Here is a 56,064-nt window from a genome sequence, read left to right as displayed (position 1 = left end):
TAGGCGCTCGGTAGGCACGGCGCCGTAGGCGCTCGGTAGGCACGGCGCCGTAGGCGCTCGGTAGGCACGGCGCCGTAGGCGCTCGGTAGGCACGGCGCCGTAGGCGCTCGGTAGGCACGGCGCCGTAGGCGCTCGGTAGGCACGGCGCCGTAGGCGCTCGGTAGGCACGGCGCCGTAGGCGCTCGGTAGGCACGGCGCCGTAGGCGCTCGGTAGGCACGGCGCCGTAGGCGCTCGGTAGGCACGGCGCCGTAGGCGCTCGGTAGGCACGGCGCCGTAGGCGCTCGGTAGGCACGGCGCCGTAGGCGCTCGGTAGGCACGGCGCCGTAGGCGCTCGGTAGGCACGGCGCCGTAGGCGCTCGGTAGGCACGGCGCCGTAGGCGCTCGGTAGGCACGGCGCCGTAGGCGCTCGGTAGGCACGGCGCCGTAGGCGCTCGGTAGGCACGGCGCCGTAGGCGCTCGGTAGGCACGGCGCCGTAGGCGCTCGGTAGGCACGGCGCCGTAGGCGCTCGGTAGGCACGGCGCCGTAGGCGCTCGGTAGGCACGGCGCCGTAGGCGCTCGGTAGGCACGGCGCCGTAGGCGCTCGGTAGGCACGGCGCCGTAGGCGCTCGGTAGGCACGGCGCCGTAGGTGCTCGGTAGGGCGCCCTGGGTTGACCGCGCGGGGTGGGGTATGTCACGGTTGAGGCAACCGAGCGATCGATCGGTCGGGGTGAGGAGGAGGAATCGCGATGGCTGTCGATCTGTCGTACCCGGAACACGTCCAGGCGCTGGTGGCGAAGACCGAGGAGTTCGTCCGGGAGCACGTGCTGCCCGTCGAGGACGCCCACAACGGTGACATCACCGCCGCCGGGGGTGACGACCTGCGCGTGAAGCTGCAGCAGGCGGCCAAGGAGGCCGGTGTCTTCGCGCCGCACGCGCCCGTCGAGTACGGCGGCCACGGCCTCGGCATGGTCGACCGCGCCCCGGTGTTCGAGGCGGCCGGGTACTCGCTGTTCGGGCCGATCGCACTCAACATCGCCGCGCCCGACGAGGGCAACGTGCACATGCTCGCGCACATCGCCAGCCCGGAGCAGAAGGAGCAGTTCCTCGCGCCGCTCGCCCACGGCGACGTGCGGTCCGGCTTCGCGATGACCGAACCGGCCCCCGGCGCCGGATCCGATCCCAACGCCCTGACCACTCGCGCCGAGAAGGCCCCCGGCGGCTGGAAGATCAGCGGCCGCAAGTACTTCATCACCGGCGCCGACGGCGCCGGGTTCTTCATCATCATGGCCCGCACCTCCGGCGAACCCGGGCAGCGCGGCGGGGCGACGATGTTCCTCGCGCCCGCGGACGCTCCCGGCCTGACCGTCGGCCGGCACATCGACACCATCGACCGCGCGATGATCGGGGGCCACTGCGAGGTCTTCTTCGAGGACCTGTTCGTGCCGGACTCCGCCGTCCTCGGCGAGGTCGACCAGGGCTTCGCCTACGCGCAGGTGCGGCTCGGGCCCGCCCGCATGACCCACGTGATGCGCTGGCTCGGCGCCGCCCGTCGCGGCCACGACATCGCCGTCGCCCGCGTCGCCGAACGCGAAGGATTCGGGAGCAGACTCGGCGACCTCGGCATGATCCAGAAGATGGTCGCGGACAACGAGATCGACATCGCCGCCACCCGCGCCCTGCTGACGCAGGCGTGCTGGGAACTCGACCAGGGCTCCCACGCGTCGAACTCCACGTCCATCGCCAAGACCTTCGCTGCCGAGGCGGTGTTCCGGATCGTCGACCGCTCGATGCAGATGTGCGGCGGGCTCGGTGTCTCCGCCGACCTGCCCGTCGCGCGCCTGGCCCGCGAGGTCCGCCCGTTCCGCATCTACGACGGACCGTCCGAAGTGCACCGCTGGGCCATCGCCAAGCGGGCCGTCGGCGCCGCGAAGAAGGCCGCCGCGAAGGAGGGCCGGGCATGAAGACCGCACAGCACGAGGGGCTCGACCTGGGTGCCCTGCAACGCTATCTGGAGGACTCGGGCATCGCCCTCGACGGCGAACTGCGCGCCGATCTCATCTCCGGTGGCAAGTCGAACCTGACGTACGCGATCTCCGACGGCACGTCGCGGTGGGTGCTGCGGCGGCCGCCGACGGCGGGACTCACCCCGTCCGCCCACGACGTCGCCCGCGAATTCCGCATCACCTCGGCGCTCCAGGGCTGCGGTGTGCCGGTTGCCCGCACGGTCGCCCTGTGCGAGGACGACTCCGTGATGGGCGCCCCGTTCACCGTCGTCGAGCACGTCACCGGACGGGTGATCCGCACGACCGACGACCTCGCCACCCTGAGTGACACCGAGATCGAAGCGTGCACCGGCGAACTCGTCCGTGTGCTCGCCACCCTGCACTCGGTGGACTACGAAGCCGTCGGTCTCGGGAACCTCGGTCGCCCCGACGGGTACGTCGCGCGTCAGGTCAAGCTGTGGGCCGGTCAGTGGGGCCGGGTCAAGACCCGCGACCTCGACGACCTCGACCGCCTGCACGCCGCTCTCGCCGACTCGATTCCGCCATCGTCCGCGGCGTCGATCGTGCACGGCGACTACCGCATCGACAACACGATCCTCGATCCCGGCGACGCGGGAAAGATTGCGGCGGTGGTGGATTGGGAGCTGTCGACGCTCGGCGACCCGCTCACCGACGTCGCCCTGATGTGCGTGTACCGCAACCCCGCGCTCGACCAGGTGCTCGGCGAGTCCGCCGCATGGACCAGCCCGCGCCTGCCGTCGGCCGACGACCTCGCCCAGCGCTACGCGGCCGCGACCGGGCGCGAGCTCGCCCACTGGGACTTCTACATGGGACTGGCGAACTTCAAGCTCGCCGTCATCGCCGAGGGCATCAACCACCGCTGGCGCGTCGGCGCGACCGTCGGCGACGGCTTCGACAAGGCGGGGGAGGCCGTACCGGTCTTCGCCGCCGCCGGACTCGCCGCGCTGCGGGGAGGTGGCGCATGACAACCGATCTCGCCAGCCCCAGTGCGCTCGTCACGGGCGCGTCGCGCGGCATCGGGCTCGGTGTCGCCACCCGTCTCGCGCAGCAGGGCTACGGTCTGACGCTCACCGCGCGCGACGAGGCCCGGCTCGACGCGGTCGCCGCCGACCTTCGCGACGCGGGCGCGCCCGAAGTGCGCGTCGTCGCCGCCGACCTCGGCGATCCCGAAACCGCGAGCCGCGTCGTCGCGGCACACGAGGAGACGTTCGGCAGCATGCGAGCGCTCGTCCTCAACGCGGGCGTCGGCACCGCCGGCACCATCGCCGAGTTCCCGATGCGGCGGTTCGGCAAGACGGTGTCGGTGAACTTCGAGACCCCGTTCGCGTTCGTCCAGTCGGCACTGCCGCTGCTGCGCAAGGCCGCATCGGCCGCTCCGCGTCGTGGAGCGAAAGTGGTTGCGCTGTCGTCGATCACCGGTGTCTACGCCGAGGCGGGCCTGGCCGTGTACGGGGCGACCAAGGCCGCGCTGATCTCCCTCGTGGAGACCCTCAACGCCGAGGAGTCCGGCAACGGCATCAGCGCGTCGGCGATCGCGCCCGCCTACGTCGACACCGACATGTCCGACTGGATCAAGGACCGCATCCCCGCCGAGGAGATGCTCGAGGTGAACGACGTCGTCGAACTCGTCGACGCCGTGCTGCGGTTGTCGTCGCGCGCGGTGCTGCCGCGCCTGGTGCTCAGCCGCGCCGGGACGGACGCCTACCGGGCGTGAGCTCTCACCGGCCGTCCGCCAGCGCGCGGACGGCCGGGCTCGCGCTGTGCCGGACGAACGCGCAGTCCGAGAGCCGCTCGGCCGCACCGAGGGTGAGCGTCAGGTCGACCGAGTCGGCGAGCCGGTAGGGGCGGCTCTCGACGACGGAGCCGAGCGCGCGGCGTAGCCGGGACACCTCCGCCCGCACCGCGACGGCGTGGTCCGGGTCGCCGTAGATGCCGTTGCTGAGTTCGGTGACCGTCATCCCCTCGCGGCCCCGCAGGTGCAACATCAGCAGGATCTCCGCGTGCCGCGCGGACAGCGCGCTGCGCCACGTCGAGTCCGCGCCGCTGACGACCACCGTCGGCGCGCCGGACAGGTCGAGTTCCATCGTGATCCGCGCCGGACCCCCGGCGGGCCGGATCAACCAGCCGTGCGCGAGCTGCTCCGGGACGCACATCCCCAGGCCCGGCACACTCAGGGTGCGGTCGGCGGTCGGTGCCGCCACCCGCTTGGTGGCCGCGACGCCCGACGCGTGCGCCACCCACCCGTGCTCGTCGACGAGCAGCAGCGGACCGCTCATCGACGCGAGCACCGGTGCCGCGACCGTGCGCAGCCGCTCGAGCCGGTTCTCGTGCAGCCGCCACAGCTGCGCCTCGGCCAGCCGTACCGCCGTCTCCACCAGCGCACTGATCGTGGGATGGATCGTCAGCGCCGGACCGCTCACGTCGACCACGCCGAGCAGTTCCCCGGTGCGGGGATCGTGGATCGGGGCGGCCGTGCAGTACCAGGGATGCTGGGACTGCTCGAAGTGCTCGGCGGAGAACAACTGCACCGGGGCGGCCTCGGCGAGCGCCGTGCCGATCGCATTGGTGCCCACGGTCGACTCCGTCCACCGGGCGCCCTCGCTGAACCCCAGGCTGTCCGCCCGGCTGCGGACCTTCGCCGACCCGGCCCGCCACAGCACGATCCCGTCCGCGTCGGTCACCACCATCAGCATGTGCGACGCCTCGGCCACCGAGCACACCACCTGCTCGAGGTCGCCGATCACGCCCGACAGGGGCGAGGCGCGGCGCCGGCGTTCGACCTCGGCGAGCGGCAGCAGGGCGCGGGCGTTGCTGCCGTCGGGTGCGAGGCCGGCGCCGAGCACCCGCGTCCAGGACCGCGCGACCACCGACCGCGGCCGCAGCGGCGACTGGCCGCCACCGATCACCGCGTCGTGCATACGCGCCAGCTCGCGCGCGTATCGGTGCAGGTCGGTGCCCGGTTCGATGGCGCTGAAGTTGCCCACGGTCTCCGTCTCTCGTCGGTCGAGTTGCCGCGAGCATATGCCCTCGGGTGTGTCCGGCACCACACCCGACGGTACGCGCAACGCACTGCAACGTTTGCCGCGGCGACGTGCCCGCTGTGTGCTGGATCACGCGCCGGCCTCGGCAGCGGCGCACCCGGATGATCCCGCGTCGGACTAGGCCGACCATGATCCGACGCCCGTACAGCGAGGAGATCGACCCATGAAGGCAGCCCGCTTCCACGGCCCCGGGGACATCCGGGTCGAGGACATTCCCGAACCGGCCACCCGCCCCGGCACCGTCAAGGTGGAGGTGGAGTGGTGCGGCATCTGCGGCACCGACCTGCACGAGTACCTCGAGGGCCCGATCTTCGCCCCGCCCGCCGACACGCCGCACCCCGTCACCGGTGAGACCGTGCCGATCACCCTCGGACACGAGTTCGCCGGCGTCGTGGCGGAAGTCGGGGACGGCGTCGACGATCTGCGCGTCGGTGACCGGGTCGCGGTCGAGCCGTACATCATCTGCGGTCGCTGCGATGCCTGCCGCAACGGACGCTACAACGTCTGCGGCACATTGGGATTCGTGGGTCTGTCGGGCTACGGGGGCGGGTTCTCCCAGTACGTCGTCGCCGAGCGGCGCTGGATCCACCCGCTCGGCGAACTCGGCACCGACGTCGGCGCCCTCGTCGAACCCCTCGCCGTGGCGTACCACGCGGTGCGCCTGTCCGGAGCGCGACCGAGCCACTCGGCGCTCGTGTTCGGCGCCGGGCCGATCGGCCTCGTCACCACGTCGGCGCTGCGCGCCGCCGGTGTCGACCAGATCATCGTCGTCGAACCCGCCGACGTGCGGAAGAAGAAGGCCGAGCCGGCCGGCGCCGACCACATCATCGACCCGCGCGACGGCGACGTCACCGAGCAAGTCCTCGAGCTGACCGGCGGCCGCGGCGCCGACGTCTCCTTCGAATGCGCCGGCATCGACGCGGTGCTGAAGTCCGCGATCCTGTCCACCCGGGCGGGCGGCACGTGCGTCAACGTCGCGATCTGGGGCCACGAGGCGTCCGTCGCGATGAACGACCTGGTCTTCCGCGAGGTCAACCTGCTCGGCAGCCTGGCCTACGCGAACGACCATCCCGCGACGATCGAGATGATCGCCTCCGGCAAGGTCGACCCCTACCAGTTCATCACCGGCCGCATCGACCTCGACGACATCGTCGCCCACGGGTTCGAGGAACTGATCTCCAACAAGGAGGAGAACGTCAAGATCCTCGTCCGGCCGTGACGGTCAGTCGTCGTCGCCGTTCTCCTTGTCCTCGCCGCGGCGGCGCAGGAAGTTGAACCCCGGCACGCCGACGATCGCCTGCCGCACGTCCTTCGCCACCCCGAGCAGCTCGTGGATCTCCGGGGCGACGGTCTCGAGCGTGCCGAGGATCGGCATCAGAGCCGTCATCCGGTCCGCGAGCTCGGGCAGCTGATCGAGCAGCACGACCGCCGCGTGCACCTCCTCGGCGCTGAGCTCGTCGATGAACTGGCCGGCGAGCGGCGCGGCCCGCGTCGCCATCGGGGCATACGTGTCGAGCAGTTCGCCCGCCGAGTCGGACGTGCGGCCGGCCGACGCCACCACGTCCTGCGCGCGGTGCGCGACGGTCGCCGCCTCGCCGACCACCGCCGAACTGCTGTCGACGACCTCGCCGACCCTCCCGACGGTCGCGCGGGCGTCGGTGACCACGTCGTCGATCCGCGCGACGATCTCGCGGGCCTCGGTGACGACGCCGTCGATACGCCCCACCAGGGCCTCGGTCGTCTCGAGCAGGTTGACGACGCGGCCGGGGACGGACACCGCGAACTCGGCGACCTCCACGGTCCGGTCCAGGACGAGGCGGGCGGCTCCGACGGGCGCGGCGAGAAGCGACATCATGTGCTCATCCTGCCGGACGGAGGTGCCCGGCCCGCGCGGGGACCGGCGACGGTTCCGGGCGCCGACAGTCTCGACGGCATTCCGAGATCGGCGCCGATCGTCGGGGTGTGACACCGCAGTGGCGGACGCCGTATCGTTTTCGTCACCAGGTCTTCGGGCGAGCATCGGCCGTGTCGACCGGAGATCCGGGAGCGCGTCTCCGTAAGTGGCATTCGAAGTGAGTGGCATTCGAACCTACCGATTTCGAGCCCGGGCCGCTGCGGTCGCGCGACACTGCGGTCGGGGGCAACCCGCGACGCATTTCGCTCGGATCGGGAGGTAGCAGTGATGAATGTCCTCGACAAGACCACGCAGGTAGTCATCGGCACCGCCGACGCCACCACCCGCGCCGCCGGTGCCGTCGGCGGCGCCGCCATAGGCGCACTGACAGGCAGCGTGCGCGGCGCCGCCGAAGGAGCTCGCTCCGGTCTCGGCAGTGGAGCCGAGTCGACGCCGACGGCGGCGGCAACGATCGTCGTGCTGGGCGCTACCGGACTGGCAACCGGCATTGCCGCCGCGCCCGTGCTGGCCGGACTCGGCGCCACGGCCCTGGCCATCCGGCTGCTCACACCCCGCCCCACCCCGACGTCCGGCGCTCCCACGACCGAGCGTGCGCCGGCGCCGACCCCGGACACCACACCGACGAGCCCCGGCGCCGCCCCGACCGCGGCCGCGGCAAAGCCGTCGGCGGGAAAGTCGACGACTGGGGAGCCGCTGGCAAAGAAGGCGCCGGCAAGGAAGCGGTGATCGCCGTCCTGAATGCACCGCCGTCCTGAGTGCACCGCCGCGGGGACGGCGTCCGGTGCGCTCGGCTACGTCGCAGGGACGACTGCGGCGCCCGGGCTGCCGTCCGTCGCCGCCCCCGGGGCCGGCGAGCCAGGATCTTCGGCGGCGGACTTGGCATGCTCGGTGACCAGGACCTGGCCCACACCGATCGCCACCGCCACGGGCCACTCGATCAGATCCAACGCCACGAGCAGGCCGAGGCCGGCGAAATAGGCGAGTTGTTCGGGCCGGGGAATGCCGAGCCGGCCCACCAGGGGCAGGTGCACCGCGAAGCGTTCGGCGTCGCGGGCCACACCGGCAAGAGTGCGATGGGACTGCCAGAAGGACTGTTCGTCGGCCATGGCTATCTCTTTCGTGAGCTGTGCGTCCTCGGGACGCATCTCCAGGCTTCCATCCTCGATCCTAGGGCTCCCGTTCGGCCGGAGTCGTCGACCATCTGCCGGTTCGGCCGATTTCGCTCGGAGAGGTGGGCTCGCTTCAGACCGCGGCGGACGTAGGGGTGAGCCGTCAGTCGACGTACTGGCCGATCGAGTCGGCGGCGGCAGCGCGAGCAAGCCCCCCAATGGTCCGCAACCGATATCGATCAGGGGGAGCGAGGGGAAGGGGCCAGCCGCCGCGGCTAGAGGTACAATTTTCTGTACAAGGATGGAGGTCGTCATGCGAACTATGAGCTACAGCGAATCGCGCGCCCGGTACGCCGAGGTCTTGGACTCTGTCGTCAACGACCGAGAGGAGATCGTCATTACCCGCTCGGGCCACGAGCCCGTTGTGATCGTCTCCCTGGCGGACTTCGAGTCGCTGCGGGAAACGGCTTACCTGATGCGTTCACCGGCGAACGCTCGACGTCTGCTCGACGCGATGGAACGGCTCGAGGCAGGCGAGGGGCAAGTGCACGAACTGATCGAGGGTGACGACTGACCGTGCGGCCGGTGTGGGACGTCAATGCCTGGGAGGACTACCTGTGGTGGCAGACCCAGGATCGGAAGGTATTGAGACGCATCAACGCATTGGTACAGGACATCCTGCGCAACGGTAACGAAGGAATCGGCAAGCCTGAGCCGTTGAAACATGATTTCGCAGGCTATTGGTCCCGGCGCATTACGGATGAACAACGCCTGGTCTACAAGATCACTGACGCAGAGGTCCGCATCGCTGCGTGCCGCTATCACTACGGCCGGTGAGAGGCCTCGGCGAGACTCTCGAACCAGGGATTCGGGCCTGCGAAGCGGCAGCCGTGTCACCGGCGGCTGAGTTGGATGACGAGGGCCGCTTGTCCCTTGTGAAGCACCGGGAAACCGGCGCACGCTGGACACATGGCAGTCGCACCGAAGGTGGCGGTAGCAGGCGCGGCGGCAGCCGTGGTCTACGGACGCTTCGTGCGCCCGCGGCTCGTGCGGTGGGGCGCCACCGACGAGGAGGTCAGCGGGCCGTTCCCCGGTGCGGATCTGGTGCCCGACGGGGAGAAATCGGGCGCGATGGCCGTCACCATCGACGCGCCGCCCGAGCAGGTGTGGCCGTGGCTGGTGCAGATGGGCTGGGACCGCGGCGGCTGGTACTCCTGGGATCACCTGGACAACGCCGGTCGTCCGAGCGCCCGGGAAGTGCACCCGGAATGGCAGGACATCCGGCCCGGCGACCAACTGAAGTACTGGGCGCCCGGGGCGGGACCTCTGGACGCGTACAAGGTCGCGCGGGTCGAGCCGAACCGGTTCCTCGGGCTGTACGGGCTGATCGATCTGCGGGGCGGCACCCTCGACCCCGGTCAGCCGCGCCCGTCCGCCTATCTGGAAGGACTGTGGGGCTTCCAGCTGAAGGAACTGCCCGGCGGACGCACCCGCCTCGTCGTCAGCGGGTATCAAGCCGGCCGACCGCGATGGGTCGCGCGCCTCGTCTACTCCGGGATCTTTCCGCCGGTCGTGTGGATCATGCAGGCACGCATGCTGGCAGTCCTCAAGCGCAACATCGAAAATAGCTCGCGGACAACGAGTTCGAACACGGCAACAGGCGAGGTGCGACGACGTCACTCTCGTGGATTTTCGTCGGCAGCGGTGAAATGGCGTGGCAGCCTGCACCGCGTCCGGCCCGGCCGGGTCCCGATCCGGGACACCTCCCTCAATGTCGACGTGGTCGGGCAGGGACCTCCGTTGGTGGTCATGCACGGCGGACCGTCGGCGGATATGTGGACGATGCAGGCCTTCCGGCAGTGCGCGGACCGGTTCACGTTGGTGTTCTACGACCACCGCTGCAACGGGCGCTCGATCGGTGCACCCGTCGAAGCGATGACGTGGGAGAACCTCACCGCGGACGCCGACGCCCTGCGCGAGAGTCTCGGTTTCGAGCGGTGGGCGGTGCTCGGGCATTCGTTCGGCGGGCAGGTCGCGCTCGAGTACGCCCTGCGCTACCCCGAGCGGGTCACGCACCTCGTGCTGATTGACACGGGCGCCGACAGTCACTGGGAGCGGCAGAACGCGTCCGAGGTACTGCTCGCACGCGGCTACGGCCGGGAGAAGGCGGAGCTGGCGCGGCGGTGGTTCAACGGAGAATTCACCCCCCGCGAGTACTTTTCGATCTTCTCGCAGATCGGGGACGCGTACTTCCACGGCTCCGGCCTCGCCATGCTGGCGCGCGAACTGAGCAGCGGGGCGTGGCGCTCGAGGCCCCGGGCGGAGCCGCTGATCTTCGCGGGCCGGCACCTGATGAGGGACTGGACGGTCGTGGATCGGCTCGGTGAGATCACCGCCCCCACGCTCGTCGTGGCCGGGCGCGAGGACTTCGTGTTCCCGCCGCAGTGCCAACTGGAGCTGGCCGCCGGCATTCCCCATGCGCGCCTTCGGATCATCGACCGTGCCGGGCACAACCCGCACGACGAGCAGACCGCCGAGGTGATGGAGGCGGTGACGGACTTCCTCGGTGGCGGGGTTCCCGGCGGATGACGAATGTGCCCAGGATGAGGCACGTTGCGGAAGCGGACGCCCTGCGGGCGGCTGCCCTCGACCGAGCGGAGACCCTGCGGGTCCCTGTGTTCTTCGGCCCCTTCCCCGACGCTGCCCGGTCGCCATACCCCGATAGACCGTCTCGGCCAGCACTTTCGGCCCCACGTCGCGGGCGACGTGCGGCTGTGCTGGACCCGAACGAACGTGTCGACCCGCGCGATCAGGTGCCCCGCCACCAGCTACGGGGACAAAGGTACTGGTGCCCAGTCGGTTTCGAGCGCGACGAACTCGCGCTCGCAGCGTCCGTGCGCTGACGTCGGACCACGGGAGAGTAGCGACGTGGACCGGTGTGCCTCGGTTACCCTGGCGCACATCGGGAACAGCGATGCACGACGAGCCCCTCGATGCCGAGGGGCTCGTGCGTCAGGACGTCAACCGGGCGCGGGTGCCGCGGTGGGGGATCGGCGCGACGGAACGCGCGCGCGGTTGCGGGTACACGCCCCTGCCGGGCGTGTGGATAGACTCCACCCTACGGTGCATGACAGTCTCCTCTGTCGTGTGCCCAGACCCCGGTGCGGTGCTGCAACACCTGCCGGGGTCGACCTGTTTTCAGGCCAATGGAGGGATGGTGGCACGGCCGGCGCGTACCGTCAACTCGAACGCGCGTTCGGATGCCTCGGGCGTGCGTGACGAAATCCGAAGAGAGTCCGGCGCGTCGAGCACGCCCGAGGTGAGCCGCCCGGCGATGGTAGGGCGTGGCGTCAATTTTCCGATATGTCCTACTCGTCGTCGGCGGCTTCACCGCCGGCCTGGTGCTGGCCGCCCCGAGCGTCGACACCTATCCCTTGGCCGACGGGTTGCTGCCCGGCCCGGTGTTCACCTCCGACGTCGCCGCCGCTGCAGCGGGAGCGCTCGCGGCGCTGGCCGTAGCGGCAGCGATTCGCCGGCGCGTGCTCGCGGCCGCCCTGGTCGGCGCGATGGCGGTGGCCGTCGTCGCGCTGCCGGGAGGATGGCGGTTCGACGTGTACGTCGCGACGATCGGCGCGGGCCTGCTGCTCGGCGCGCTCGTCGTGCTGGGCGCCGAGAAGCTGCACACCGCGCTGGCCGGAGCGGTGGTCGCCGGGCTGCTGACGGCCGAGCCGCTCGCGCAGTTCCGGGAGCTGGACTCGGCGCCTCAGCGGTACGCGTCCTACCTGGCAGCGAGCGTTCAGCCGGTCGATGCCGTGTGGCTGCCGCTGGCGATCGTCGCCGCCGTCGCGGCGGGGGTGGTGGCGCTGACCGCCGGAAACGACACGGCGCCGGTCGCCCGGGCGCGCGGGCGGGAGGTGGCCATCGGCATCGGTGCGCCGATCCTCGGGGTGGGGCTGTACTGGTCGTTCCACCACGCGCTGTTCTCCCTGGACGACCTCGGGGAGGGTCGGTGGCTGTGGGGTCTGGTGGCGGTGCCGGTGCTCATCGCTGCGGCGCTGTGGCTGCGGGGACGGACGGGGACGGTGCTCCTGGCGGCGACGGCGATGGTCGTCGCCGTGGGCGGCGCCGTCTCGTGGTCGCCGGCCGCGTGGCCGGCGCTGCTGATCGGGCCGGTTCTCGTGGCTGTCGGTGTGTGGCTGGGTCGCCGCAGGCCGATGCCGCTGATCGGGGTCGGTCTGCTCGCGCTCGCCGCGGCTGCCGGGATCTTCGATCGTCCCCCGTGGGACAACGCGAATTTCGCGGCGACGGTCCTCGTGGTGCCGTTCGCCGCCGCGTACACGATCGTCGCGTCCCTGCCGTCGACGGCGCCCGTGACCGTCACCTCGCTGACCCTGCCGGCGGTGCTGGCGCTGCCGTTGCTCGCGCAGTTCGGGTGGACGGCCTACACCCCGCTCACCGACGACCCGGCCGGGTGGAGCCCGAGTGCGTGGGCGTGGTCGTCGGTGGGCGCGTCGACCGGCGCCGTCCTGGCCTGCGGTGCGGCGATGGCATGGCTTCGATACCGCAGCGCGAGCGAGGACCTCGGAACCTGACCGGGAGCCGCGGAAACGGACACTGCGAGAATCCGACCATGCCTGACTCCACGCGCGGATACTTCACCGAATCCGACGGCACGTGCCTTCCCACGAAGTACGCCGTCAGCCCCTGGTCGTCGACCATGCTGGCCGGGCCGTGCGTGACCGGCCTGCTCGCCCGGGAACTCGACAAGGACCACGGTCCCGACGGGTTCGTTCCCGCCCGGCTCACCGTCGACCTGTTCAGGCCCGTGCAGAACGCGCCCGTCCGGTTCGAGACGACCCGCGTGCGCGACGGCAACCGCATCCGCGTCGCCGACGCCTACCTCATCCAGGGCGACGACGTCACCGCCCGCGGTACCGTCGTCTACCTGCGCCCGTCCGAGCAGCCGCCGGGCACGGTGTGGACCCGCGACGAGCACCCGACGCCGCCCGTCGAGGCGCTCGACGACCCGGAGTCGGGATTCGCGCGCACCTGGTTCGGCAGCGACGCCCACCCCGAGGGCTGGTCGCAGGTGCGGGCCGAGCACCAGAACGCGAGCCGGAAACGCATGTGGTCCAGACAGATTCCGGTGATCGTGGGGGAGAGGATGTCGCCGTTCGTGCGGACCGCGGTCGTCGGTGAGGGCACCAGCTTCATGGCCAATTGGAGCGACGAGGGCGTCGGCTTCATCAACGGCGACCTCACCCTGACTCTCTCGCGGCTGCCCGTCGGCACCGAGGTCGGCGTCGAAGCCGACCACCACCTCAGCGCCGACGGCGTCGCGGTGGGCACCTCGGTGCTGTTCGACCGGCTCGGTCCGTTCGGGACGGGCGCCGTCACGTGCCTCGCGAACGCTCGTCGTCAGGTGAACTTCGGTTGAGCGGCACTGCCGGGAGCGCAGTTCTCGCGGCGGTTGCCCGGCGAGTCGTCACGAGAACTGCGCATCCGAGCGAGCCCGTGACTGGCTGCGGGACATGGGCCGCGTCCGGCCACATCACCTCAAGTGATAACAAAATCTGTTATCGTGATGTCGTGGCTGGCGGCTTCGGTGACTTCGTTCGCATCCGGCGGGGGATTCTGGGTCTCTCGCAGCGGGAGCTCGCCGAGCGCTCCGGCATCAAGCAGCCTCTGATCGCCGCAATCGAGACCGGACGACGGCAGCCGTCCGAGCCGGCCCGTTCGGCGCTGACGGCAGCGCTGCCCGTTCGCCCCTCCGAGGCTCTGGCAGCCCGACGTGGGGAAGTGTGCGAGCTCTTCGCCGAGGCGGGGCTGCCGAGCCCGAGGGTGTTCGGATCTGTGGCGCGTGGCGACGACGACTTCGCCTCGGATATCGACCTCATCGTGGATTTCAGCGACCGCCACGACATCGTCGACCTTCTCGGGTTGCAGCAGGCTCTGGAAGACATGCTCACCGTGCGGGTCGAGATCATCGACGGGCGAGCCGGGGGGCGGGTGGGGGACAGGGCCCGGGAGGAAGCCGTGGCGCTGTGACATCGGAGGAGCTGTGACATCGGAGGGGAATGCAGACGAGCGCGTTCGCCGTCGTTTACAGGACCTCGCCGATTTCGCGGCAGATGCGGCCTACACGGTGGGACTCGGTCTGGATGCCTACCTGGAGGACAGTCCCTACGGGCGCGTGCTGCGGAACAACGGCCGGCACGTCCTGATCCAGGTGGCCACGATCGTCGAGAAGCTGCCGGAGACGTTCAAGTCCGAGTTCCCCGGCGTCGACTGGGTGGCGATCGGACGGATGCGAAACCTGATCGCACACCACTACGACCGGGTGAACGACCGTCTCGTGTACTCGGCCTTGGTGACGCGGATCCCCGAGCTGAGCGCCACACTGGGGCATTGAGCTCGGTTCTCCGCCGCCCGCCTCGCAGGCTGGACAACGCCGGACATCGACAACCGTCGCGTTCGTTGTCGATGTCCGGAGCAGGTGTGGAGGGGCGGGCGCAATGCCCTGCGGCGCGACTCACCGGCGGTCTCGGCGTCGTCGCTTCGGCGCCCGTCGGCGCTCGACTGACTCGACGAACGCCACGGCCGCACCGGCGGCCACGGCGACGATCGCCGCAGCTGCCAGGACCTGCGTCGACGCCGTGAACGCGGTGACCGCAACGACGAACACCACCCAGGTCGCGGCAGCGGCCGTCGCCTTCGGGTCGGCCCACCGCGACCGACGAGTCGAGCGCAGGTGCAAGCGCTGCCACAACACCCGCTCTGCGGCGTCGCACAACTCCTCCACCGCCACCCGCGCCGCGGTGACCTCCTCGCCGCCGGACGACACGAGCAGGGTGCGTACCCAGGTCGGGTCGGTGTGCGCCGGACGGGCCTCGGCGGACAGCACGGCCAGTTCGACGAGTCGTACCCGTGCCCGGGCGACATCGTCGAGGGCGGTGCGGATCTCGTCGGGGTCGAGCGTCTCGTGCCGCCGCAGCGCGGTCAGCAGGCGACGGTGATCGGCATGCAGTTGTGCGCGCAGGCCCGCCCAGCCGATCAGGTGGTACAGCATCTCCCGGCCGTGCGCGCCGACGTGTCCGCCGCCGGCGGCGAGGTCGAGTAGCAACGCCCGGCCGTCCCCGCGTACGGCCACGTCCGTCGCTGCCGGTCGGTGCCAGGCCTGCAATCGTCCGCACGAGCGTGCGGCCGCCTCGGCCAGTGCACTGGCGGGTGGGCAGTCCACCAGCCGGCGCACCGCCTCGCGCCCGTCGCCGGCAACCTCGACCACCAGACCCTCGATCGAGGGTTCGTCGGTGAGGAAAGGCGCGGTGCGGACGGCCACCTGCGCGAGAGGGCGGTACACCTCGGTGTCGGGCAACCGCGTGTCCAGCCGCGGGAACAGGTCCACCAGACTGGCGTCGGCGGTGATCCCGAACGGGGCGAGGAAGGTGTCGAGGGTTCGCCGGAAGCCCGTCTCGGCGCCGTCGAACAGGGGGTCGCTGTGCCAGGTGAGCACGGCACCCGGTGGGTCGGCGGACAGGATCTCGCAGACCAGTACCGGTCCGGTGCCAGGGACCTCCCACAGCGACGCACATGCGCCCGCCGGTCCGTCGTACGGCCGCGAGTGCGCGGCGGAGGCAGGCGTCCCGAAGGTCAGCCGGGTGCCGGGCTCGGTGCGGTGCCGGAACGCCAGCAGGGCCGCGGGGCGTTCGAGATAGTCGGTGCCGCCGGCGATCCGGGCCGGCAGGAACGGCTCGGCGTAGGACACGGCGGGTACCGGGGGCGGTACAGGCCGTTCGCCGATGTCCAGGGGTAGGAACATCACCTTCAGCACAGCGGCCCGCACGGGTGTGCTGCCCGGCTCGAGCCGGGCGACGGGCGCGCTCGCAGGGATGCGCATCATGGTTCGGTCATCGCTTTCGACACCGGCCCACCGGGCCGAGACGACGCTCCGTCCCGGATGCATCGGCCGGGACGGAGCGAGGGGAGATGTTCAGTGCGGTGTGCGCGCGTCGGTGGTGTCCTGCAGCGCGACCACGTGCGCCAAGGCATCGTGGAGCCCGCGGCGGTAGCCCGCGGTGTGGGTGGACGATCCGACGGTCGCCAGTTCGTTTTCCAGATTGCTGCGAATATTCTGCAGCGCGTGTCTGGTGATTTTCATGCGGCTCGTGCCTTCTGCTCGGTGTTGTCCTTTCTCGCCATCGAGAATCCGGAGCATCGGGCGAGTTCGTCGAGTACGTACAACCGGGCGGTTTCCAGCCCCTGGCGGTATCCCGGAAAAACGATTTCGAGATTCCGGCCTCGCGTCATCATTTCCCCGATATTCCGGTACAGGGTCTCCAGAGTCGTTGTCGTGGAGTGCATTCGAATGAGTGTCCTGGCTCTGCTCGAGTGGTCAGCTCTTGCGCTTGCGGATGAGCTGACCCGCATCCTGAGCCTTGGCGCGTTTTTCCGCGCGGCGCTCCTTCAAAGCGCGGGCGGACTGTTTGGAACTTTTGACGGCGGACTTGGCAGCCATTGTCAATCCTTTCCGAATCGGCAATCGCGAACTCGGCTCGACCATACCCAAAAGAAAAAATAAGTCCACTTCGAAGGTGAGGCGTTCCCACACCCGCGCGCCGCTCGGTCATCCGAGTCGACGATCGTCGCCGCGGATGACCGGCTGGCGCGCGGCTATTGCCGGTGGACAGCCGGCTGCACCGGCAAGGCCGGCGTGATCGGATTCTGCACGGGCGGAGGGTTTGCGGTGCTCGCCGCGGCACCGAACTACGGGATGCTGCCGAGGAACGCGACCGAGGTACTGCGGGGCGCGGCCGGGAAGCTCGAGCGGGTGCTGTCCGAGCGGGTACCCGCTCTCCGGCCGGTCATCCGCTCTGACGATCGTCGCCGCGGATGACTGGGCGGCGAGCGGCTCCGATCGGTGACCTGACTCGAGCGCCGGACGGGTGTCGGCCGCGCCGCACGAGCCTCGTCAACGGACTCGACAGCAGCAACAGCAGAAGCGGATAGTACGACAGCGGCGGGACGGTGACGCTCAGGACCAGTGCGACCAGCAGGAGCGCCGTCAACGCGACGGTCCCCGCCAGATCCGGTGGCGCGGCACCTGCCGTGATGGCCGGGTGCCGGCCGGCGGCCCACGCCGACAGCATCAGCGCCGCCCCGCTGGCCGCCATGGTGCCGATGTACAGCGCGCGTGTCGCGGTCTCGTCGGAGTTCGTGGCCACCAGCGCGGAGGGAAACGGCAGGAAGATGATGGTGAACACCCACAGGAACAGGGCCCGATCGACCCAGGGATCGTCGGCGACGATGTCGCGCACCAGCCGGTGTTGCCCCCACCAGAACCGGAAGATGACGACGAAGCTCAGGGCGAACGCCCCGAGCGCCCCCGCGGCGTCGTGCAGCAATTCGATCGTCGTCCCCTCGTGATCGGAGGCTCGATCGACGAGCGGCAACACCAGCAGGGTGATCGCGATGGCCACGATCGCGTCGAGGAACGTCAGATACCGTTCGAAGCTCCGGGCCCGCTCTCTCGGTTCCGTCATGGCTCCTCAGCATGGCATCGCGCGTCCCGGCTCGGGGCCGAACCGGCGGTCAGGGCCGTGGGTCCGTGCGGGTCCAGCGGGGCCGATCGTGGCGTGTGGCCGCGGTGCAGCGGCGGCACGGTACGACACCGTGCTCGCCGGTGTCCGCCAGGTACAGCGCCTCGCTCCACGGCACGTGCGGGAAACGGGCGAGGCGGGCACGGGAGAGCGGGACTCCGCACAGGGTCTGATTGGCGCCGGGCGTCCAGGTTGCGTATTGCCGCGCGGGTATCGGATTCCGTCGTCGTCGTCGATCCACTGGCTCGACGCCGCGACCGCGGGTTCGGTTCGCCTGGCCATGAGTCCGGGTTCCCCAGCCGGGGCGGAGCCACGCACCCGAGGAAAGATGAAGGACCGACACGCCCGGTCGCCTCACGGCGAAAGGCGCAATGCAGCTCCAGCCGGACGGAACTCTGCAAAGGCAGAAATATTGAGCCCGGGGGACACGGAGCGTGCCGATCCGAACTCTTCAACACGGACCCGTTCCCGGGTATTCCAACCGCAACCCGGTGAACTGTGTCACGGATCGATCTCACGTTTGCGTCCGTGGAGGCGTCTACCTCGTATACGCCGGATGGAAGGATCGAACCTGTGAACGCGACGCGAACCCACACGGTCGTCGACTCACCGATCGGACCGCTGACAGTGGTGCGGACCGACGGGTCCCTCAGCGGCCTGTACCTCGCCGAACACCGGCACCGGCCCGGGCCGCACGCCTTCGGAGATGTCGCAGCGACCGGCTTCGAGGAGATCATCGAGCAGCTCGACGAGTACTTCGCGGGCCGGCGCACCGATTTCACCGTGCCGCTCGAGCTGCACGGGACCCCGTTCCAGCGCCGGGTATGGCAGGCGCTGCAGAGCGTCCCGTACGGCACGGTGTGCACATACACCGAGCTCGCTGCCGCGGTCGGGCACCCCACCGCCGTGCGCGCGGTGGCCGCCGCGAACGGCCGCAACCCGGTGAGCATCGTGGTGCCCTGCCACCGCGTGATCGGTCGCGACGGCACCCTCACCGGGTACGCAGGCGGTCTCGACCGCAAGCGTTACCTGCTCGACCGGGAGGCGCAGGTGACCCGTGCACGCCAGTGACCCGCTGCCCCCGTTCGAGCGGGTCGTCGCCGAACACGGCGGCACCGTCCTGCGGGTGTGCCGTGCGCTGCTCGGTCCCGTCGATGCCGACGACGCCTGGTCCGAGACGTTCCTCGCCGCGCTGCGGGCCTACCCGGCGCTGCGTCCGGGCAGCAACGTCGAAGCGTGGCTCGTGACGATCGCCCATCGCAAGGCCGTCGACGTCCACCGGTCCCGGGCTCGCACGCCGGTACCGGTCGCCGTTCTCCCGGAGCGCCCGGCCGAGGTGGGCATCCCCGCACCCGACGACGACCTGTGGTCCGCGGTCGCCGCGCTGCCGTTCACCCAACGCGCCGCCGTCGTCTACCACCATGTGGTCGGCCTGCCCTACGCCGAGATCGCCACGATCCTCGGCAACTCCACCGACGCCGCGCGCCGCGCCGCCGCCGACGGCCGGGCCGCGCTGCGCCGCCGCTATCCGACGGAGGAACCGTCATGACGCTCGAACCGTCCCCTGTCGACACCGCCGACCTGACCCGCCTGCACGCCCGGCTGACCGCCGCTGCCGCCGACGCCGACCTGCTCGACGTCGCCTACCGCATCGTCGACACCCCGGTGGGGCCGCTGCTGCTCGCCGCCACCCCCGCCGGACTCGTGCGAGTCGCCTACGCCGTCGAGAACCACGACGCGGTCCTCGACCGGCTCGCCGCCGATCTCAGCCCCCGCATCCTGGCCGCGCCCGCGCGGCTCGACACCGCCGCCCGCCAACTCGACGAGTACTTCCGCGGCACCCGAACCACGTTCGACCTGCCGCTCGACCTGAGTCTGGCGCGGGGCTTCCGGCGCGAGGTGATCACGCACCTGCCCGGCTACGGCCGGACCGCGAGCTACGCCGAGGTGGCGGCCGTGGCGGGCAGCCCCCGGGCCGTCCGGGCGGTGGGCACGGCGTGCGCGACGAATCCGCTGCCCGTCGTCCTGCCGTGCCATCGCGTGGTGCGCAGCGACGGCGACCTCGGCCGGTACGTGGGCGGGGTGGAGGCCAAGCGCGTCCTGCTCCGGCTCGAGCTCGCGGCGTGAGCGTCGTCCTGCGGCCGACGGTGACGCCGCCGCTGGCCGCGGCGCCGATGCTCGCCGCGCTGCGCAGCCATACCGTCCCCGGCCTCGAACGGCACGACGTGGACACCGGCACGCACGTCCGGTCGGTGCGGGGGCGGCACGGTCCCGCGGTGGTCGCGATCCGGCCCCGCTCCGAGCACGTGTCCGTCCGGATCGATGCGGACCGTCGCGACCTACCCGAGCTCGAGCAGACGGTCCGGCGGTGGCTGGACCTCGATGCCGACCCGGCCCCGATCGACGCCGCGCTCGGCGCCGATCCGTACCTCGCGCCCATGGTGGCGGCCCGGCCGGGACTGCGCGTGCTCGGAACGACGGACTGGTTCGACACCGCCGTGCAGACCGTGCTGGGACAGCAGGTCAGCGTCGCGGCGGCCGCCACGTTCGCCGGCCGCCTCGTCGCGCGCTACGGCGATCCGGGACGCGACGGTCTGCGCTGCTTCCCGTCGCCGAGTCGGCTCGCGGGTGCGGATCCGCACGAACTGCAGGCGGCGGTGGGGCTGACCGGTGCCCGGGTGCGTACCGTGCTCGCGCTCGCCCGCGCCGCAGCCGACGGTCTCGACCCGTCCGACCCGGTGCGGTTCCGCCGGGACCTTCTCGCGCTGCCGGGAATCGGGCCGTGGACCGTGGATTACCTCGCCGTGCGCGTGCTCGGGGACCGCGACGCCTGTCCCGCCGGAGATCTGGTGCTGCGCAGGGCTCTCGGCGTGGACACCGCCGCTGCGGTGACGGCCCGGGTGCAGCGATGGAGTCCGTGGCGGGCCTACGCCGCGTTCCACCTGTGGACGTACGCCGCCTACGGCTCGTCGGCGCCGTAGCAGTCGCGCACCGAGACCTGCATGGGGAACCGCACTTTCGTGTCACCGAACAGCAACCGGGTGGCCGACCCCACCGCGGCGGACAGATGTGCCGTCGCAGTCTCCGGCGTGCGGGTGTGCACCACGATCTCGTCGTGCTGGAAGGAGACGAGTTCACCGGCGTCGTCGGCGGCCAGGCGCAGGCGCAGATCGGCCAGCACGCATAGCGCCCACTCGGCGGCCGTCGCCTGGACGACGAAGTTGCGGGTGAACCGTCCCCGGGCCCGCGCGTCGCCGTGCGTGAAGAAGCCGGCGTCGGGGGGCGGGCACGCGCGACCCAGCCACGAATGCACCACCTCGCCGCGTTCCCCGGCCCGCGCGGCGCGCTCGACGAACTCCACCGCCTCGGGAAAACTCCGCCGCAGCATCGTGAGCAACGCTCGTGACTCGCCGGACGTCGCGCCGTAGAGCACACCGAGCACGGCCACCTTCGCCTTCGCGCGGTCGCCGCCGAACGTGGTCGCCGCCACCGGCGCGTACAGGTCCTCGGCCCCCGCCGCCGTCGTCATCCGCGGGTCGCCGGACATCGCGGCGAGGATGCGCGGTTCGAGCTGGCCGGCATCGGCGATCACGAAAACGTGGCCGGTCTCGGCGATCACGCTCGACCGCAACGCCTTCGGGATCTGCAGGGCCCCGCCGCCACGGCTCGCCCAGCGCCCGGACACCACGGCACCGGGTACATAGACCGGGCGGAACCGGCCGTCGCGCACCCAGGTGTCGAGCCAGTGCCAGCCGTTGGTGCTGTGCAGCTTCGACAGATCCCGGTGCTGCAGGAGCAGCGGCACCGCCGGATGGTCGAGTTCGCGCAGTACCCGTTTGCGGGTGGACGGCACCTCGATGCCTTCGCGCCGGAACGCGTCGAGCACCTCGGTGTGCGAGGCGGGGTTGAGCGCACGACCGAACACCGCACCGATCCTTGCGTTCAGTTCGGTTATCCGAGGCGGCAGCCCGTCGTCGGTGGGGCGTGGGCCGAGGGTGCGCTCGAGCACCTGCCGGTGGGCGTCGGCGGAGAACGGCAACCCGTCGAAGCTCATCTCGGCGGCGGCCAGCGTGCCCGCCGATTCGGCGGCGACGAGCAGTTCGAGCCGGGCACGGCCGCCGAGTTCGGCGCGCTGCCGGGCGAACTCGGCGAGCACCGAGTCGAGGTCGGCGGAGGGGACGACGTCGAACAGTCCCGGACGCTCGTCGACCGATTGCTCCGGTGGTGCGGGAATCCCGGCGCGTACGTTCAGGATCGCGCGTGTCGAGGCGAGGTCGTGACATCGGCGCACGCGGGCTCCGCCGCGCAGCAGTGCGGGGTAGACGGAGGCGGTGCCGGTCCAGATCCACCGCGGCGGGTCCGTCGCCTCGCACCCCCGGACGAATGCCGTGAGGTCGCCGTGGTGTTCGGCCGCGGCGAGCGGTCGTCCGTCGGCGTCGACCGGAACGGTCCATCCGCCGGGCGACTGCCCGCCGGCGGTGTCGGGAACCAGGACGGTGCGCACCTGTCCAGTCTGCACTGTCGTGCCGACACCGCCGACTCCGGACCCGCAGCTACTCGGAAAGCAGGCCGGACTCCTGAAGCAGGTCGGCGATCTCCGTCGCTTCGAGCTTTGCGATCAGGTTCTCGCGCAGCAGCTTCGGACCGGGAAGGTGCAGTTCCTTCCCGTCCCGCAGCCTGCTGGTGGCCGCGAGCAGTTCCCGGATGTCGTAGGTCGAGCCGAAGACCTCCGGAACACCGCGTTCGATGTCGAGCAGACGATACGCGGCCTCCATCCCGGTGCGCACCGAATATTCGGTGGTGAAGATGCAGTCGCGGGTCGTCTCGGCGAACTGCCCGATGAAGGCGAAGTTCACCGCGCCCTCCGGAACCACGTCCGGCCGGTCGCCCGCCTGACGGGGCATGAAGAACGACGTCACGTAGGGCATCATGACGGGCACGCACTTTGCGCCGTCCGCGGCGAGCTCGGGAATCTCGTCGACGGGAACGCCCATGTGGTAGAGCCATTCCTGCGTGATCTCCTCGCCGGTGCATTCCTGCATCGGCTTGTGCACGTAGTCTCCGGGGACGTCGACGAACAGCGAGTAGACCCAGACGACGATCTGGTCCGAGGGTTGCTGCTTGAAATGCGGCTGCCGGTTGACGGTCCAACTCATCAGCCAACTGGAGTCCTTGGCGGTGACGATACCGCCGGTGACCACCTTGCCGCTGAACGGGTCACGCTTGCAGATCTTCTCGATGTAGGAGGGGATGCGCTTGTCGAGCGTGGTGACAGTCGCCGATTCCCACTTCGTCCGGGGGATGTGGCCGCCGAACACATCCGGATGCCCGAAGGACGGATCCTTGGCGGCGATCCTGCGCCACAGGTCCCACGCCGGGGCCGGGCCCTCGTCGAGTCGGGCCGGGGTGTGGTGGTCACCGTTGTCGGAGTTCTCGGTCAGTGAACCGATGGTGGTGAAGAGCAGGTCGTTCTCGCCGAGGTCGACTCCGCCTGTGCCCTCCTCGGTGACCCAGTGGATGCGCGTGGCCTGCTTGCGGTCCGGGGTGATGTCGAAGTCGATGTCGGTGACCTCGGTGGCGAACCGGAAGGTCACGCCCTGGTCGAGGAGCCACTTGTACAGCGGTAGCACGAGGGACTCGTACTGGTTGTACTTGGTGAACTTCAGGGCGGAGAAGTCCGGCAGGCCGCCGATGTGGTGGATGAAGCGGTGCAGGTAGAGCTTCATCTCGAGGGCGCTGTGCCATTCCTCGAATGCGAACATCGTGCGCCAGTAGAGCCAGAAGTTGCTGTCGAGGAAGTCACGGCCGAAGACCTCGTCGATCCGCTTGTTCTCCATTTCCTCGCGGCTGGCGAGGAACACCTTGACGATGTCCTTCTGTGCCCGCTGGTTCAGGGTGAACAGGCCGTCGGTGTGTGCATCGCGGCCCTGCTTCTCCGTTGCCCGTTGCAGCGAGAAGTTGGGGTCGTCCTTGTTCAGCCAGTAGAACTCGTCGAGAACGCTCGCACCGTCGATTTCGATGGACGGAACGGACCGGAACAGGTCCCACAGACACTCGAAGTGGTCCTCCATCTCGCGGCCTCCGCGGATCACGAAGCCCTTCTCGGGTTCCTTGATGCCGTCGAGCGCACCGCCTGGCAGTTTCAGTCGTTCCAGGATGGTGATTCCGGACGCGGGCATCTGCCCGTCCCGGATCAGGAAGGCGGCTCCGGACAGGGAGGCGAGTCCGGCCCCGACGAACCATGCTGTCTTCTCGTCCACCCCTGCGGGCTTGCGGGGCCGGGCGAACGCTTCGTAGTTTCCGCTGCTGTAGTACATGACGCGTAGCCCTTTCGCCGTGGTCGGTCGTCGTTACTTGTCGTTCGAGTAGCGGTAGAACCCTTCGCCCGTCGCCACACCGAGCTTGCCGACGTCGATGTAGTTCTCTTTCAACCACGCGGCGATGGTCCGGTCCTTCTCGTCGCCGTGGGAGAGGATGTTGTACGGCGTGGTGAGCCCGATGATGTCGTAGATCTGGAAGGGCCCCATGGGTGCGCCGGTGGCGATCCGCCACACCTTGTCGACGTCCTGGGGGTCGGCGTAGCCACCGGCGGCGAGTTCACCCGCCGCGTTGAGGAACGGCACGAGCAGCGAGTTCAGGACATAGCCGGCCTTCTCCTTGTGGATCGGGATCGGAACCATACCGATGGCCGCGGCGAAGTCGACGACTTGATCGAACACCGCGGGGTCGGTGTCGTCGGTGCCCATGATCTCGGCCGTGTTGAACTTCCACACCTGGTTGGCGAAGTGCAGCGCGAGGAACTTGTCGGGTCGGCCGGTGAAGTCCTTCATGTCACTCGGCAGCAGCGTGGACGAGTTGGTGGCGAAGATCGTCTTCTCGGGTGCGACCTCACCCAGCTTCGTGTAGATGTCCCGCTTGACGTCGAGGACCTCGGGCACGGCTTCGACGACGAGGTCGGCGCCCTCGACGGCGTCCGCGAGGTCGGAGGACAGACGGATGCCGGTCGCAGCCGCCTCCGCCTTTCCGTCGCCGGCACCGGGAACCTCACGCTTGTACGTCTCGGCGAGCTCGTCGAAGCGCTTCTGTGCGTTGGCGAGGGCGTCGTCACTGATGTCGTAGGCGGTGACGTCGAATCCGCTGTACGCGGACTGGAAGGCGATCTGCGCCCCCAAGACTCCGGTCCCCAGGACCGTCACCTTGCTGATCCGGCTGGTCATGATTCCTTCTTTCGGTGTGGTCAGGACGTGCCCGGTTCCCGCTTACCGCGGGCCGGGCGGTCGTCGTCGAGTGCTGCGAAGAAGCCCGTGACGATCTGGTCGATCTGGGCGTGCAGGTCGGCTTCGGGGTCGTTGTGGGGATGCGCACCGGTGAACGCGCGCGCAAGGATCAGGTGCAGGATCGCGAAGATGCTCCGGCTGGCGTGCCGAGCCTGGTCCTCTGCTTGTCTCTCGTCCAGCCCTCGGTTCCGTGCGGCCTCGACGAGCCGGTGCGCGATCGTCTCTTCCAAACGGGCGACGAGCTCGAGCCCCTCGGAACGGTACTTCTCGTCGGCGGAACCGAACAGCAGTTCTCGTTGGTAGTTCACCGTGTTCTCGACGTTGCTGTCGGCGGCCGCGAGAAGAGGCCCGACGACGGCCTGCACAGCGTCCACCGGGTCGCGCCGCGATCGGGATTCGCGCTCGCCGGCGCTCAGGGCCGCCCGGAACTGCTGGTTGTAGACCATCATCAGCAGTTCGCCCTTGGATGTCGCGTAGCGGAACAGCGTTCCGGCCGCGACGTCCGCACGTTCGGAGATCTGCTGTGTCGTGACTCGCTCGAAGCCCTTCTCGGCGAACAACGACGCGGCGGCAGCGAAGATTCGGGTCTGCTTGTCCTGCATGTTCCGGTCTCGACGACCCGGGGTTCCCGACGGAGTAACCATGACGCGCCTCCCGAAATGAGTGAACTCATTAATGAGCGTACTCCGAAACGGTCGTGTCGGCATTCGATGCGTTCATCCAGCCTCGCTGTCGGCGAACTACCGGCGAGGGCCCGTTTCATCCCCCGTTTCACCCCGGCGCGGCTGGGCCGGGCGGAATCGGAACGCTACCTTCGAGACCTGGGACCTCGCTGCTCTGCCCTCGAGGAGCAGCGGGGTCCCGTCTTGCGCGTCCTACGCCGGAACCGGTGCCGGTTCGGCATCGCTGCGGCGGTGGAACCCGCGCACGTCGTAGATTCGGGTCACCACCGCCCCCAGCGCGAGGCCGATCCCGAGGCCGAGCAGGGTCATCAGGGCGCCGCGGGTCAGCCCGGCGGGGCCGCCGCCGTCGAAGTACAGGATGGCCCGGGTCGCGATGTACACCTGATGCATCGGTTCGAAGGTCGACAGCCACGCGTACAGCGGCGGCATCGCCTCGAGCGGCACGGTCCCGCCCGACGACGGCAGACCCAGGATGATGAAGATCAACAGGTTCACCAGCAGTCCGGCGGAACCGAACACGGCCATCACCGAGATCGAGGTGACGCCCACGGCCGTGATCGCGAGGGCCCCGTACTCCCACAGCAGCAGGGCACGAGTCACCGGCATGCCGAGCAGGGTGGCGATCCACAGGTAGAGCGCCGAGACGATCAACCCCAGGATCACCATGATCGCCCACTTCACGAGCAGCACCCGGAACCGCGACAGATGCGCCGTCTTCCGGTCGACGTACCACGGTCCGTACTCGGTGGGGACGAACCCGAGGGCGCTGTCGACGAGCGAGTTGACGATGGTGGCGCCGGTGAAACCCGCGAGGATGAGCAGCAGCGTGTAGTAGAACGCGGACAGGCCCAGCCCGGTGCCGTCGGGCAGCGGCTTGTGCTCGACGAAGCGGACGTCGATCGGATCGGCCAGCGTCAGCCGGCTGCCGCCGGACAACTGCAGATCCGGGGCGCTGGCGGCGAGGGCGTCGGTGACCGTGGTGGTGAGTTGCTCCCCGACGGTGGTGTTCACGGTGGTCAGGGCACGGTCGGCGATCGACTCGACGATGCCCTTGCCGAAGGTGCCGGTGCGGGGGTTGGTGTAGACGGTGATGATCGGCTTCTCGATGTCGCCGGGGATCACGCTGCCCTGCGCGAGGATGGACGTGCGCTTGGTGAAGTCGCTCGGGATCACGATCGCGCCGTAGAGCCGGCCCGAGTCGAGTCCCGAGATCGCCCCGGAGATCCCGACCTGCTGCAGGTCGATCTCCGCTGGATCGACCCCGTCGGCGACGGCGGCGGTGATCTCGGCGCCGAGATTGCGCTGCTGGTCCGAACCGGGCAGCACGTCGCCGACGTCCTGGTTGACGATGGCGACCGGGAACCTGTGCAGATTGTCGGCCGGATTGATCATGCTGCCGATGTAGAGGGCCGCCAGGGCCGCCATCACAGCGGTAACCACGACGACCGGCGCGAGCCAGAAGCGGGGGCTGCGCAGGGTGCCGGCGTGCGGGTCGGCGCTGATCTCCGTCGAACTCATTCCAGGCCTTCCGTGATGCGTGGAGTCGGTGCGGTGCCCTTCAATTGTGCACGCACGTGTTCAGATGTGGGGCCTTGTCGGCCTCCTCGTGGTACGAGACACGAAACGGGCACGCGCGCGAGGCATGTCACTTCCGGACTGTAGGGTGCCCCGCGGAACAATTCGATACGGGGGGATTTCATGGGGGGAATCGTGCGCGTAAGCCGGGCGTCCGTCGCGAAACGGGCGGTGCCGGTGCTCACGTCGTTGCTGCTGCTCGTGGGCTGCGGCGGCGGGAGCCGGGATCACATCGCCGCAACCTACGAGCATCGGGAGACGCGGGGAGGCGTCGAGATCTACCACTCGCCGGATCCGGTGCAGGTGACGGTCGAGGCGATCGTGCGCAGGCAGGAGCCGACCGCGCAGACGGTCGATCGCGGCCGGTGGGAGCTGCGATTCCCCGGTGACGTCGTGACCGTCGAGGCCGCGGCCGAGGGCGGCAGCACAGTCACCGTCCGGGACCTCGACCGGCGACCGCGCCGGAGTCTGCTGCAGCGGCTGGGGGCGCTGTTCGGGTCCGACTCGTCCGGAGCGGGGCACCGGCCGGGATCCGAGCGAGGGGTGAGGTAGGTGCGGCACTACACCGCTCTGGATCGGACCCGTTCGACGGTGCCGGAGTACTTCTCCGCGGAGGATCCGAGATGCTGCTCGGTCACTCGCGGCACGCGCCGGCCGCCCGGACATCACGTTCAGTGGAGAAAGCGGGTCGTTCCTCGATAATCGTGCAAAGCAATGGGTTCGAGATAGGATCGGAAAGCGGTTCAGCGAGCGGGCAGTCGAGCAGCATCGGAAGCCCCACCTCGTCCAGGGCGGTTCACGGTCACGGGCCTGCGCGATCCGGGTGCTCACCAGGGTCGGGTGCTCGCCGGGGCAGCGGGTACGGTGCCCGTGTCGGCGTGCGGGTCACCCAGAGCCCGGCGCCGAGTCGACATCTGGCGCCTGGCGTCACGGTTCGGTCGGGGTGAGCGCGGCCCAGAATCGGTCGGGCACCGCGGGCCAGTCGTCTCGCCACCGCCCCGCCCTCAGGTCCGCCCGCAAATCCTCGAGCAACGCCCTCAGGAGCGATCCGCCGTCGAGGAGATAGCGCACGATGCCGAGGGCGGTGCACTGCGCGGTGATCGTCGCGAGCACCTTCTTGGCGTCGTCGGTGCGACCGGCCGCGGCGAGGGTGTTGACCAGCAGCCGTCGCGCCTGCAGTAGCGCCCGCGACCGGTCGGTGTCGTCGAGCATGTCGACCCATTCCTGTGCCCAGGTGCAGGCCAGTTCTGTCGACGCCGGCGTGCCGTCGTCGAGCAGTGCCCAGATGGCGACGGTCTCGTCGAGTTGGGCAGTGATCGCCTCGACCCCGTGCACCGGCCGTCGCCGCTCGGAATAGCTGATCGAGGAGGGTGGGGGAATGCCGGCGGTCGGGGGCAGCTCCAACCGCACGCGTTCGTCCTCGATCCGAGCCCGCAGCCGGGGCAGCGACAGCGTATGCGCGGCCCGAGCGCCCGCATCCAGGCGCTGCGCGGCCGCTGTGCGATCGCCCCGCAGTGCCTTGATCCGGGCACCGATTGCATATCGGGCCGCCTTGAACTCCACGGCTCCGCCCTCGGAGCCGAGCAGATAGGCCTCGTCGAGGAGTCGTTCCGCCTCGTCGAGACGGTCCTGCTCGTAGAGCAGCTCGCCGAGCAGTGACCCTGCCAGCCGTGCCGCGAGCGAATGTCCGTCGCCCGGGCTGCGGGCCACCCGCAACGCCTGCCGGAACCGTTCTTCGGCCATGGCGATGGCGAGTCGTTCGTGCGCGGCGATGCCGAGACAGCAGTAGCCCTGCATCTGGGCATACGGCCCGCTGTTGCGGGCGTGGTAGGACGCGGCCCAGTCCTGGAGCCGCTCGGTCGCGTCGAAATCGAACCGGTAGATCGCGGCCAGGCTGGCGAGGTTCGCCGCCGCGGACACCACCCAGGGGACGAGCGAGTCGGCCCGGGTCAGGGCGGGGCGGACCAGCTCGTCGATCGTGTCGAAGCGGTCGCACCGGGCCGCTATGACGGCGCGCACCACCCCGATCTCGGCGCGCAGGTCCTCGATCTGGTCGGCGGGGAGGGCGGCGGTGGTGAGGAGGGATTCGACGGTCTCGAGGGCTTTCTCGGCGGGGGTGATGCGGTTCGACAGGATGGTGGTCCATGCCAGCATGAGTTGCAGGCGGGGGCGGGTGGAGAGCACCGTCGGGGGCAGCTTCTCGAGCAGCGTCAGCGTGGACGCCACCTGGGCGTGCTCGAGAAGGCTCGTGCCGTGCCGTTCGACCAGTTCGACGGCCCTCTCCTGGTCGCCCGCGGCCTGGGCGTGGGCCACCGCGTCGCGGACGACCCCATGCTCGGCGAACCACCGGGCCGCGGTGCGGTGCAGCTGTGTCACGCGTTCGGGGTTCTCGCGTTCGATCCGGCGTTGCAGATACTCCCGGAACAGGTGGTGATAGCGAAACCAGATGCGGTCCTTGTCCATTCGGCGCAGGAACAGACCCCGGTCCTCGATCTCCTCGAGCAGTGACTGGCATCGGGTTTCGCCGGTCAGCACGGCCGCCAACTCCGCGGAGATGTATTCGCAGATGCAGGTGGCGAGCAGGAACTCGAGAATTCGGGGTTCGAGGGTGTCGAGAACGTTCTCGGCAAGGTATTCCCCGATGACCTGGTGGCGGCCGGTGATGCCGCGGATCAAGTCCGCTGGATCGTCGCTGCCGTGCAGCGACAGTGAGACCAGCTGCAGTGCGGCCACCCAGCCGCCGGTTGCGCGGGTCAGGGCGTCGACGTCCTCATCGGTCAGGGGCAGTCCGGCCAGCTCGACCAGCAGCTGTCGCACCTCGGACGGGTCGAACCGCAGGGTGGCCGCGTCCACCTCGATCAACTCGTCGCGCAGCCGCAGGCGGCTGAGCGGCAGTCCGGTGCGTGCCTGGCTGGTCACGAGGACCTGCAGGTACTCGGCGTCGGCATTGTCCAGCAGGAACGCCATCACAGCGACGGTCGCAGGATCGCAGACGCGGTGCCAGTCGTCGATGATCAGGGCGATGTGCTCCCCGGACTGCTGAATCTCGTTGATCAACGCGGTGAGCACATACTGGGTGGCGTCCTCGCCGTACTCATCCAGCGCCGCGTCGAGGTCCTGGGCCAGGGCCGGCCGGACCTGACGGAGGGATTCGACCAGATGCGCCAGGAGCCACACGGGCTTGTTGTCGTCGCTGTCGACGGACAGCCAAGCCACCTGGACGCCGGCGTCGACCAGTTCGCGTGACCACTGGGCGGCCAGGGTCGTCTTGCCGAAACCCGGCGGGGCGGTGACAGCCGTCAGGGTGCGCCGCCCGTGCGCGCGCAGCAGCTGCAGCAGGCGCTCGCGGACCACCAGCGGGCGGGTCGCTGTCGGTGGGCGCAGCCGGGTGGCGGGCACCGGTGGGGTCAGCCGGCCGGATCCGGTTCGCCGCCGGTGGCCGGTGCCAGTTGCGGCGCGGGGGTGCGTAGCGGCGAGGGCGGTGGGCTCGCCGGACTCGGGTACCGGTAGCTCGTCCACCGGCAGCCCGTGGTGTTGCTCGACCGCCCGTAACTGTTCGCCGAATTCGGCGGCGGTGCTGGTGCGTGTGGTCGGGTCCCGGTCCATCGCGCGCGCGATCACCTCGCCGACGTCGTCGGGGATGGCGGTGCCGGCGTGCAGGTCCGGTGTCGGGCCCCCTGTGATCCGCAGGAACTGCGCGACCACCGATTCGCCGCGGCGCCGCTCGTACGCCGCGTGCCCGGTGATCACACAGAACAGGGTCGCGCCGAGGCCGTACACATCCGCCGAGCGGGACGGGGACTGGCCGGCGAGCACCTCGGGGGCGGTGAAGGCCGGGGATCCCGTGACCCGCCCCCGCCGCAGTCTCGAAAGCCCCGGCAATTCGCGCGATTCCGAAGTCGGTCAGCTGTGGCTCCCCGTAGTCGGTGAGCAAGATGTTTGCCGGTTTCACGTCCCGGTGCAGCATGTTCATTCGGTGCGCGGTCTCCAACGCGCCGGCGATCTTGACACCGATCCCGAGTGCGTCTTCCCACCGGAGGGGACCCTGTTCTCGGACTTGGGTCTCGAGCGAGTTGCGGCGGTGGTACTCTATCACGATGTACGGCTGGCCGGATGCGGTGGCGCCGACCTCGTGGACGGTGACGATATTCGGGTGTCCGGACAGCCGCCCCATGGCGCGTTGCTCACGTAGGAAGCGTTCGAGGTTCTCGGGGTCCGGTTCCGAGGTCAGCACCTTGATCGCCACGGTGCGATCCAGGGCGGGTTGTCGGCACCGGTAGACGACGCCGAAACCCCCGCGGCCGATCTCGTGGACGTCCTCGAACCCGGCCGCGATCAGTTCGGCCACGATGCGCGGCGGGTCCTCCCGCTGCGTGGCCAACGGATCGATCTCGGCCATCGGTTGCCTCGTCCATAGCCGGTTTGTTCGAGTGAACCCATCATATTCCTGGGGGGATCGCAGGTGGAGTGATCGTCGATCGACGACCGATGGCCCTTCCACTGAGGGAGTGGGTGTTGTGGCCCGACGAGACGACCACAGGGGCTACTACGCCGCCGCACTCCCCGGTCCGGCGTTGACGTGGTGGAACACCGAGGACCGGATGCCATGAGTTCGGCGAAGCCGCGCACGTGCGGATCTACTACCCGCCCTCGGCGCGAACATCGGCGCCCTCGGCGGCAACTGGCCTTACCCCCGGTCGATCTGCAGCTCTCGTGTCCCGCCTTGCCGCGACGATCCGGGACATCCTCGCCCCGCTGGCCGATCGGCTCGACTCGGGTGCCGTGTCGCTGCGTCTGCCGCTGCGCCTGGCGCTGCTCGACGACACCATCACGGCGGTGATCCTCGACGGAGCCGGCCCGTCGTTCTGCGCCGGTGGCGACCTCGACGAGTTCGGCCACACCTCGGACACCGCCACGGCGCACCTGATCCGCACCCGCGGCGGCGCCGGACGCCTGATCGCTCAGCTCGCCGACCGCACCACGGTGCACCTGCACGGGCACTGCGTCGGCGCTGGGATCGAGGTCCCGGCCTTCGCACACCGGATCGCCGCCGACCCCGGCACCGTCTTCCGGCTACCGGAGGTGACAATGGGACTCCTTCCCGGCGCGGGCGGCACCGTCAGCGTCCCGCGCCGCATCGGCCGCTGGCGCGCCCTGCACCTGTTCGTCACCGGCGCCGCGCTCGACGCGCAGCGGGCGCTCGCATGGGGACTGATCGACGAAATCCGGCGGTCGGCCTGATCAAGCGCGCGACGCACCCGCTCGGCCCCGAGTGGGCGTCAGTGCAGCAGGTCGCCGAGCGTGCGTGCCGCTGCCGTCACTGCGGCGCTGCGTCGGTCGAGGTCGGACTCGTCGAATGCAGAGATACCGATCGCGGCCTGCGGGTGGCCGCGGTGGTGGGGGACGGCGGCGGAGATCCCGATCGTGGATGCCGATTGTGGGCGGCGCCACCTTGCCGTGGTTCGACGACCATCAGCGCGCGGCCCTCGGGCTCCGATTCGCGCACGACGAGGTTCGCGGTGACCCTGTGTGTCTTCCGACCTTGCCGGTCCGAGGGTCCACCCATATAATTAACACATGTACTAAATGACGGTGTTCCGTTAAAGTGGCGCTCATGACCGAAGTGGACGCCGGCGAAATCGACTACTGGTCCTTCGTCGAGCTCGCGAACCGGCGTCTGGGCAATCGATACGGTGACTACCACGAGCAGGCCACCGAGGTGCTGCTGACGCTGAACCGCGCCTCCGACATCGTCACGTACGACCTCGAGGCGGCCGTGCACCGCCCGCGGGGGCGGTCGTGGTCGGCCTACCGCCTGATGTTCGTCACCTGGCTGGCCGGTCCGATCGAGCCGAAGATGGCCGCCAAGCTCACCGGCATGAGCCGCGCCGCCGTTTCCAATCTAGCGAAACCGCTGGTCGAGGCGGGTCTGTTGACGCGCACCCCCGACCCGGAGGACGGCCGGTCGGTCCGGTTGTCGCTCACCGAGACCGGCGAACGCGAGATCGTGGAGACGTTCCGGGCGCAGAACGAGCGGGAAGCGGCCTGGGTCGACGTGCTCACCGACGCCGAGCAGCACATCCTGGTCATGTTGCTCAACAAGCTCATCACCAAACGCAGCCAGTTCGACATCCGCGGCCGCAACTGACGACCGATCCGGCCGATGTGGTTGCGCTCACGCCCGAAATCTAGTTAAGGTATTAACTAACATCCCGCGGGGTTCACCGCGGATCGGTCAGCACGAGCCCGAGGAGCTGAAACCCATGGCGTTCTACCGACAGCTCGGCGTCATCCCGCCGAAGCGGCACACGCAGCACCGCAACGAGGACGGTGGACTGGTCTACGAGGAGCTGATGGGCGAGGAGGGCTTCTCCTCCGACTCGGCGCTGCTGTACCACCGGCACATCCCGTCGGCCATCGTCGACGCCACCGAGTGGAAGCTGCCCGACCAGGCCACCACCCCGAACCACCCGCTCAAGCCGCGCCACCTGAAGCTGCACGATCTGTTCCCGCAGACCGTCTGGGCCGAGACCGACGTCGTCACCGGCCGCCGGCTCATCCTGGGCAACGCGGACGTGCGCCTGTCGTACGTCGTGTCGGCGAAGGAGTCGCCGCTCTACCGCAACGTCGTCGGCGACGAGATGGTCTACGTCGAGTCGGGAACCGCCCGCGTCGAGACCGTCTTCGGTGTGCTCGACGCGAAGGCCGGCGACTACGTGCTGCTGCCGATGGCCACCACCCACCGCTGGATCCCCACCGGCGACGAGCCGCTGCGCGCCTACGTCATCGAGGCCAACAGCCACATCGTCCCGCCGAAGCGCTTCCTGTCGCGGTTCGGCCAGTTCCTCGAGCACGCACCGTTCTGCGAGCGCGACCTGCACGGGCCCACCGAGCTGATCCAGGTCGAGGACAGCAACGTCGAGGTCCTGGTCAAGCACCGCACGTCGCACGGCATCGTCGGTACCCGCTACCTCGTGCCCAACCACCCGTTCGACGTCGTCGGCTGGGACGGCTGCCTGTACCCGTACACCTTCAGCATCCACGACTACGAGCCCATCACCGGCCGGGTCCACCAGCCGCCGCCGGCGCACCAGGCGTTCGAGGGCAACAACTTCGTCATCTGCAACTTCGTGCCCCGCAAGGTGGACTACCACCCGCTGGCGATCCCGGTGCCCTACTACCACTCCAACGTCGACTCCGACGAGATCATGTTCTACTGCGGCGGGGACTACGAGGCCCGCAAGGGCTCCGGCATCGGCCAGGGATCGATCTCCGTCCATCCCGGTGGTCACGCCCACGGCCCGCAGCCCGGCGCCTACGAGCGCAGCATCGGCGTCGACTTCTTCGACGAGCTCGCCGTCATGGTGGACACGTTCCGGCCGCTCGAACTCGGCGAGGGTGCGCTCGCGTGCGAGGACGCGGCCTATGCCGGCAGCTGGAACCGAGGGCTGCAGAAGTGAGCACTCTCGGAGCCCTGCTGACGGAGCTGTGCGACGACGCCGCGCTGTTCCCGCCCGGGAACGCCCCACTCGATCGCGCCCTGCCGGCCCACGCCGCGCACCGCATCGCCGAACATGCCGGGCTGGTGGGCACGTTCGTGTTCCCGGCGCCGCGGATCCCGGAGTTGCTCGAGGCGCTCGGAGAGCGCCCGTTCGGCGGCGACCTCACCCTGAGTCTGACCGTTCCGGGCGGGCCGTCCGCCGTCGTTCCCGCGATGGAGAGCTTGCGCGACGTCGACGGCGTCACCGTGGCTGCCCTCGAGATCGCCGTGCCCGCCGGGGAGAGTCCCGCCGGTGTGCTCGTCGCTCTCGATGTGATCGCCGCGCAGTACCCGGGCGTCGCGCTGTTCGTGGAGGTTCCGCGCGACGAGCGCCGCGCCGAGATCCTCCAGGGACTCGTGGGGTCGCGTTACGCGGCGAAGTTCCGCACGGGCGGGGTGGTCGCCGAGGCGTACCCCGACGAACGGGAACTCGCCGAAGCCCTCTCGACCGTGGTCCGCACGAAGGTGCCGTTCAAGGCCACGGCGGGCCTGCACCACGCGGTCCGCAACACCGACCCGCACACCGGATTCGAACAGCACGGATTCCTCAACGTACTCGCCGCCGTCGACGCCGTACTCGACGGTGCGGACACCGCTGCCGTCGCGGCGGTGCTCGCCGACCGGGACGGCGCCGGTCTCGCTGCGCGACTGAACGATCTGCCGCCTGCTCGCATCGAGGAGCTGCGCAACAGCTTCCGCTCGTTCGGCACCTGCAGCATCGCGGAGCCGCTCGTCGACCTCGTCGAGGTCGGCCTGGTTCCGTCGACGATGTCCCCGATCACCGAAGGATCTCTCGCATGACCGTCATCGACATTCCGGAAGGTTCGCTCTTCGGCGCGAACAACCTGCCCTACGGCGTGTTCTCCACGGCCGGAACGCAGTCGCGCGTCGGCGTGCGCGTCGGTGACTCCGTTCTCGACCTGTCCGTCGTGTTCGACGACCCCGCGTTCGCCGAGCCGACCCTCAACGCGTTCATGGCACAGGGCCGCGCCCGCTGGGACGAGGTGCGGGCCGCGCTACAGGACCTCGTCGCCGGGGACGTGCCCGCCGAGGCCGTGCACGCCGTCGCGGACGTGACCCTGCATCTGCCGATCGACGTCGCCGACTACGTCGACTTCTACGCGTCCGAGAACCACGCGTCGAACCTCGGGCGCCTGTTCCGGCCCGACAATCCGTCGCCGCTGATGCCGAACTGGAAGCACCTGCCGGTCGGCTACCACGGCCGGTCGAGCACCGTGGTCGTATCGGGAGTGGACATCGTGCGTCCGTGCGGACAGCGCAAGGGGCCGAACGATCCGGCGCCGGTGTTCGGTCCGTCGACCCGCCTCGACATCGAAGCCGAGATGGGCTTCATCGTGGGCGTGGGCTCCGAGATGGGTTCGACCGTCACCCCCGACGAGTTCGCCGACCACTGCTTCGGCGCGGTGATCCTCAACGACTGGTCGGCCCGTGACATCCAGGCATGGGAGTACGTGCCGCTCGGCCCGAACCTCGGCAAGTCGTTCGCGACGTCGATCTCCCCGTGGGTCGTGCCGCTGGCCGCGCTCGAGGCGGCCCGCATCGACACCCCGGTGCAGGACCCGGAGCCGCTGCCGTACCTGAAGGGCACCGAGAAGTGGGGCCTGGACATCGATCTCGAGGTCGAGTGGAACGGTCACGTCGTCTCGCGTCCGCCGTACGCCCAGATGTACTGGTCGCCGGCGCAGATGCTCGCGCACACGTCCGTCAACGGTGCCGCCACCCGCACCGGCGACCTGTTCGGCTCCGGCACCATCTCCGGGCCCGAGAAGGACCAGCGCGGTGCGTTCATCGAACTCACCTGGGGCGGCAAGGAACCCGTCCAGGTCGGCGACGAGACCCGCACCTTCCTCGAGGACGGCGACGAGATCTCGATCTCCGCGACCGCGCCCGGCCCGGACGGCACCCGGATCGGTTTCGGTGAGGTCCGCACCCGCATCCTGCCCGCGAAGGACGCAGGCCGCTGACCGGCGCGGATCCGCGCTCGGGCTCGACAACGGCGCGCCGAACCGGGCGCGCCCACGTCCGGTCGGCGCGCGGATCCGCCTCAGCGAACGGTCAGTGAGTCACCCACCGCGAGAACGCCTTCCGTCGCGACATCGGCGTACACACCGATGCACGGTGCCGGCGTGGCTTCGGGACGATTCGGCACGCGGTTGCGGTCGGTGACGGTGCGGAGCATGTCGCGCCGGGCCGGCACCTCCTGGTGCGGCAACGTCACCATCACGCACCGGGCCGTGCGCTGCGTCGGCACGAGCGCGGCCGTCCCCGCCTCGAGCCGCCGGCCCAGCCAGCCGTCCTCGACGAAGCCGGTGCCGTCCGCCGAGACCACCACGTTGGGCCGGAAGCGGCGCAGCGCGACGTCGGCGGCGTCGCCCGTGCCGAGCGCGTCCACGGCTGCCGTCGTGAGCAGGTGCACCGGCGCGTCGTCGTAGGTGCGCGGGCGGGCTTCCAGCGTCAGTGCCCGCCCGGTCAGTTCCGCCAGCAGGCCCGGGGTGCGTGGGTCGTCGCCGCGGGTGCACCGGCCGTCGGGCAGAGTGATCTCGAGGACGGCCGGATCCGACGGGTCGGTGTCGTCGAGCAGTCGGGCGCGGCATTCGAGCAGCCGCGACCAGGCGCGCACCTTCTTGGCCGTCGCGACGGCGCCGGTCTCGGCGTCGATCACCGCCCACAGGTGGTCGCCGCGCAGGCCGTCCGGCTCGATCGTCGCCGACTGCAGTTGTTCGCCGCCGAACGACTTGACCGGGTAACGCCACAGCTGAGAGACCTGCACAACGGGCCAGCATACGGACCGGTGTGTCCTTCGGGTGGTCCTGGCAGCCCGAAGGACACACCGGCGCAGCCTAAGGTGTGGCGTATGAGCGATGATGCGACTCCTCGCCGTTGGGGTCTGACGATCCCCCTCGACGGCATTGCCCTGCCCGGCCAGCGAGATCTGATCGCCGAACTGCCCGACCTCGGCTACACCGACGTGTGGTCGTCCGAGAGCAGCGTGGCCGACGCCTTCACGCCCCTGGCGCTGGCGAGCGTGTGGGCGCCGACCTTGCGCCTGGGTACCGCGATCGTGCCGGTCTTCACGCGCGGTCCGGCCACCCTGGCGATTTCCGCGGCCACTCTCGCCGCCGCCGCCCCGGGGCGATTCGTCCTCGGCGTGGGCACCTCGTCCAACGTGATCGTCGAGAAGTGGAACAGCACCCCGTTCGAGGAGCCGTTCAAGAGAGCCCGCGACACCCTGCAGTTCCTGCGGGCCGCGCTCGCCGGCGAGAAGGTCACGCACAGATACGACACGTTCGAGGTCAGCGGGTTCCGCGCCGGACTCGTCCCCGAGCCCGCCCCGCCGCTGCTGCTCGCCGCCCTGCGGCCGGGCATGCTGCGACTCGCCGGGCGCGAGGCCGACGGCGCGATCGTCAACTGGCTCTCGGCCGACGACGTGCGCACCGTCGCGCCGTACGTGCACGAGGGCGGAGCGGGCAAGGAGATCGTCGCCCGCATCTTCGTCCTGCCCGGCTTCGACGCCGAAACCGCCCGCAGCATCGGTCGTCGCATGATCGCCGCCTACATGAACGTCCCCGTCTACCGTGCCTTCCACGAATTCCTCGGACGCAGCGACGATTTCGAGGGCATGTGGCGGTTGTGGGCGGAGGGGGAGCGGTCGGCGGCCCTCGCCGCGATCCCGGACCACGTGGTGGACCAGCTGGTCGTGCACGGGCCGCCCGAGGCCTGCCGGGAGCATATCGAACGGTACGTCGAGGCGGGCGTGACCACCCCCGTGATCGCGATGACCACCGCGGGCGACCCCACGGAGATGGTCCGGGCCCTCGCCCCACGCTGACCACCGGTCACGATTCGGTCGCGGCGGTAACGCCCCGCTCGGGCATCGGCGACATTCCCGGCAGATCGACCGCTGGGAGGCCGCGATGCCTGGACCGGATCTGCGTCGGGTGACCGTCGTCGCCGACGACGGTGTGCCTCTGTCGGTGCGGGTGCACGGACCCGCCGACGCGCTCGTCACCGTCGTGCTGGTGCACGGGCACTGCCTGCACACCGGCAGCTGGTCGGCGGTCCGCGAGCGCCTTGCCGGGCAGGTTGGGGCAGGGATCCGCATCGTCGCCTACGACCAGCGCGGGCACGGCCGGTCGGGGGTCGGTGCGCCGGAGACGTACACGATCGACCAGCTCGCCCACGACCTCGACGTCGTGCTGCGCACCGTCGTGCCCCACGGTCCGGTCGTGCTGGCGGGGCATTCGATGGGCGGGATGGTGGCGATGGCCTACGCGCGGCTGTACCCGGAGCGGATCGGCAGCCGCGTCGTGGGCGCCGCCCTGGTGGCGACCGCGGCGAGCGGCCTGGCCGAGCTGGGACTCGGCCGCTATCTGCGGCACCCGGCGGTGTCCGTGCTCCACCGCGCGGTGCGCCGCGCGCCGCGGGTGATGCAGGGATCGATGCGGGTCGGCGGGCGGATGTGCGCTCCGGTGGTCCGTCGCGGCGGCGCGGACTCGTGGGCACGGTCGCTGGCGACGACCCTGGCCGCCGAGGCGTCGATCGTGACGCTCTCGCGCTTCCTGGCGGCGTTCGCGGTGCTGGACGAGTCGGCGGCCCTGGCCGTGCTGGCGGCGATCCCGGTCCTGGTGCTCGGCGGTTCGGCCGACGAGCTGACGCCGTTCGCGCACTCGCGGGCCATCGCCGCGCGGCTGCCGGCCGCCGAACTGGTGCGGGTCGAGGGCGCGGGGCACTCGGTGATCGTCCAGCACGCCGACGAGGTGGCGGCCGCGCTGCTGCGGCTGCTCACCCACGTTCGGGGGGTGGCCGCCCCCGTCGCGGTGGTGTAGGCAGGAGCGCATGACCGATACGCGCACCGACCAGCCCGCCGCCGTTCTCATCGCCGTCGACGAGGCGTCCGGCATCGGCCTGCTCACCCTCAACCGTCCCGATCAGCGAAACCCGTTGTCCGCGGCGGCGATGCGCGAGGTCACGATGGGGCTGCGCGCGTTGTCCGCGGAGCCCGCGACCCGGGTGATCGTGATCCGCGCCGAGGGCCCGGTGTTCTCGGCGGGGCACGACCTGCGCGAGATGATCGGCCGCACCCTCGAGGACGAGCGGATCATCTTCGACACCTGCACCGAGATGATGCAGACCGTGCAGTCGGTGCCGCAGCCGGTGATCGCGTCGGTGCAGGGCACGGCCGTCGCGGCCGGCTGCCAGCTGGTGGCGTCGTGCGACCTGGCGGTCGCGTCGTCGGACGCGGTGTTCGGTACCCCGGGGGTCAAGATCGGCCTATTCTGTTCCACGCCGATGGTCGCGCTCAGCCGGGCCGTGGGGCGCAAGCGGGCCATGCAGATGCTGCTCACGGGCGAGACGATCGACGCGGTGACGGCGGCGGACTGGGGATTGATCAACTTCGTCGTCGATCCCGCGGTCCTGGAGTCCGAGACGGCGGCCCTGGCCGCGAAGATCGTCTCGGCGTCCCCGGCGACGGTGCGGATCGGGAAGGAAGCCTTCTACCGGCAGATCGAGCTGTCGCAGGAGCAGGCCTACGAGGCGATGGCCGAGACGATGGCGACCAACGCGATGATCTGCGACGCCCAGGAGGGTATGACGGCGTTCGTGGAGAAGCGCCGGCCGGTGTGGCAGGGTCGCTGACGTTATCGATCGATCGGTCTGGTCAATTGGTTGGACGTCCTATAACCTGTCGGCCATGAGCCTCGACCCGCGCGCGAACACCGTCGACGGCGTGCTGCACCGCAGCGCCGCCCGCTTCCCCGACCGCACCGCCCTGCGGTTCGGCGACCGCACCCTCAGCTACCGCGAGCTCGACGACGCGGTCACCCGGGCGGCCGGACGGTTGCGTGCGCTGGGCCTGGTGCAGGGCGATCGCGTCGCCGCGTACGGCACCAACTCCGACGCCTACGTCGTCGGGTACCTCGCGGCCGCCCGGGCCGGCCTGGTGCACGTGCCGATCAACTACGCGCTGCGCGGCGAGGAACTCAGCTACCTGCTCGGCCAGTCCGGGGCGCGCGCCGTCCTCGTCGACCCCGCGTTGCGCGAGAACCTCGACGCCGTCCTCGGCGACGTCCCGGCCGAGCATGTGGTGCCGCTGCACGACGCCGACGACTCGCTCCTCGCCGTCGCGGGCACGGGCGAGGTGCCCGAACTCGACGTGACCGTCTCCGACGCCGACCTCGTGCAGCTGCTCTACACCTCCGGCACCACCTCGAAGCCCAAGGGCGCCATGATGTCCCACCGGGCGCTGGTGCACGAGTACACCTCGTCGATCGTCGCGCTGGACCTGGCGGTGGACGACAATCCGCTGATCTGCATGCCGCTGTACCACTCCGCCGGCATGCACGTGTTCATGCTGCCGTACCTGGCCGTCGGCGCCACGGTCACGCTGCTGCCCGCCCCCGACATCCCGGAGATCCTGCGGCTCGTCGAGTCCGAGCGGATCGGCTCGCTCTTCCTCGCCCCGACGGTGTGGGTGCCGCTGGCGAACCACCCCGATCTCGAGACCCGCGACCTGTCGTCGCTGCGGAAGGCGCAGTACGGCGCGTCGATCATGCCCGTCACCGTGCTGAACCGGCTCCGCGAGCGCTACCCGGACCTCGGGTTCTACAACTGCTTCGGTCAGTCCGAGATCGGGCCGCTGGCAACGGTTCTGCGTCCGGAGGAGCACGCGGACCGGCCGTCCTCGTGCGGGAAGGCGGTGCTGTTCGTCGAGACCCGCGTCGTCGACGCCGACGGCAACGATGTGCCGGACGGTGAGCCCGGCGAGGTGCTGTACCGGTCGCCGCAGCTGTGCCTGGGCTACTGGGACAACCCGGACGCCACCGCGGAGGCGTTCCGCGACGGGTGGTTTCACTCCGGTGATCTCGTCACCCGTGACGCCGAGGGTTACATCACGGTCGTCGACCGGATCAAGGACGTCATCAATACGGGCGGCATCCTCGTCGCGTCCCGGGAGGTGGAGGACGCCCTCTACACCCACGAGGCCGTCGCCGAGGTCGCGGTCATCGGCACCCCCGACGAGAAGTGGATCGAGGCCGTCACCGCCGTCGTCGTGCTGCGCGACGGCGCAGATACCGACGAGAACGAGCTGATCGACCACGTCAAGCAGCGCCTGGCGCCGTTCAAGGTTCCGAAGCTCGTCCGGTTCGTGGACACCCTGCCGCGTAACCAGAGCGGCAAGCTCCTCAAGCGCGAGTTGCGCACCCAGTGACCGGCATCGACCTGCGGCGACCGGCATCGACCGAATGTCACATCAGTTCGATCGAATCGACGCGGTGTGACATTCGGTCACACCGGAGGGAAGGTTGAAGGACACCGATGGTGAAGAAGCACGTGCCGTCCTGGCACGACGACGAGGTCCAGGCGGTTTCGGAACTGGCCCGCGACTTCTTCGAGCGCGAGGTGATGGCCCGCGCCGAGAAGTGGGACACCCAGCGGCGCATCGACCGCGAGGTGTGGCTCGCGGCCGGCAAGCTCGGTCTGCTGCTGTGCTCGATCCCGGAGGAGTTCGGCGGCGGGGGTGGGACCTTCGCGCACGATCTCGCGGTCTTCGAGGCGCAGGGCTACTCGGGTGATCTCGCCCTCGGAATCTCGGTGCACAGCGGCATCGTCGCCCACTACATCCTCGAGTACGGCAGCGAGGAGCAGAAGCGAACCTGGTTGCCCGGCATGGCCACCGGCGAGATCCTCGGCGCGATCGGCATGACCGAGCCCGGCGCCGGGTCGGACCTGAAGGCCATCAAGACCACCGCGGTCCGCGACGGCGACGAGTACGTGGTCAACGGCTCGAAGACGTTCATCACCAACGGTTCGTCGGCCGACGTCATCGTGCTCGCCGTCAAGACCGACCCGAAGGCCGGCGCCAAGGGTGTCTCCCTGCTGATCGTCGACCTGCGCGACTGCCCCGGCTTCGCGGTCGGGCGCGTGCTGGACAAGGTCGGCCAGCACGGCGCCGACACCTCCGAGCTGTCGTTCACCGACGTGCGGGTGCCGGTGTCGAACCTGCTCGGCGAGACCGAAGGCCAGGGCTTCGCGCAGCTGATGGCGCAGCTGGTGCAGGAGCGGTTGATCATCGGCGCCCAGGCGGCCGGGGCGATGGACCGTGCGGTCGAGGAGACGGTGCGCTACACCAAGGAGCGGCAGGCGTTCGGGCACAGCCTGTTCGAGTTCCAGAACACCGCGTTCGAGCTGGCGGAGTGCCGGACCATCGCCCGCACGTGCCAGGTGTTTCTCGATCACTGCATCGAGCAGCACCTGAAGGGCGAACTCGACGCCGCGGACGCCGCGATGGTCAAGTACTGGCTGACCGACAAGCAGTGCGAGGTCATCGACCGCTGCGTGCAGCTGCACGGCGGCTACGGCTACATGCGCGAGTACCTCATCGCCCGGATGTACGAGGATGCCCGCGTGCAGCGGATCTACGCCGGCGCGAACGAGGTGATGAAGCAGATCATCGCCCGCTCCCTCTGAGCCCGTCCGAGGCGGAGGGGTCCCGCACGGGACCCTTCGCCTGCCGGGTGTGATGCGCGAGCAGCTTCGTGAGCAGGACGGCAAGCTGGTCCCGCTCGGCCGGGTCCAGCGATGCGAACGCCTCGTCCTGAGCCGCGATGAGGACGTCGTCGAGGGCGCGCAGGTGCTGCCGCCCGCGGCGAGTGACGCTGATGATGTTGCGGCGCCGATCGGTGGGATCGGGACTGCGATCGACGAACCGCCGATCGGCCAGCTCGTTGACGGTGGCGACGATGTCGCTGCGGTCCATCCCCGCCCGTCGGCCCAGATCCGCCTGACACAGCGAGCCGTACTCCTCGAGTGCCGCCAGCGCGCGGTAGTGGTAGCCGCGGGCGTCGGCCAGGCCGAGCCGGCCGGACACCACTCGGTGCACATGGCGCGCGGACTGGGTCAACAGCCAGCTCGGGAGCCGCGCGAGTCTCGTGGGCGCGGTCGAAATGTCTGGGTCGGACATGCCACCAGGGTACGGTCCGACGGCCGGAAATCCGACGGTCGTGCCGGTCGCGGACTCCGCGGCAGCGCAGCTCCGCTGTACTCGGACCGAGGGCTCATACCCCGACTCGTATCCTCGACTCGAGGATGTCAGCTGACGAAAGTAGACGCGTGAACGGTGAGTCGTCGGTCGACGAGGTTTTCGACGGTATGGATCTGCGGGACAGCCGGTGGGAGGGCCGGGAGTTCGTCCGGTGCTCGTTCGTCGACTCCGATCTGAACGCGGCGAGGACGACGAATGTCGTGTTCACCGAGTGCGATTTCACCGGCGCCGACCTCGGCGAGTCGGTGCACGTCGGGTCGGCGTTCCGCAACTGCATCTTCCACCGCAGCTCCCTGTGGCACAGCCGGTTCGTCCGGTGCACGTTCCTGGGCTCCTCGATCAGCCGGGCGCGGTTGCGGCCGGTGACGTTCGAGGAGACGGATCTGTCGCTGGTCGGGTTCGGAGGAGCCGACCTGCAGGGGGTCGAACTGTCGGGGTGTCGGTTGCGGGAGGCCGATCTGGCCGGTGTGGACTTGCGGAAGGCCGGCCTGCAGGGGGCGGATCTGACCGGCGCCCGTACCGGTGGGCTCCGGTTGTCCGGTGCCGATCTACGTGGCGCGCGGACGGACCCGCAGCTGTGGGTCACCGCCGACTTGGCCGGGGCACGCATCGACGTGTCGCAGGCGCTGGCCTTCGCCGCCGCGCACGGACTCGACATCGCCGAGTGAACGGTCCGAGGAAACCCGGTACAGCGGGATCCGCACCGACAGACGGCGGAGGCCGCGGGACGAAGGCACCTTGCGGCCGCCCCGGCGTGCGGGCTCTGTTCAGCGCCTGCGGTGATCGGTGATCGGGGTCCGCGGCCCCCGCCGGGGGACCCGCCCCGCCCCGCCGGTCGCCATGATCAGCCGCACGGCCCGGTAACGGTGCGGCCGAAGAGGTTTCAGATACTCCACCATGCCGGCGTCGTCGAGCGGGGCGCCGAGTAACGACCAGCCGACGATCTTCGCGAGATGGTAGTCGCCCACCGACAGCGCGTCCGCGTCTCCGAAGGCACGCTGTGCTACCTCGGCGGCGGTCCAGATTCCCACGCCCGGGATCGATTGCAGTTTGCGCTGCGCCTCGGCGGGATCGAGGTCGACGAGCCGCTCGAGCCGGTCGTCCAGCTGGGCGCAGCGCACGACGGTGCGGGCCCGGCCGGGGTCGACGTTGGCGCGGTGGAACTCCCACGACGGAATGCGGCGCCACGTCTCGGCGGCCGGCGGCACCCGCATCCCCTCCGGTGCCGGGCCGGGCGGGTCGTCGCCGAACCACGTGACGAGCCGCCGCCACGACGCGAACGCTGCGACGGCGTGCACCCGCTGTTCGAGGATCGCCGGGATCAGCGCCTCGAGCACGCGGCCGGTGCGCGGGATCCGCAGGGCAGGGAGACGTCGATGGGCCTCCGCCAGGCGCGGATGTTCGGGCCGGAACCCGGCCGGATCGTCCTCGGCGCCGAGCAGGGAGGGAAGACGGTCCGCCAGCTCCCCGGCTCCGGGGCCCCACGCCTGGCAGCGCGCGCCACGCGGACCGTCCTGCACGAGCCGGTAGGTGACCGGCCCCGATGCCAACCGGGACGTGCGCCACACCGCGTGCCCGTCGCGGCGGTGGCAGGGGTCGTAGGGGCCGCGCTGGAGCGGCTGCAACGTCAGCGCGACGTCCACCGGCCGGGGCAGCTCGGCGCGGACGACGAGCGCGCCGGTGCTGGGTGGAGCGGGGACGGGCACCGGTCCACCGTACTGTGCCGCCGTACCGGGCGACGAGGGGTGGACCGGCGGCGCCGGCCACGAGTGTGCACGTCTCGTGCCGACACCCCGACGAAGGCCGCGATTCGTGCACGGTCGCGGCGCGTCGGTGCCTCGGGCGCGACGTCGCCCCTGCCACGGGATATGGTCTGGCACATGATCATCGTGAGCACCGACGGTTCGTGCCTTCGAAACCCGGGCGGCGCCATCGGGTGGGCGTGGGTCAATCACGAAGGGCCGAGCCGGGCGGGCGGGGAGCGCTCCGGCACCAATCAGATCGCCGAGCTGCGGGCGCTGCTCGAGGCGCTGAAGGCCCACCCCGGCCCGGAGCCGATGATCATCGAATCCGACTCGCAGTACGCCATCAAGTGCGCCTCGGAGTGGCTGCCCGGATGGAAGCGCAAGGGCTGGAAGACGGCGACGGGCGCGCCGGTGAAGAACCTCGACCTGGTCCAGGCCATCGACCGCGTCCTCGCCGAACGGTCCGGGCCGGTGCGGTTCCGCTGGGTGCGCGGGCACGTCGGCAACCACTTCAACGAACTCGCCGACAAACTGGCAGGCGAGGCGGCACGCGCCCAGGCGGCCGCCCCGATCGCATCCGCAATCGAACCGGCCGGGCCCGAGCCGACCACCGCGCCTGCGCGGCCCGAGCCGACCGCCGCGCCTGCGCGGCCCGAGCCGACCGCCGCGCCCGCGCGCGCCGCGAAGAAGGCGGTGCGCCGGACGGTGAAGGTGGTCGAGGAGGTCGAGCTCACGCTCTTCTGACGAGGCGTCAGAAGCCGCCGGCGACCTCGATCACCGCGCGGCCGGTGAACTTGCCGGCGCGCACCAGGTCGAGCACGGACACCAGCTCGCGCGCAGGGATTCGGCGCATGATGTCGGCCAGGTGCCGGGGGCGCAGGTCGCCCGCGAGACGCTCCCACAGCTCGCGCCGCGGGCCGATGGGCAGTTGCACCGAGTCGATTCCCAGTAGCGCGACGCTGCGCAGGATGAACGGCATCACCGTGGTCTGCAAGGCGGCGCCGCCGGTGAGCCCGCTCGCGGCGACCGCGCCGCCCCACTGCACGGTGCTGAGGACGTGGGCGAGGGTCGCGCCGCCCACGCAGTCCACGGCCCCTGCCCAGGTCGCCTTGCCGAGCGGGCGCGGCTTCGCGTCCGGGTCCTCGGGGAGCCGTCCGATCACCGACGCGGCGCCCAGCTCGCGGAGCAGGTCGTGAGCTTCCGGCTTGCCGGTCGAGGCCACCACCTCGAATCCGGCGGCGGCGAGGAGATCGACGCTGACGGTGCCCACGCCGCCGGAGGCGCCGGTGACGACGACGGGCCCGTCGTCCGGGGTGAGTCCGTGCCGCAGCAGCGCCTGCACGCTGAGCGCCGCGGTGAAGCCGGCGGTGCCGATGGCGGCGGCGTCGGCCGTGGAGAGCTCGCCGAGCCGGACCAGCTGATCGGCGGGCACGCGGGCGTACTCGGCGTAGCCGCCGTGCCGGCCGGTGCCGATCTCGTAGCCGTGCGCGAAGACCCGGTCGCCCGGCGCGAAGTCGGGGTGATCCGAGGTGACGACCTCACCGGCGAGGTCGATGCCAGGAATGATCGGGTAGTTGCGGACCACGCCGCCGCGCGGGACGACGGCGAGGGCGTCCTTGTAGTTGACGCTCGAATGCAGGACACGGACGGTGATGCCGGCGTCGGGCAGCATCGTCTCGTCGACGGTCTCGGGGGCGAAGTCGATCGCGTCGTCGTGCTCGCGCGCGACCCAGGCGGAGAACGTGGTGGAGGTCATGATCCGACCGTAGTGGTGGCGCGCTCGTCCGTGTGGAGACACGACATCTTGCCAACGGTAAGTAAAGGCATGCTAAGTTAGGCAACGCTTCGCTCAGTTCGGGGTGGGGCCGGGCTTCGAGAGCGGATCCGACTACCCCGGAAGTTCAATTTTCAAGGAGATTGCCCATGCGTATCCGGTTGTCCGCCGCCGTCGCCCTAGTCGCGGCCGCCTCGCTCGGGCTCTCGGCCTGCTCCTCCGACACCCCCTCCGACACGGCAGATACCGGTGCGACCATCGTCGTCAGTCATGCCCAGGGCGAGACCGAGGTGCCCGTCGATCCCGAACGGGTCGTGGTCTTCGACCAGAGCGTGCTGCAGTCCATGATCGACCTCGACCTGCCAGATGCCGTCGGCGTCCCCGCGCTCACCAATTGGCCCGAATCGTTCGCGCGTTACCGAGGTGACGACGTCGCCAAGGTCGGCTCGCTGTTCGAACCCGACTTCGAGGCCGTCAACGCCCTCGATCCCGACCTCATCATCGTCGCCGCCCGGTCGGCCACCAGCTACGACGCGCTCAGCGAGATCGCCCCCACCGTCGACCTGTCCGTCGACTCCAAGGACTTCCTGAACAGCGTCGAGAAGCAGAACCGCAACCTCGCCGGCATCTTCGGAGCCGAGGACGCCTTCGAGGCGAAGTTCGGCGGAATCCGGGAATCGTTCGATGCCGTGTCCGCGAGCGCCGAACAGGCGAGCCTGCGCGGGCTGATCCTGCGCGTCGAGGCCGCCGAGGTCACCGCGTACGGACCCGGATCCCGGTACGGGATCATCCACGATCTCGGCGTCGCGCCCGTCTCGGAGACCTTCGCCGACGACGTCGCCCACGGCGATGCCGTCTCCTTCGAGTACATCGCCCAGGCCGACCCCGATCTGATGTTCGTCCAGGACCGAGAGGCGCCCCTCGGCGACACCACCGGCCCGAACGCGTCCCGCGTGCTCGACAACCCGCTCGTCGGCGGCACCACCGCCGCCGAGGAAGGCCGGATCACCTACCTCGACCTGTACACCTGGTACATGGCGCCGAGCGCGCTGAGTTCCGTCCAGTCGCAGATCGACGTCGTCGGGCAGGCCGTCGGCAAGGCCGCGGCGGCGTGACCTCCGCCCGCTCGTGAGTTCCCCGACAACGACCGGCAGGGCCGGCGACCGCACCGCGCGTGCGGCCGCCGGCCCCGCCGTGCGTCTGCGTCCCGTCCTGATCGGCGCCGCGATGCTCGCCGTCGCCGCCTTCGCATCCCTGTTCGTCGGGGTCGCCGACGTCACCCCCGCCGACCTGCTGCGCGGCGATACGGCGACCCTCGAGGTCTTCTTCGTCTCGCGCGTGCCCCGTCTGATCGCGATCCTGCTCGCCGGCGCCGCCCTGAGCGTGTCCGGCCTGATCATGCAGCATCTGACCCGAAACCGGTTCGTCGCACCGGACACCGCCGGCACCGTCGAATGGGCCCTGCTCGGCATCCTCGTCGCGACCCTGTTCCTCGGTGGACAGTCCGTGCTCGGCAAGATGCTCGTCGCCGTCGCCTTCTCCCTCGTCGGCACCTTCCTGTTCCTGCGGTTGCTGCGCCGCGTCCGGTTCACCGACATGATCGTCGTGCCGCTCGTCGGCCTCATGTTCGGCGGCGTCGTCATGGCCGTCACCACGTTCTTCGCCTACCGGCTCGAACTGATGCAGGCCCTGAACACCTGGACCAGTGGTGACTTCTCCGGCATCCTGCGCGGACGCTACGAGATCATCTGGGTCGTCGTCGCCGTCATGGCCGTCGCCTATCTGTATGCCGACCGCTTCACCGTGGCCGGCCTCGGCGAGGGCTTCGCGAAGAACCTCGGCGTCCCGTACCAGCTGGTGATCAACATCGGCATGGTCGTCGTCGCCGTCACCACCGCCGTCGTCACCGTCGTCGTCGGCGCCATCCCGTTCCTCGGCCTCGTCGTGCCCAACCTCGTCACCATGGCGCTCGGCGACAACCTGCGCCGCGTCCTGCCGATCACCGCGCTCGCCGGCGCCGGATTCGTGCTCGCCTGCGACGTCGTCGGCCGCGTCATCCGCTACCCGTACGAGATCCCGGTCGGTACCGTCGCGAGCGTCGTCGGCGCCGTCGTATTCATCGCACTGATCCTGCGCACCCGGCGAGGTGCGCGATGAGCCCGGCCGTCGCCGCACCCTCCGCAACCCGTCGCCGGGACCCTGCCCGCGTGCTCGTCGTGCTCGGCGTCGTCGCCGCACTGGCAGTGTGCGCGTACCTGTTCCTCTTCGTCACCGGCTCGTGGGACTTCGCCATGAAGATCCGCAGCCGGCAGGTGCTGTCGATGGTGCTCGTCGGCTACGCCACCGCCTTCGCCGCGGTGATCTTCCAGACCGTCACCGCCAACCGCATCCTCACCCCGGGTGTGATGGGGTTCGACAGCCTGTTCATGCTGCTGCAGACCCTGGTGGTGTTCCTGTTCGGCGCGAGCGCCCTCGCGACACTGGATCCGCGCCTGAAGTTCGGGGTCGAGGTGCTCGCCATGGTCGGCTTCGCGCTCGTGCTGTTCCGATGGCTCTTCGACCGCGGATCGCGCGACCTGTACGTGCTGGTGCTCGTGGGCATCGTGCTCGGTGCCCTGTTCGGTGGGCTGTCGTCGCTGGTGTCGCGGCTGATCGACCCCAACGACTTCATGACGCTGCAGGACGTGCTGTTCGCCAGCTTCAACAACGTGCAGGTCGACCTGCTCGCCGTGTCGGCCCTGCTCGTCGTCGCAGCAACGGCGTTCTCGGTGCCGATGTTGCGTCAGCTCGACGTCGTCGCGCTGGGCCGCGAGCACGCGATCGGTCTCGGCGTCGACCACCGGCGCGTCGTCACCCGCACGCTGATCGTCGTCGCGGTGCTGGTCTCGGTGTCCACCGCGCTCGTCGGGCCCATCACGTTCCTCGGACTGCTGGTGGCCAACCTGGGGCGGGAACTGGTCGGCACCTTCCGGCACCGCTGGACGGTGCCCGCCGCGACGCTCGTCGCGATCGTCGCCCTGGTCGGCGGACAGTTCGTCCTCGCCCGGCTGCTCGACTACAACTCGAGCCTCATCGTCGTCGTCAACTTCGTCGGCGGCATCTACTTCATCTCCCTGCTCGTGAGGGGTGCACGCCTGTGATCACCGTTCGGGACCTCGCCAAGAACTACGCCGGTACCACCGTGCTCGGACCCGTCGATCTCGACGTCCCGCGCGGGGGCCTCACGTCGATCATCGGTGCCAACGGCGCCGGCAAGTCGACCCTGCTGACCATCGTCGCGCGGCTGCTCGACTCCGACGCCGGGTCGGTCAGCATCGACGGGCTCGACCTGCGCGCCACCCCCTCGGACGGGCTGGCCAGGAAGCTGTCGGTGCTGCGCCAGGACAACACCACCGCGGTGCGGTTGTCGGTGCGGGAACTCGTCGAGTTCGGGCGTTTCCCGCATTCGAAGGGCCGGCTGTCGGCGTCCTGCCACGACGCGGTCGACCGCGCCATCGAGTACACCGGCCTGGGCGGGTTCGAGCACCGGTTCCTCGACCAGCTCTCCGGCGGGCAGCGGCAGCGCGCGTTCGTCGCGATGGTGCTCGCCCAGGACACCGACTACGTGCTGCTCGACGAACCGCTCAACAACCTGGACATGAAGCACTCGCAGCACATGATGCAGCTGCTGCGACGGAGGCCCACGAGATGGGCAAGACCGTGATCCTGGTGATCCACGACATCAACTTCGCGTCGTGCCACTCCGATCGCATCGTCGCGATGCGCGACGGCGCCGTCGTCGCCGACGGGGACGTCGACGAGATCCTCCGGCCCGAGGTGCTGCGCAAGGTCTACGACATGGACATCGCCGTGCACGAGATCGACGGCCGTCGCATCGCCGTGTACTTCTGAGGCGCCGTCGGCGCCGGTGTGTATTTCGGGCGGCTGGGGCAGCCCAAATGACTCACCGGCGGCGGGGTCGCTACCTTCGGGGGATGGACGAAGCGCAGCAGGTGGCCGACTTCCGGGAGCGGCACGGCCTCGACGGCCTGATCGACGTGCACACCCACTTCATGCCCAAGAGCGTCATGGACAAGGTGTGGGGATACTTCGATTCCGCCGGACCGCTCGTGGGCCGCGAATGGCCCATCACCTACCGGCACGCCGAGGAGGAACGCGTCGAGCAGCTGCGGCGCTTCGAGGTTCGCCGGTTCACGGCGATGCTCTACCCGCACAAGCCCGCGATGGCCGCATGGCTGAACTCCTGGGCAGTGGACTTCGCCGCCCGCACCCCCGACTGCCTGCACACCGCGACGTTCTACCCCGAGCCCGAGGCGGGTGACTACGTCGCCGCGGCGCTCGAGCACGGCGCGCGGGTGTTCAAGTCGCACATCCAGGTCGGCGACTACGACCCCAACGATCCACTGCTCGATCCGGTGTGGGGACTGCTCGAGGACGCCGGCGTGCCGATCGTCATCCACTGCGGCTCGGGGCCGGCGCCGGGTGCGCACACCGGGCCCGGGCCGATCGCCGCACTGCTGGACCGGTTCCCCCGGCTCGCGCTGATCGTCGCGCACATGGGCATGCCGGAGTATCGCGAGTTCCTCGAACTGGCCGAGAAGTATCCGCGGGTGCACCTGGACACGACCATGGCGTTCACCGATTTCACCCAGGAGTCCATGCCGTTCCCGGAGGACGAGCTGCCGCGGCTGCGGGCGCTCGGCTCGAAGGTGCTGTTCGGCAGCGACTTCCCGAACATCCCGTACCCGTACATCCATCAGCTCGAAGCGGTCGAACGGCTCGGTCTCGGCAGCGAATGGGTCCGGGCGGTGTGCTGGGACAACGCGGAGGCCTTGTTCGGCTCGGTGTGAGCGGGGGCCGTCTGGCCGAATGTCACACCGGTTCGATGCGATCGAACCGGTGTGACATTCGGTCGGTCAGGTGCAGCAGTGGGGGTCGAGGACGAGACGTAGCGCCTGCAACGCGTCGCTGCAGGCACGGTGGTGGACGTTCATGCCGCGGCGTGTCGATTGCACCATCCCCGCCTTGCGCAGCTGGCCCAGGTGGTGGCTGACGGTCGACTCCGCCAACCCCACGGCCGACGCCAGGTCGCACGTGCACACGTCGTCCTCCCGTGTGGTGAGCAGGATCGACATCAGCTGGATCCGGGTCGGGTCGGCGAGCGCCTTGAGCCGCAGCGCCACCTCGAGGGCGGCCTGCTCGTTCATCGGTGCGGCCGAGACCGGCGCGCAGCAGATGGGGGCGGAGACGTCGACAACCGGGAGCGCCTTGGGCATGTCCCCATCATCCATCCCTCTTGACATATGTCAAAAAGGTGGTGACAGTTGACCTACGAATTCGATGTATGTCTCACAGGTGGAGGTCATCATGTCCCGCGTCCAGCTCGCCCTCAACGTCGACGACCTGCAGGAGGCCGTGACGTTCTACTCGAAGTTGTTCGGCACCGAGCCGGCCAAGCTGAAGCCCGGCTACGCGAACTTCGCGATCGCCGAACCGCCGCTGAAGCTCGTCCTGATCGAGAACGCGGGCAAGGGCGGCTCGATCAACCATCTCGGCGTCGAGGTCGACTCGAGCGAGAAGGTGCACTCCGAGATCGCCCGCCTCACGGACGAAGGCCTGTTCACGGACGAGGAGATCGGCACCACCTGCTGCTTCGCCACCCAGGACAAGGTGTGGGTCACCGGTCCCGCCGGCGAGAAGTGGGAGGTCTACACCGTCCTCGCCGACAGCGAGACCTTCGGTACGAGTCCGACGCTGCTCGCCGACGGCGAGTCCAGCGAGGGGGTGTGCTGCGCTTCGGCAGCGACCGGCGAGCACGCAGAATCGGACTCCGAGGCGGGCAAGGTCTCGTCCGGCTCCTGCTGCTGATCGTCGTGGCCGAATGTCACATCGCATCGCTTCCATCGAACGCATGTGACATTCGGCCACTGCGCGGACTCTGGGGGCCGCTCCGTCAGCGGCGGACGGCGCCGGGAACGAGTTCGGCGATCAGCGCCTCGACCCGCGCCCTGATCTCGTCGCGGATGGGGCGGACCGACTCGACGCCCTTGCCGGCCGGATCCTCGAGCACCCAGTCGCGGTAGCTCTTGCCGGGGAAGACCGGGCAGGTGTCGCCGCAGCCCATGGTGATCACCACGTCGGAGGCTTCGACGGCGTCGGTGGTGAGGATCTTCGGGGATTGGGTGGAGATGTCGATGCCGAGCTCGGCCATGGCCTCGACGGCGGCGGGGTTGACCTGATCGGCGGGTGCGCTGCCGGCGGAACGAACCTCGACGGCGTCGCCGGCGAGGGCGGTGAGGAATCCGGCGGCCATCTGGGAGCGGCCGGCGTTGTGCACGCACACGAACAGCACGGACGGCTTGGTACTCATCGGAGAGTCCTTTCGGGGATGGGCTGGTGGCGCCGGAACGTCACGAAGCGGCGCGGGCGGCCGAGGTGGAGAACCGCTTGCGGAGGGCGAGCGAGACGTAGACGAGGCCGACGAGCACGGGCACCTCGATGAGCGGCCCGACCACGCCCGCGAGGGCCTGCCCGGAGGTGACGCCGAAGGTGGCGATGGCGACGGCGATGGCGAGTTCGAAATTGTTGCCGGCCGCGGTGAACGCGAGGGTGGTGGTGCGCTCGTAGCCCAGGCCCATCGTGGCGCCCAGGAGGTAGCCGCCGCCCCACATGATCGCGAAGTACGCCAGCAGCGGCAGGGCGATGCGGGCGACGTCCCATGGGTGGGAGGTGATCTGCTCGCCCTGCAGCGCGAAGAGCATCACGATGGTGAACAGCAGGCCGTACAGGGCCCACGGCCCGATCCTGGGCAGGAACTTCTGCTCGTACCAGGTCCGGCCCTTGGCCTTCTCGCCGAAGTGCCGGGTGAGGAAGCCGGCGAACAGCGGGATGCCGAGGAAGATGAGCACCGACTTGGCGATCTGCCAGGGCGAGACGTCGAGGGTGGTCTGTTCGAGTCCGAGCCAGCCCGGCAGCACGGAGAGGTAGAACCAGCCGAGGCCGGCGAACATGATCACCTGGAAGACGGAGTTGAGTGCGACGAGCACGGCGGCGGCTTCGCGGTCGCCGCAGGCGAGGTCGTTCCAGATGATGACCATGGCGATGCAGCGGGCCAGACCGACGATGATCAGTCCGGTGCGGTACTCGGGCAGGTCGGGCAGCATCAGCCAGGCCAGGGCGAACATCAGGGCCGGCCCGAGGATCCAGTTGAGTACCAGTGAGCCGATCAGCATCCGCCGGTCGCCGGTGACGGTGTCGAGCCGGTCGTAGCGGACCTTGGCCAGCACCGGGTACATCATGATCAGCAGACCGAGGGCGATCGGCAGCGAGATGCCGTCGATCTCCACGGTGGAGATGATGTCGCCGAGGCCGGGAATCAGGCGGCCGAGCAGCAGGCCGGCGACCATGGCGACGCCGATCCACACCGGCAGGAACCGGTCGAGGGTGGACAGCTTGCCGACGACGGCCGGGTGGTCGGTGGTGGTGGTCACGAGACGACCTCCTGGAAGGTGACGGCGGGCGTGCAGGACGAGTTCGCGACGATCCCGGCTTCGACGGACAGCACCGCGGACAGCTGGGCAAGGGCCGAGGGGACGACCCGGTAGTGCACCCACGTGCCGCGACGTTCGCAGTCGAGGAGGCCGGCCTCCCGCAGCACCTTGAGGTGGTGCGAGATGGTCGGTTGCGACAGGTCGAATGACGGTGAGATGTCGCATACGCAGCACTCGCCACCCTCGTGGCTGGCGATCAGGCTCAGCATCCGCAGGCGCACCGGATCGCCCAGGGCCTTGAACATGCGGGCCAGGTCACCGGCCCAATCGGAGGTGAGCGGCTCGCGGCTGAGCGGCGGGCAGCAGGGCTCGTCCCCGCTCTGCGGTTGATTCGGCATGTGTCTATATTGATGGTTGTCGAAACACTGCGTCAAATGGACCACCGGCCCGATCGGAGGGAGGGCCACGTGCGCACCCCTTCGGCGCTCTGACGGCCACCATGCGCGCATCGACGAGCCGGGCCGTGCGACCCCACCGAGGATCTGCGCTCGCCAGACAGTAGGGAAGTCGCTGTGTTGCAGGTATTTTCGCGAGTGGTCGCAACGAGCGTTCGTCGTCGTCGCCACCGTCCCGTAGGTGATCGACAACTCCGTGGCTCCCGCGCCTCTGCTGCGCCGCGGAACTCGAGCAGATCGACAAGGTCCGCACCGAACTCGCCGAGCGCTACGCGGTCGTGCCGCTGCTCGCAACCGAACCGGTCGGAGTGCCGGCACTCCGCGCGCTCGGCCGAGCGTCCGCCCCGGTCCCCGTCCGGTAGGACGCGGTCCCGAAATGCACGGTCCCGCCCCGGTATCCGGGGCGGGACCGATGCGTGAGTCCGGATCAGGCGCCGGCGGCCTCGAGGCCGGTGGTGAGGTCGGTGAGGATGTCGTCGATGTGTTCGATGCCGACGGCGAGGCGGACCTGGCCGGGGGTGACGCCGGCGGCGAGTTGTTCGGCGGCGGTGAGCTGGGAGTGGGTGGTGGAGGCGGGGTGGATGACCAGCGAGCGCACGTCGCCGATGTTGGCGACGTGGCTGTGCAGGGTCAGCGCGTTGACGAACTTCTTGCCGGCGTCGATGCCGCCGGCGAGTTCGAAGGTGACGATCGCCCCGGCGCCGCGGGGGGCGAGGTGCCGGGCACGGTCGTGCCAGGGCGAGGAGGGCAGGCCGGCGTAGGCGACGGCGGTGACCTCGGGGCGCCGGTCGAGG

At 69.9% G+C, this 56,064-nt stretch carries 54 protein-coding genes and 3 pseudogenes; 35 read left to right on the top strand and 22 right to left on the bottom strand.

All coding sequences use genetic code 11. The features are described 5' to 3' along the window. Positions 1-728: 728 nt before the first annotated feature. From QYS60_RS17560 to QYS60_RS17550, 3 genes are read left to right on the top strand one after another with little or no spacing between them, the layout of a single operon-like run. The gene (locus QYS60_RS17560; RefSeq protein ID WP_371383786.1) at positions 729-1,943 is read left to right on the top strand and encodes an acyl-CoA dehydrogenase family protein; all 1,215 of its coding nucleotides are present in this window, start codon (positions 729-731) and stop codon (positions 1,941-1,943) included. Continuing rightward, positions 1,940-2,971, top strand: a complete 1,032-nt coding sequence (locus tag QYS60_RS17555) for a phosphotransferase family protein (RefSeq protein ID WP_371383785.1) — start codon at positions 1,940-1,942, stop codon at positions 2,969-2,971. Before QYS60_RS17560 ends, QYS60_RS17555 begins: the two co-directional genes overlap by 4 nt. Beyond that, on the top strand, positions 2,968-3,720 hold the full coding sequence (locus QYS60_RS17550) for an SDR family NAD(P)-dependent oxidoreductase (protein ID WP_371383784.1): 753 nt from the start codon (positions 2,968-2,970) through the stop codon (positions 3,718-3,720). The genes QYS60_RS17555 and QYS60_RS17550 overlap by 4 nt, the downstream gene beginning before the upstream one ends. A gap of 4 nt (positions 3,721-3,724) precedes the next feature. Here the strand turns inward: QYS60_RS17550 and QYS60_RS17545 are convergent, their stop codons facing one another. Then, a complete protein-coding gene (locus tag QYS60_RS17545) occupies positions 3,725-4,990 on the bottom strand; it encodes a helix-turn-helix domain-containing protein (protein WP_003934446.1) in 1,266 nt (421 codons plus the stop codon). Positions 4,991-5,210: 220 nt separating this feature from the next. Here QYS60_RS17545 and QYS60_RS17540 point away from each other — a divergent pair, with 220 nt between their 5' ends. Further along, positions 5,211-6,266, top strand: a complete 1,056-nt coding sequence (locus QYS60_RS17540; protein ID WP_371383783.1) for a 2,3-butanediol dehydrogenase — start codon at positions 5,211-5,213, stop codon at positions 6,264-6,266. A 3-nt stretch (positions 6,267-6,269) separates the two neighbouring features. Here the strand turns inward: QYS60_RS17540 and QYS60_RS17535 are convergent, their stop codons facing one another. After that, complete coding sequence (locus tag QYS60_RS17535; RefSeq protein ID WP_003934444.1) at positions 6,270-6,902, bottom strand: hypothetical protein; 633 nt, start codon at positions 6,900-6,902, stop codon at positions 6,270-6,272. Between the two features lie 327 nt (positions 6,903-7,229). Here QYS60_RS17535 and QYS60_RS17530 point away from each other — a divergent pair, with 327 nt between their 5' ends. Next, complete coding sequence (locus QYS60_RS17530) at positions 7,230-7,688, top strand: hypothetical protein (protein WP_371383782.1); 459 nt, start codon at positions 7,230-7,232, stop codon at positions 7,686-7,688. A gap of 65 nt (positions 7,689-7,753) precedes the next feature. Here QYS60_RS17530 and QYS60_RS17525 read toward each other — a convergent pair whose 3' ends face one another. Further along, positions 7,754-8,068, bottom strand: a complete 315-nt coding sequence (locus QYS60_RS17525; RefSeq protein WP_371383781.1) for a hypothetical protein — start codon at positions 8,066-8,068, stop codon at positions 7,754-7,756. A 316-nt stretch (positions 8,069-8,384) separates the two neighbouring features. Between QYS60_RS17525 and QYS60_RS17520 the strand changes: the two genes are divergently transcribed. The 7 genes from QYS60_RS17520 (at position 8,385) to QYS60_RS17490 (ending at position 14,483) form a co-directional block, all read left to right on the top strand. Beyond that, on the top strand, positions 8,385-8,645 hold the full coding sequence (locus tag QYS60_RS17520) for a type II toxin-antitoxin system Phd/YefM family antitoxin (protein ID WP_003934441.1): 261 nt from the start codon (positions 8,385-8,387) through the stop codon (positions 8,643-8,645). A 2-nt stretch (positions 8,646-8,647) separates the two neighbouring features. Then, a complete protein-coding gene (locus QYS60_RS17515; protein ID WP_371383780.1) occupies positions 8,648-8,908 on the top strand; it encodes a Txe/YoeB family addiction module toxin in 261 nt (86 codons plus the stop codon). A gap of 132 nt (positions 8,909-9,040) precedes the next feature. Next, positions 9,041-10,660 (top strand): alpha/beta fold hydrolase, encoded by a 1,620-nt coding sequence (locus tag QYS60_RS17510; protein ID WP_371383779.1) that lies wholly within the window; start codon positions 9,041-9,043, stop codon positions 10,658-10,660. A 755-nt stretch (positions 10,661-11,415) separates the two neighbouring features. Next, positions 11,416-12,663, top strand: a complete 1,248-nt coding sequence (locus tag QYS60_RS17505; protein ID WP_371383778.1) for a hypothetical protein — start codon at positions 11,416-11,418, stop codon at positions 12,661-12,663. A 38-nt stretch (positions 12,664-12,701) separates the two neighbouring features. Further along, positions 12,702-13,508 carry an acyl-CoA thioesterase domain-containing protein gene (locus QYS60_RS17500; protein ID WP_371383777.1) on the top strand — a complete coding sequence of 269 codons (807 nt, stop codon included), beginning with the start codon at positions 12,702-12,704 and terminating at the stop codon, positions 13,506-13,508. Positions 13,509-13,660: 152 nt separating this feature from the next. After that, entirely contained in the window at positions 13,661-14,119 is a 459-nt protein-coding gene (locus QYS60_RS17495; protein WP_371383776.1) for a helix-turn-helix domain-containing protein, read from the top strand. A gap of 97 nt (positions 14,120-14,216) precedes the next feature. Beyond that, positions 14,217-14,483: a DUF86 domain-containing protein gene (locus QYS60_RS17490; protein WP_371383775.1), complete on the top strand. Its 267-nt coding sequence runs from the start codon at positions 14,217-14,219 to the stop codon at positions 14,481-14,483. Positions 14,484-14,603: 120 nt separating this feature from the next. Here the strand turns inward: QYS60_RS17490 and QYS60_RS17485 are convergent, their stop codons facing one another. From QYS60_RS17485 to QYS60_RS17470, 4 genes are all read right to left on the bottom strand, one after another. Further along, positions 14,604-15,971, bottom strand: coding sequence for a hypothetical protein (locus QYS60_RS17485; RefSeq protein ID WP_371383774.1), 1,368 nt, complete (start codon positions 15,969-15,971; stop codon positions 14,604-14,606). 90 nt (positions 15,972-16,061) lie between these two features. Next, positions 16,062-16,229, bottom strand: coding sequence for a hypothetical protein (locus QYS60_RS17480; protein ID WP_210063094.1), 168 nt, complete (start codon positions 16,227-16,229; stop codon positions 16,062-16,064). 234 nt (positions 16,230-16,463) lie between these two features. Continuing rightward, positions 16,464-16,586, bottom strand: a complete 123-nt coding sequence (locus QYS60_RS17475; RefSeq protein WP_255325546.1) for a hypothetical protein — start codon at positions 16,584-16,586, stop codon at positions 16,464-16,466. Positions 16,587-16,932: 346 nt separating this feature from the next. Next, a complete protein-coding gene (locus QYS60_RS17470; RefSeq protein WP_371383773.1) occupies positions 16,933-17,610 on the bottom strand; it encodes a TMEM175 family protein in 678 nt (225 codons plus the stop codon). A 630-nt stretch (positions 17,611-18,240) separates the two neighbouring features. Between QYS60_RS17470 and QYS60_RS17465 the strand changes: the two genes are divergently transcribed. The 4 genes from QYS60_RS17465 to QYS60_RS17450 are packed head-to-tail and all read left to right on the top strand — an operon-like array spanning position 18,241 to position 20,648. Continuing rightward, the gene (locus QYS60_RS17465; RefSeq protein WP_371383772.1) at positions 18,241-18,738 is read left to right on the top strand and encodes a methylated-DNA--[protein]-cysteine S-methyltransferase; all 498 of its coding nucleotides are present in this window, start codon (positions 18,241-18,243) and stop codon (positions 18,736-18,738) included. Next, positions 18,725-19,216 carry an RNA polymerase sigma factor gene (locus tag QYS60_RS17460; protein WP_003934429.1) on the top strand — a complete coding sequence of 164 codons (492 nt, stop codon included), beginning with the start codon at positions 18,725-18,727 and terminating at the stop codon, positions 19,214-19,216. Before QYS60_RS17465 ends, QYS60_RS17460 begins: the two co-directional genes overlap by 14 nt. Then, positions 19,213-19,794 carry a methylated-DNA--[protein]-cysteine S-methyltransferase gene (locus tag QYS60_RS17455; protein ID WP_003934428.1) on the top strand — a complete coding sequence of 194 codons (582 nt, stop codon included), beginning with the start codon at positions 19,213-19,215 and terminating at the stop codon, positions 19,792-19,794. The genes QYS60_RS17460 and QYS60_RS17455 overlap by 4 nt, the downstream gene beginning before the upstream one ends. Then, positions 19,791-20,648 (top strand): DNA-3-methyladenine glycosylase, encoded by an 858-nt coding sequence (locus QYS60_RS17450; RefSeq protein ID WP_371383771.1) that lies wholly within the window; start codon positions 19,791-19,793, stop codon positions 20,646-20,648. Before QYS60_RS17455 ends, QYS60_RS17450 begins: the two co-directional genes overlap by 4 nt. Here QYS60_RS17450 and QYS60_RS17445 read toward each other — a convergent pair. From QYS60_RS17445 to QYS60_RS17425, 5 genes are all read right to left on the bottom strand, one after another. Further along, positions 20,627-22,171 carry a bifunctional 3'-5' exonuclease/DNA polymerase gene (locus tag QYS60_RS17445; protein ID WP_371383770.1) on the bottom strand — a complete coding sequence of 515 codons (1,545 nt, stop codon included), beginning with the start codon at positions 22,169-22,171 and terminating at the stop codon, positions 20,627-20,629. The two genes, QYS60_RS17450 and QYS60_RS17445, sit on opposite strands and share 22 nt — an antisense overlap. A 49-nt stretch (positions 22,172-22,220) precedes the next feature. Further along, a complete protein-coding gene (locus QYS60_RS17440; protein ID WP_048771572.1) occupies positions 22,221-23,984 on the bottom strand; it encodes an oleate hydratase in 1,764 nt (587 codons plus the stop codon). A 33-nt stretch (positions 23,985-24,017) separates the two neighbouring features. Beyond that, complete coding sequence (locus QYS60_RS17435) at positions 24,018-24,884, bottom strand: 3-hydroxyacyl-CoA dehydrogenase (protein ID WP_210063088.1); 867 nt, start codon at positions 24,882-24,884, stop codon at positions 24,018-24,020. A 20-nt stretch (positions 24,885-24,904) separates the two neighbouring features. Then, on the bottom strand, positions 24,905-25,546 hold the full coding sequence (locus tag QYS60_RS17430; RefSeq protein WP_210063087.1) for a TetR/AcrR family transcriptional regulator: 642 nt from the start codon (positions 25,544-25,546) through the stop codon (positions 24,905-24,907). A 273-nt stretch (positions 25,547-25,819) separates the two neighbouring features. After that, positions 25,820-27,145 (bottom strand): YhgE/Pip domain-containing protein, encoded by a 1,326-nt coding sequence (locus QYS60_RS17425; protein WP_371383769.1) that lies wholly within the window; start codon positions 27,143-27,145, stop codon positions 25,820-25,822. 192 nt (positions 27,146-27,337) lie between these two features. Between QYS60_RS17425 and QYS60_RS17420 the strand changes: the two genes are divergently transcribed. Continuing rightward, on the top strand, positions 27,338-27,754 hold the full coding sequence (locus tag QYS60_RS17420) for a DUF4247 domain-containing protein (RefSeq protein ID WP_371383768.1): 417 nt from the start codon (positions 27,338-27,340) through the stop codon (positions 27,752-27,754). 375 nt (positions 27,755-28,129) lie between these two features. Here QYS60_RS17420 and QYS60_RS17415 read toward each other — a convergent pair. Then, a pseudogene (locus tag QYS60_RS17415) lies at positions 28,130-31,601 on the bottom strand (protein kinase). A gap of 401 nt (positions 31,602-32,002) precedes the next feature. Between QYS60_RS17415 and QYS60_RS17410 the strand changes: the two are divergent. From QYS60_RS17410 to fahA, 5 genes and pseudogenes are all read left to right on the top strand, one after another. Continuing rightward, positions 32,003-32,443: pseudogene (locus QYS60_RS17410) on the top strand (enoyl-CoA hydratase/isomerase family protein); the annotation flags it as partial. A gap of 373 nt (positions 32,444-32,816) precedes the next feature. Further along, positions 32,817-33,350, top strand: coding sequence for a MarR family winged helix-turn-helix transcriptional regulator (locus QYS60_RS17405; RefSeq protein ID WP_371383767.1), 534 nt, complete (start codon positions 32,817-32,819; stop codon positions 33,348-33,350). Between the two features lie 115 nt (positions 33,351-33,465). Continuing rightward, positions 33,466-34,662, top strand: a complete 1,197-nt coding sequence (locus QYS60_RS17400) for a homogentisate 1,2-dioxygenase (RefSeq protein WP_371383766.1) — start codon at positions 33,466-33,468, stop codon at positions 34,660-34,662. Beyond that, the gene (locus tag QYS60_RS17395) at positions 34,659-35,543 is read left to right on the top strand and encodes a hypothetical protein (RefSeq protein WP_371383765.1); all 885 of its coding nucleotides are present in this window, start codon (positions 34,659-34,661) and stop codon (positions 35,541-35,543) included. The genes QYS60_RS17400 and QYS60_RS17395 overlap by 4 nt, the downstream gene beginning before the upstream one ends. Continuing rightward, complete coding sequence (gene fahA, locus QYS60_RS17390; RefSeq protein WP_371383764.1) at positions 35,540-36,727, top strand: fumarylacetoacetase; 1,188 nt, start codon at positions 35,540-35,542, stop codon at positions 36,725-36,727. Before QYS60_RS17395 ends, fahA begins: the two co-directional genes overlap by 4 nt. Positions 36,728-36,807: 80 nt before the next feature. On the opposite strand, the gene QYS60_RS17385 is transcribed toward fahA, so the two are convergent. Next, positions 36,808-37,533: an MOSC domain-containing protein gene (locus tag QYS60_RS17385; RefSeq protein ID WP_289380269.1), complete on the bottom strand. Its 726-nt coding sequence runs from the start codon at positions 37,531-37,533 to the stop codon at positions 36,808-36,810. A gap of 84 nt (positions 37,534-37,617) precedes the next feature. Here QYS60_RS17385 and QYS60_RS17380 point away from each other — a divergent pair, with 84 nt between their 5' ends. From QYS60_RS17380 to QYS60_RS17360, 5 genes are all read left to right on the top strand, one after another. Then, the gene (locus QYS60_RS17380; protein ID WP_289380271.1) at positions 37,618-38,592 is read left to right on the top strand and encodes an LLM class F420-dependent oxidoreductase; all 975 of its coding nucleotides are present in this window, start codon (positions 37,618-37,620) and stop codon (positions 38,590-38,592) included. A 109-nt stretch (positions 38,593-38,701) separates the two neighbouring features. After that, positions 38,702-39,589 (top strand): alpha/beta fold hydrolase, encoded by an 888-nt coding sequence (locus tag QYS60_RS17375; RefSeq protein ID WP_289380317.1) that lies wholly within the window; start codon positions 38,702-38,704, stop codon positions 39,587-39,589. Between the two features lie 10 nt (positions 39,590-39,599). Continuing rightward, on the top strand, positions 39,600-40,400 hold the full coding sequence (locus tag QYS60_RS17370) for an enoyl-CoA hydratase (RefSeq protein WP_371383763.1): 801 nt from the start codon (positions 39,600-39,602) through the stop codon (positions 40,398-40,400). Between the two features lie 55 nt (positions 40,401-40,455). Continuing rightward, the gene (locus QYS60_RS17365) at positions 40,456-41,973 is read left to right on the top strand and encodes an acyl-CoA synthetase (RefSeq protein ID WP_371383762.1); all 1,518 of its coding nucleotides are present in this window, start codon (positions 40,456-40,458) and stop codon (positions 41,971-41,973) included. Between the two features lie 107 nt (positions 41,974-42,080). Beyond that, complete coding sequence (locus tag QYS60_RS17360; protein ID WP_289380281.1) at positions 42,081-43,232, top strand: acyl-CoA dehydrogenase family protein; 1,152 nt, start codon at positions 42,081-42,083, stop codon at positions 43,230-43,232. On the opposite strand, the gene QYS60_RS17355 is transcribed toward QYS60_RS17360, so the two are convergent. Continuing rightward, positions 43,213-43,725 (bottom strand): MarR family winged helix-turn-helix transcriptional regulator, encoded by a 513-nt coding sequence (locus QYS60_RS17355; protein WP_371383761.1) that lies wholly within the window; start codon positions 43,723-43,725, stop codon positions 43,213-43,215. The genes QYS60_RS17360 and QYS60_RS17355 overlap by 20 nt on opposite strands. A 188-nt stretch (positions 43,726-43,913) precedes the next feature. On the opposite strand from QYS60_RS17355, the gene QYS60_RS17350 reads away from it, so the two are divergent. Next, entirely contained in the window at positions 43,914-44,474 is a 561-nt protein-coding gene (locus tag QYS60_RS17350; protein ID WP_289380318.1) for a pentapeptide repeat-containing protein, read from the top strand. Between the two features lie 99 nt (positions 44,475-44,573). Here the strand turns inward: QYS60_RS17350 and QYS60_RS17345 are convergent, their stop codons facing one another. Further along, the gene (locus tag QYS60_RS17345) at positions 44,574-45,512 is read right to left on the bottom strand and encodes a DNA-3-methyladenine glycosylase (protein WP_289380285.1); all 939 of its coding nucleotides are present in this window, start codon (positions 45,510-45,512) and stop codon (positions 44,574-44,576) included. Between the two features lie 174 nt (positions 45,513-45,686). Between QYS60_RS17345 and QYS60_RS17340 the strand changes: the two genes are divergently transcribed. Then, positions 45,687-46,295 carry a ribonuclease H gene (locus QYS60_RS17340; RefSeq protein ID WP_371383760.1) on the top strand — a complete coding sequence of 203 codons (609 nt, stop codon included), beginning with the start codon at positions 45,687-45,689 and terminating at the stop codon, positions 46,293-46,295. Positions 46,296-46,302: 7 nt separating this feature from the next. Here QYS60_RS17340 and QYS60_RS17335 read toward each other — a convergent pair whose 3' ends face one another. After that, positions 46,303-47,307 carry an acryloyl-CoA reductase gene (locus tag QYS60_RS17335; RefSeq protein ID WP_371383759.1) on the bottom strand — a complete coding sequence of 335 codons (1,005 nt, stop codon included), beginning with the start codon at positions 47,305-47,307 and terminating at the stop codon, positions 46,303-46,305. Between the two features lie 167 nt (positions 47,308-47,474). Here QYS60_RS17335 and QYS60_RS17330 point away from each other — a divergent pair, with 167 nt between their 5' ends. The 5 genes and pseudogenes from QYS60_RS17330 (at position 47,475) to QYS60_RS17310 (ending at position 52,175) form a co-directional block, all read left to right on the top strand. Next, entirely contained in the window at positions 47,475-48,440 is a 966-nt protein-coding gene (locus tag QYS60_RS17330; protein WP_371383758.1) for a siderophore ABC transporter substrate-binding protein, read from the top strand. Positions 48,441-48,453: 13 nt separating this feature from the next. After that, positions 48,454-49,482, top strand: a complete 1,029-nt coding sequence (locus QYS60_RS17325) for an ABC transporter permease (protein ID WP_371383757.1) — start codon at positions 48,454-48,456, stop codon at positions 49,480-49,482. After that, positions 49,479-50,465 carry an iron chelate uptake ABC transporter family permease subunit gene (locus QYS60_RS17320; RefSeq protein WP_371383756.1) on the top strand — a complete coding sequence of 329 codons (987 nt, stop codon included), beginning with the start codon at positions 49,479-49,481 and terminating at the stop codon, positions 50,463-50,465. Before QYS60_RS17325 ends, QYS60_RS17320 begins: the two co-directional genes overlap by 4 nt. Beyond that, positions 50,462-51,216 (top strand): annotated as a pseudogene (locus QYS60_RS17315) (ABC transporter ATP-binding protein). The gene QYS60_RS17320 and the pseudogene QYS60_RS17315 overlap by 4 nt, the downstream one beginning before the upstream one ends. Positions 51,217-51,299: 83 nt before the next feature. Next, positions 51,300-52,175, top strand: coding sequence for an amidohydrolase family protein (locus tag QYS60_RS17310; RefSeq protein WP_289380297.1), 876 nt, complete (start codon positions 51,300-51,302; stop codon positions 52,173-52,175). 66 nt (positions 52,176-52,241) lie between these two features. Here the strand turns inward: QYS60_RS17310 and QYS60_RS17305 are convergent, their stop codons facing one another. Further along, entirely contained in the window at positions 52,242-52,601 is a 360-nt protein-coding gene (locus QYS60_RS17305) for an Rv2640c family ArsR-like transcriptional regulator (protein ID WP_289380299.1), read from the bottom strand. 91 nt (positions 52,602-52,692) lie between these two features. Here QYS60_RS17305 and QYS60_RS17300 point away from each other — a divergent pair, with 91 nt between their 5' ends. Beyond that, complete coding sequence (locus QYS60_RS17300; RefSeq protein ID WP_371383755.1) at positions 52,693-53,193, top strand: ArsI/CadI family heavy metal resistance metalloenzyme; 501 nt, start codon at positions 52,693-52,695, stop codon at positions 53,191-53,193. An 85-nt stretch (positions 53,194-53,278) separates the two neighbouring features. Here QYS60_RS17300 and QYS60_RS17295 read toward each other — a convergent pair whose 3' ends face one another. The 4 genes from QYS60_RS17295 to QYS60_RS17280 form a co-directional block, all read right to left on the bottom strand. Continuing rightward, positions 53,279-53,695, bottom strand: coding sequence for an arsenate reductase ArsC (locus QYS60_RS17295; RefSeq protein WP_371383754.1), 417 nt, complete (start codon positions 53,693-53,695; stop codon positions 53,279-53,281). 40 nt (positions 53,696-53,735) lie between these two features. Further along, the gene (gene arsB / locus QYS60_RS17290) at positions 53,736-54,815 is read right to left on the bottom strand and encodes an ACR3 family arsenite efflux transporter (protein ID WP_371383753.1); all 1,080 of its coding nucleotides are present in this window, start codon (positions 54,813-54,815) and stop codon (positions 53,736-53,738) included. Next, the gene (locus QYS60_RS17285) at positions 54,812-55,213 is read right to left on the bottom strand and encodes an ArsR/SmtB family transcription factor (protein ID WP_371383752.1); all 402 of its coding nucleotides are present in this window, start codon (positions 55,211-55,213) and stop codon (positions 54,812-54,814) included. The genes arsB and QYS60_RS17285 overlap by 4 nt, the downstream gene beginning before the upstream one ends. Positions 55,214-55,697: 484 nt before the next feature. Next, positions 55,698-56,064: PLP-dependent transferase (locus tag QYS60_RS17280; RefSeq protein ID WP_371383751.1), on the bottom strand; the 367-nt coding region annotated here is incomplete at its 5' end.

The sequence above is a fragment of the Rhodococcus sp. GXMU-t2271 genome (assembly GCF_041414735.1).
Classification (GTDB): Bacteria; Actinomycetota; Actinomycetes; order Mycobacteriales; family Mycobacteriaceae; genus Rhodococcus; species Rhodococcus indonesiensis.
The sequence above is the reverse complement of the archived record's forward strand: the minus strand, read 5'-3'. Positions and strand labels throughout refer to the sequence as shown.

Coding starts and splice junctions, on each gene's coding strand:
- QYS60_RS17405 (WP_371383767.1), top strand. CDS start 32,817: ATGACCGAAGTGGACGCCGGCGAAATCGACTACTGGTCCTTCGTCGAG.
- QYS60_RS17430 (WP_210063087.1), bottom strand. CDS start 25,546: ATGCAGGACAAGCAGACCCGAATCTTCGCTGCCGCCGCGTCGTTGTTC.
- QYS60_RS17350 (WP_289380318.1), top strand. CDS start 43,914: ATGGATCTGCGGGACAGCCGGTGGGAGGGCCGGGAGTTCGTCCGGTGC.
- QYS60_RS17500 (WP_371383777.1), top strand. CDS start 12,702: ATGCCTGACTCCACGCGCGGATACTTCACCGAATCCGACGGCACGTGC.
- QYS60_RS17470 (WP_371383773.1), bottom strand. CDS start 17,610: ATGACGGAACCGAGAGAGCGGGCCCGGAGCTTCGAACGGTATCTGACG.
- QYS60_RS17455 (WP_003934428.1), top strand. CDS start 19,213: ATGACGCTCGAACCGTCCCCTGTCGACACCGCCGACCTGACCCGCCTG.
- QYS60_RS17475 (WP_255325546.1), bottom strand. CDS start 16,586: ATGGCTGCCAAGTCCGCCGTCAAAAGTTCCAAACAGTCCGCCCGCGCT.
- QYS60_RS17360 (WP_289380281.1), top strand. CDS start 42,081: ATGGTGAAGAAGCACGTGCCGTCCTGGCACGACGACGAGGTCCAGGCG.
- QYS60_RS17425 (WP_371383769.1), bottom strand. CDS start 27,145: ATGAGTTCGACGGAGATCAGCGCCGACCCGCACGCCGGCACCCTGCGC.
- QYS60_RS17555 (WP_371383785.1), top strand. CDS start 1,940: ATGAAGACCGCACAGCACGAGGGGCTCGACCTGGGTGCCCTGCAACGC.
- fahA (WP_371383764.1), top strand. CDS start 35,540: ATGACCGTCATCGACATTCCGGAAGGTTCGCTCTTCGGCGCGAACAAC.
- QYS60_RS17380 (WP_289380271.1), top strand. CDS start 37,618: ATGAGCGATGATGCGACTCCTCGCCGTTGGGGTCTGACGATCCCCCTC.
- QYS60_RS17285 (WP_371383752.1), bottom strand. CDS start 55,213: ATGCCGAATCAACCGCAGAGCGGGGACGAGCCCTGCTGCCCGCCGCTC.
- QYS60_RS17305 (WP_289380299.1), bottom strand. CDS start 52,601: ATGCCCAAGGCGCTCCCGGTTGTCGACGTCTCCGCCCCCATCTGCTGC.
- QYS60_RS17300 (WP_371383755.1), top strand. CDS start 52,693: ATGTCCCGCGTCCAGCTCGCCCTCAACGTCGACGACCTGCAGGAGGCC.
- QYS60_RS17330 (WP_371383758.1), top strand. CDS start 47,475: ATGCGTATCCGGTTGTCCGCCGCCGTCGCCCTAGTCGCGGCCGCCTCG.
- QYS60_RS17400 (WP_371383766.1), top strand. CDS start 33,466: ATGGCGTTCTACCGACAGCTCGGCGTCATCCCGCCGAAGCGGCACACG.
- QYS60_RS17340 (WP_371383760.1), top strand. CDS start 45,687: ATGATCATCGTGAGCACCGACGGTTCGTGCCTTCGAAACCCGGGCGGC.
- QYS60_RS17355 (WP_371383761.1), bottom strand. CDS start 43,725: ATGTCCGACCCAGACATTTCGACCGCGCCCACGAGACTCGCGCGGCTC.
- QYS60_RS17365 (WP_371383762.1), top strand. CDS start 40,456: ATGAGCCTCGACCCGCGCGCGAACACCGTCGACGGCGTGCTGCACCGC.
- QYS60_RS17535 (WP_003934444.1), bottom strand. CDS start 6,902: ATGATGTCGCTTCTCGCCGCGCCCGTCGGAGCCGCCCGCCTCGTCCTG.
- QYS60_RS17295 (WP_371383754.1), bottom strand. CDS start 53,695: ATGAGTACCAAGCCGTCCGTGCTGTTCGTGTGCGTGCACAACGCCGGC.
- QYS60_RS17540 (WP_371383783.1), top strand. CDS start 5,211: ATGAAGGCAGCCCGCTTCCACGGCCCCGGGGACATCCGGGTCGAGGAC.
- QYS60_RS17370 (WP_371383763.1), top strand. CDS start 39,600: ATGACCGATACGCGCACCGACCAGCCCGCCGCCGTTCTCATCGCCGTC.
- QYS60_RS17440 (WP_048771572.1), bottom strand. CDS start 23,984: ATGTACTACAGCAGCGGAAACTACGAAGCGTTCGCCCGGCCCCGCAAG.
- QYS60_RS17510 (WP_371383779.1), top strand. CDS start 9,041: ATGGCAGTCGCACCGAAGGTGGCGGTAGCAGGCGCGGCGGCAGCCGTG.
- QYS60_RS17560 (WP_371383786.1), top strand. CDS start 729: ATGGCTGTCGATCTGTCGTACCCGGAACACGTCCAGGCGCTGGTGGCG.
- QYS60_RS17335 (WP_371383759.1), bottom strand. CDS start 47,307: ATGACCTCCACCACGTTCTCCGCCTGGGTCGCGCGCGAGCACGACGAC.
- QYS60_RS17525 (WP_371383781.1), bottom strand. CDS start 8,068: ATGGCCGACGAACAGTCCTTCTGGCAGTCCCATCGCACTCTTGCCGGT.
- QYS60_RS17530 (WP_371383782.1), top strand. CDS start 7,230: ATGAATGTCCTCGACAAGACCACGCAGGTAGTCATCGGCACCGCCGAC.
- QYS60_RS17435 (WP_210063088.1), bottom strand. CDS start 24,884: ATGACCAGCCGGATCAGCAAGGTGACGGTCCTGGGGACCGGAGTCTTG.
- QYS60_RS17485 (WP_371383774.1), bottom strand. CDS start 15,971: ATGATGCGCATCCCTGCGAGCGCGCCCGTCGCCCGGCTCGAGCCGGGC.
- QYS60_RS17550 (WP_371383784.1), top strand. CDS start 2,968: ATGACAACCGATCTCGCCAGCCCCAGTGCGCTCGTCACGGGCGCGTCG.
- QYS60_RS17520 (WP_003934441.1), top strand. CDS start 8,385: ATGCGAACTATGAGCTACAGCGAATCGCGCGCCCGGTACGCCGAGGTC.
- QYS60_RS17320 (WP_371383756.1), top strand. CDS start 49,479: ATGAGCCCGGCCGTCGCCGCACCCTCCGCAACCCGTCGCCGGGACCCT.
- QYS60_RS17310 (WP_289380297.1), top strand. CDS start 51,300: ATGGACGAAGCGCAGCAGGTGGCCGACTTCCGGGAGCGGCACGGCCTC.
- QYS60_RS17480 (WP_210063094.1), bottom strand. CDS start 16,229: ATGAAAATCACCAGACACGCGCTGCAGAATATTCGCAGCAATCTGGAA.